Origin of the sequence: Polynucleobacter finlandensis, from assembly GCF_018881755.1 — a bacterium.
In the GTDB taxonomy this organism is placed as follows: Bacteria; Pseudomonadota; Gammaproteobacteria; order Burkholderiales; family Burkholderiaceae; genus Polynucleobacter; species Polynucleobacter finlandensis.
Genome location: NZ_JACVPS010000010.1, coordinates 57,672 through 107,580, shown reverse-complemented (window position 1 = coordinate 107,580; position 49,909 = coordinate 57,672). Strand labels below are relative to the sequence as shown.

Here is a 49,909-nt window from a genome sequence, read left to right as displayed (position 1 = left end):
TTCGTATTACTGGTGGGTCGGGCGAGATTCGAACTCGCGACCAACGGATTAAAAGTCCGCTGCTCTACCGACTGAGCTACCGACCCGGTAAGTCGTAAATTATAGCAAGAAGTTTGTATGTGCCCCTGAGGTCTGTAGAGGCTGACCTGTAAGCCCTTGTAGCTAGAAGTGCGTCAGGTGTTTGCCCGTCTGGCTACGGGCGGATTTTTGGAAAAATAATCCTTAATTCCCTTCAAAATTGCCTCTGCAATCCTGTCTTGATAGCCGTTGTCATTGAGTTTGGCTTCTTCCTGAGGATTGCTGATGAAAGCAGTCTCCACCAGAATGGATGGGATATCTGGAGCCTTGAGGACCGCAAAGCTCGCTTGCTCAACCTTTCCCTTATGAAGGGGTGCAAAGCCACTGATTTGCTTCAGAATCGAGTTGCCAACCTGTAGGGAGTCCTTAATTTGGGCTGTGGTCGACATATCGAGTAGTAAGTTGGCCACTTGCCGATCTTGGGTCTTGATATTGATGCCGCCAATCAAATCTGAAGCATTTTCTTTATTCGCCATCCATCTCGCCATAGTGCTACTGGCGCCCATTTGCGAGAGAGCAAAAACAGAAGCACCCTTGGCATGGGATTCAATAAAAGCATCTGCATGAATCGAAACAAAGAGATCGGCCTGTACGCTACGGGCTTTTTGTACACGCACATGCAAGGGCACAAAGTAATCGCCGTCTCTGGTTAAGAATGAGCGCATATAGGATTCGTCTTCAATCTTATCGCGCAGGCGCTTTGCAATCGAGAGCACCACATGCTTTTCTTTGGAGCCCATAGAGCCAATTGCTCCCGGATCTTCTCCGCCATGACCCGCATCAATCGCAATCGTAATGAGGCGTTTATATTTGGCTGGTGCAGGCGCCTCTTTAACTTCAGGAATGGCTTGTGCAACCGGGGCACTGGGCTTATCTTTTTTGGTGGCAAATTGCGCAATCAGATCCACTTCCTCATTGGATTTTACGAGCGCACTTTCTTTACGAGCGCTACTCTTAACTAATTCCATTAAGGGATCTGGTGGCGTGCTGGGATAAAGATCAAATAGCATCCGGTACTGGTATTCAGCAACGGGATCTAATGAGTAGAGCTGGGGTTTGATGGGCTCTTTCAAATCGAATACCAAGCGCACGACATCTGGCTGAAACTGCCCAACCCGAATTTGTGAAACGTAGGGGTCATTAGGCTTGACCTTTGCCACTAAATCTTTCAACGTGGGGTTGAGCTCTAAGCCCTGCACATCCACCACTAAACGGTCGGGGTTAGTGAGTATCTGCTGTGTAATCGGCAGTGGCTTATCGGATTCAAGGGTGATGCGCGTGTAATCATCCGATGGCCAAATACGCACCCCCAGAATTTTGGCTCCCCAAGCAATATCCACTTCAGTTAACAGCAGGGCGAAGCTTAAGGCTTTTGCAGAAGTCTTGAGAACTGTGCGCCTAGTGATATTTGGGATATTTTTTTTGCTGCTAGTCATGCTGCTGCTTTAAGGCGGTGGCACCTGGCTCTGAAAGTGCATTGAGTGTAATGTTGCGCTCACTCTCTTCTTTACCTGCCGTTAACTGAATCTGAATATCAAATGCTGGCAGCGTGCCTTCTGCTTTTTCTGGCCATTCGATCAAGCAAAATCCAGGAACATCAAAATACTCTGCAAACCCAGCCTCTTGCCACTCCAGTGGATCGCGCATGCGATATAGATCAAAGTGATGTGCTGTTGCTATTGTATTTTCTTCTTTACCATCAACTGCTAATGGGTAGGGCTCGCATAAGGTGTAGGTAGGGCTTTTAACTTTGCCAACATAACCCATGCTTTGGATGAGGTGACGCGCAAAAGTGGTTTTGCCAGCCCCTAGATCGCCTTCTAGCGAGATGTTGAGATGCCTCTGCGGATCTTGTTGCAGAAATTGACTCAATCCCTGCGCCAGCCATTTGGCTAGCTGGGCAGTGTCAGCTTCTTGCCTACAATGCTGATTAATAGAGTAAATGACTGTTTGAGTCATTGGGATTTGATTCATTTAGCTAGTTTATTCAATTATTGCGCTACATTCCTATTCAATATGCCTTCTGAACCTATTTCTCATTTACCTGACGGGTCCAATCTACGTGATTGGCTCGGGGATCAGGCTAGGCATTTTGGTTTTGATGACCTGCGCATCACTGATACACAGCTTGGCCCCGCTTCAGAGCGCCTCCAAGAATGGCTAGCAGCAGGGCGCCATGGGAATATGGAATACATGCTGCGTCATGCAGATTTACGTTCAGATCCTCAGTTATTAGTGCCCGGTACCGTCAGAGTGATTTGCGTGACGATGAATTACCTCCCTGAGATTGATTTTGAACGTGAGTGGCAGCGCATGGCAGATCCATCCCAAGCAGTAGTCTCGATGTATGCCAGAGGGCGCGACTATCACAAGGTCTTGCGCAACCGTCTGCAGGACTTTGCTAAAGCAATTGAAGAACGCATCGGTACGTTTGGTTATCGCGTCTTTACAGACTCTGCCCCTTTAATGGAAGTAGAGCTAGCACGCAAAGCCGGTTTAGGTTGGCGGGGTAAACATACCTTATTGCTCAATCGTGAATCTGGCTCTACTTTTTTTCTGGGCGAGATCTTGGTGGATGTGCCATTACCAATCGATCAGGAAGAAGAGTCACATTGCGGCACTTGTCAATCCTGCATTGAGGTGTGTCCGACGCAAGCCATTACTGCTCCATATCAATTAGATGCAAGGCGCTGTATTTCGTATTTGACGATTGAGAACTCTGAAGCTATTCCAGTAGAGTTTCGTCGCGCCATGGGTAATCGGGTTTATGGCTGTGACGATTGTCAATTGATCTGTCCGTGGAATAAATTTGCTAAGCGCACTGGATTACCAGACTTTGCAGAGCGTCACGGTCTGGGGCGCGCCAGTCTATTGCAGCTCTGGTCTTGGACGGAAGCAGAGTTTGAAAAGCGTCATGAAGGTAGTGCGATTCGCCGTATTGGGTATTCCAGATGGCGGCGCAACTTAGCAGTAGCCTTAGGTAATGCACTGGCATCTGAAGGTTTACCTGATGCTGAGAAGGTTTTGATACGACAGGCGCTGGAGAATGCGCTGGCCAATTCTGATGCTTTAGTTGCTGAACATATTGAGTGGGCGCTTGGCTTAACAGCTTGGTCAGCGCCATTTTGATTCAGCTTTTACAATGGCCTCATGTCTTCATCTGAAAACTTGCCTTACCTAGATCCCAGTGAGATCCCATTAGAGGGTTCGGCTGCGCAGCGTTTCAAAAGCCGTAGCGATGCCTTTTGGTCTGGTATCCGGGATGCTGCTGGAGCCCCGGCAGTAGTTCTGTTTGCTGGCATGGTCGGTTTTGGAGCGATGGGTAGGACGAATGGTATTGATGGTTGGTTTACAGCGCTCAGTAGTCTCTTAATGTTTGCTCTACCAGGGCAAGTTGTTCTGTTGGAGATGGTGATCACCGGATCTTCTGTTCTGGCGATTGCTTTAGCGGTTACCTTAACTTCCACCCGCTTTGTCACGATGACCGTGACACTCTTTCCGCAGCTTCATGAAAAAGATCGCAACCCGAGTCTCTATGCCCATGTTCACTTATTGGCGATGACGGCTTGGGCGGTTTCGATGAAAGAGTTTGCATCGATCGAATCAAAACATCGCTTAAGTTACTTTATAGGGTTAGGTTTGTTATGTTGGTTGATCTCTCTGCCTGGGACAATATTGGGTTACTTCTTGGCGGGCCTAGTGCCAGCAGCCGTCACCCTAGGCTTAGTTTTCATTAACCCACTATTTTTCTTGCTGACATTTACCGAGGTGAAGCCTTGGGTAAATCGCATTGCAATTGCCTTGGGTTGTGTCTTGGGCCCCATTTTTACTGTGCTTGATCGGGATACCAGCTTGTTAACAACAGGCTTGATAGCAGGCACCGTTGCCTATTTAGTAGATCGTAAATTGCTACGCAAGAAAGCGGGAGTCATCGGATGATGAACGCATCTTTGCAGGGTTGGGGATTGTGGGTTGCTTTGGCTGGGGCTTGTCTTGGAACCTACGTGTGCCGTGCTGTTGGTGTGCTGCTTTCTGGGCGCATCAACCAAGATAGCGAAATCTTTCGCTGGTTAGCTGCTGTGACTTATGCAATGGTGGCAACACTCACTGTACGTTTGATTTTGTTGCCCGTTGGCCTCTTGGCAACTGTGCCAATGTGGATTCGGATTCTGATTTGCGTGCTGAGTGTTGGAGTCATGATGTCGAGTCCCAAGCGCCGCTTGGTACCAGCCTTATTGACTGGCACGCTTTTGCTAGTGTCTTACGGCGCTTTAAGTTAAGTCCCTTTAGTTTTTTCTCATAGGTGCGCTGCTAAGATCTGCGCAATATGTACAGCATCTCTTTGGGTGCCATCATGGATTTGATGGCGACAACTCGTGCCATCGGCTACTACCCAGCTATCAGGTGATTTGCGTATCGTTGGCAAGAGACTCAGTTCAGCCATTTGCTTGGATACCTCAATATGTTCGGCTTCATAGCCAAAGCTGCCGGCCATTCCGCAGCAAGAGGATTCAATCAGTTTGGGTTCGGCGCCTGGAATGAGTTTGAGTAACTCCATTGCAGGTGTTACTGCCGCAAAGGATTTTTGATGGCAGTGACCATGAAACAAAACAGGGCGCGTAGCAGCTTTAAGGTTGAGATTCAGCTTACCTACTTTTGCTTCGCTAGCCAGAAACTCTTCTAAGAGCTGCGCGTGTTTGCTAACGGTGATTGCACGCTCACCAAAGCCCATCACCAGCGCTTCATCTTTAAGGGTAAATAAACAAGAAGGCTCTAAACCAATAATCGGAATGCCTTTTTCTGCATAAGATGCCAAGTGATCCACTAGCTCCCCTAGAGTTTCTTTGGCTTGATCAACCATGCCTGCTGCAAGATAGGTTCTGCCACAGCAAAACTCTTTAGAACAAGTATTGGCGGTCTTGGTTTTATTCTCAGCCTTATTTTTCTGCGGAATATGTACACGGTAGCCAGCTTCTTTAAGGATCTTAAGTGCTGCCTGGAGGTTTTCATTTTCAAAATAAGCATTAAAGGTATCAGCAAGTAATACAACGCCTTTATTGCCTTGTTGATTGGGGGTATTTAATTGATCTGGCGTGAAGTGATGTGCAGCGACCTGTTTTTTATTGCTCCAGAAAGTGCGACTTTTCCAAGTGGGCAAACTTCTTTGCGCAGAAATGCCCATCAGCCATTCTTGAAGTTTGGCAATAGGTGCAATGTGGTTGCGCAGATTCAGTAAAGCAGCTAGCCCCGGGGTATTGCTAATGATCGATGCGTACTTAGGTAGATAGGCAACCGCCAAGTCACGTAATGAATGACCAACCCGTTTCTTGTACGCCACGAGAAATTCAATTTTCATCTTTGCCATATCAACACCGGTAGGGCACTCACGTCGACAGGCTTTACAGCTCACACAAAGTTCCATCACCTCTTTAACAGCATCACTTCCTAAAGGGGAATCATCCTTAACGTCGAGCTGATTGGATAGGGCAAGGCGCAAGGTATTGGCGCGACCACGGGTGAGATGCTTCTCATCACGCGTGACGCGGTAGCTGGGGCACATGACCTCTGCATCAAATTTACGGCAGTGACCATTGTTATTGCACATCTCCACGGCTTTGGCCAGACCCATGGCTGGATCACCACCCGTTCCAGGCGCACTGGTTTCTTCGGTAACGGGGTTATTTTGAACATTCCATGCTGACCAATCCAAAGCGGGCTGTAGCGGGATGACTTTGTAGTTTGGTGGGTAGCGGAAATAGCTGGAGTCATCCATTTTGGGTGGATCAATAATCTTGCCGGGATTAAATAAACCCTTGGGATCAAAAGCATGTTTAATCTCTGTCAGGGCCTCGGTGATCTTCGGCCCAAATTGCCAAGAGATCCACTCGCCACGACACAGACCATCACCATGTTCACCGCTGTAAGCACCTTTGTATTTACGGACCAACTCTGAAGCTTCCTCAGCAACAGCGCGCATCTTTGCTGCGCCATCGCGACGCATATCCAAAATAGGGCGCACGTGCAAAGTGCCAACAGATGCATGGGCATACCAAGTGCCGCGTGAGCCATATTTAGCAAAGACATCGGTCAGTGCTTGGGTATATTCAGCAAGGCTTTCTAGGGGGACGGCACAGTCTTCAATAAAGCTGACTGGTTTGCCATCGCCTTTGAGGCTCATCATGATGTTCAGACCAGCTTTGCGTACTTCCCATAAATTCTTCTGGGAGTTTGCATCTGACATTGGGACTACGGAGCCTGGTAAACCAAGATCGCCCATCAGATCCTGTAAGGATTTGAGTTTCTCAAGCAGGGGTGCGTGTGACTCACCAGAAAACTCCACTAACAAAATCGCTTCCGGAGTTTGACTATGTGGATCGATTAAGGCGGTCTCAATCGTTTTCTTAAAGCTGGGATTACTGCGCGCTAGATCAATCATGGTGCGATCTACTAGCTCTACAGCAGTAGGCCCAAGTTTGACAATATGCTGAGCACTATCCATCGCTTTGAAGAAGCTAGCGAAGTTCACGACACCGAGTACTTTGTGCTGAGGCAGTTGCGCCAACTTGAGTTTTAAGGACTTAAAGTAGGCTAGCGTGCCTTCACTACCGACCAGGAGGTGCGATAAGTTAACACTGCCATCTTGTGTGTAAGGCAATTCACTTTGAGGATGGAATACATCCAAGTTGTAGCCAGCAACGCGTCTCAATACCTTCGGAAAATGTGTCTCGATCTCGGGATGGAGTTTGTCGGCAAGACCTTTAACAAAGTCACCTAATTGCTTTGCTGCACCTGAGCTATTGGCGTAGTTACCAAACTGAGCAATCTGGCCATTGGCAAGCCAGGCATCAATTCCCAAGACGTTGTGCACCATATTGCCGTAAGCAATGGAGCGACTGCCACAAGAGTTATTGCCGGCCATGCCGCCAATCGTTGCTTGACCTGCAGTCGATACATCTACCGGAAACCAGAGTCCATGCTGTTTGAGTGAGGCATTGAGATGATCGAGAACCATGCCAGGCTCTACGTCGACAGTGCCTTTATCTAGATTGAGATCTACAGTGCTTCTGAAATACTTACTGTTATCAATGACGAGTGCAGCGCCAGTAGTTTGGCCACACTGACTAGTGCCACCACCACGAGCCAATACGGGCACCTTCAACTCTGCGGCGATTTGGATGGCGTTTGCAATATCTTCAGCAGTTTTTGGCACAAAGACTGCAACTGGCATGGCTTGATAGATCGAAGCATCTGTTGCATAGCGTCCACGGCTAGCGATATCGGTCATGACTTCGCCCGAAGTTTCTTGGCGAAGTCGTTTTGCTAATTGCTCTTTATGACTGATGAGTTCTTTGAGCTCAAGGGGCTTGTTCATACTTAGTTTATTTCGCTTGTAGTATTTGCAGCTTCCGATTTGAGTAGCTCAATCACCACATCACGTTTATTCATGACATGTTGGATCATCACTTTACGCATACGCTCGCTGTCATGGGTCTTTAGCGCATCAATCATTTCTTGATGTTCTTCCACTGCCTTCTCCCACTTCACGCCATTCTGGTTGGAGCGAAAACGTAAAGCTTCAATGCGTGCATTGACTTGAGAAAAAAGTTGTGTGAGCACAGGGTTGTTTGCCGCTTGATTAATGAGGTGATGGATTCTCAAGTTCAACTTGTAATAGTTGGATAAATCACGACGCGCATAAGAGGCCATCATCTCGTATTGAAGGGCTTCCAGTTCGGATAGGGTGGCGGCGCTAATATTTTTTGCAGCCAACTCACCTGAATAGCCTTCTAGTTGTGCGATCACATCAAAGGTATGCACTACATCAGCATGACTCAGTTGCACGGCAATCGCCCCACGATTGGCGATTAACTCCACCAAACCATCAGCAGCGAGGCGTTTAATGGCCTCTCTAATTGGGGTACGAGAAACGTTTAGGCTTTCAGCGAGTTCGCGCTCATTGAGTTTGCTGCCGGGGGCGATCACACCCTCTACCAATAGTGACCTGAGCTTTTGGAAGGTGCCTTCATGCAAATTCTGAGAATTGGGCTGCGCAATGAGATCCATGACTTATCTGATGCCCTTCTAAATTTGTATACAAATTAACGATATCTGATGATAAAGCATAAATAATCACTAAATAAGCCTTTATTTTGATGTTTTAGAAATATATTTTGCATACAAAACTGATAATTCTTTAAAATTCCCTTACACTAGACCCACTCTTAACCATCAAAGCAAGTGAGACAAGCCATGCTAAAACTGGATAACCATCCTTCTGGACGCCATTTCTTACATATTCCTGGGCCAAGTCCAGTGCCGCCGCGTGTATTGCGCGCCATCAGCTATCAAACCATCGATCATCGTGGCCCTGAGTTTGGTCAGTTCGGCTTGAAGGTGTTAGATGGGATTAAAAAGATTTTTAAAACTGAGCAGCCGGTGATTATTTATTCTGCATCCGGGACAGGTGCTTGGGAGGGTGCTTTAGTAAATGTGCTCAATCCTGGGGACAAGGTCTTGTTTTATGAAACCGGACAGTTCGCCAATTTATGGCGTGCGCTTGCAAAGCGTCTTGGTATTGATGTTGAAGTAGTGGGTAAGGCCGGACAAGATTCTTGGCGTTGGGGTGTGGATGCATCTTTGATTGAAGAGCGTCTTCGCAAAGATACCCAACATGAAATCAAAGCTGTATGTGTCGTGCATAACGAAACGTCAACCGGTGTGACTTCAAATATTGCAGCAGTACGTAAAGCCATTGATGCTGTAAAGCATCCTGCCTTGTTATTGGTAGATAGCGTGTCTGGCTTGGGTTCTGCGGACTATGAGCACGATCAGTGGGGTGCTGATGTGACGATTTCTGGATCACAAAAAGGCCTGATGTTACCTCCTGGGATTGGTTTTAATGCGCTATCTTCTCGCGCGATTGAAGTCAGCAAAACCAATAAAATACCAAAGTCCTACTGGGCTTGGGATGAAATTTTGGAGTCCAATAAAACGGGTTTTTGGCCAACAACACCCAGCACCAATTTGATGTATGGCTTGCATGAAGCGATGGACATGATGATGGCCGAAGGTTTGGATACGATTTTTGCTCGTCACCAACGTTTGGCTGCAGCGTGTCGTGAAGCAGTTAATGCATGGGGCTTGGAGATTCAGTGTCAAGACACCGATTGCTACTCTCCTGTGCTCACTTGTATTGCAACGCCTGAAGGTATGGATGCTGATGTATTACGTAAACATGCTCTAGAGAAGTTCAATCTTTCTCTAGGTACTGGTCTTGGCAAAATTAAAGGCAAAGCCTTCCGTATTGGTCATTTGGGCGACTGTAATGAGCTGAGCTTAATGGCTGCTTTGAGCGGGGTAGAGATGAGTCTGGGCTCAATGGGCTTTAAACCCAAAGCAAGCGGGGTAGTGGCAGCCCAAGAGTTCCTGAAATAAGAGGTTCTAGGCTTGCAACCCTTATAATTCAAGTACTTATATAAAGCATTTTTATCATATAAACCCTATTCGAGATAGAGAGACGAACCATGTTGGCTACAAAACCTTACTTAACTCAAGCTGATGTTCAAAAGATTTTGGACGCTGCCGATAAACATGCTGCCGAAAATAATTGGGCTGTGACCATTGCTGTTTGCGATGATGGTGGACATGTATTGGGATTAATTCGTCGTGATGGTTGCGCTCCTGTATCTGCCTATATTGCTCAGGAAAAAGCACGCACTGCTGCGATGGGTAAACGCGAGAGCCGTGTTTATGAAGAAATTATTAATAACGGCCGTATTTCTTTCCTATCAGCTCCGCACATTTCGGGGATGTTGGAAGGTGGGGTCAATATCGAGGTAAATGGTTTTACCATCGGCGCAGTCGGCGTTTCCGGCGTTAAATCGACCGAGGATGCTGCCACTGCTAAGGCCGGCATTGCGGCCATCTTGTAAGTTACCTTGACTAATACTGTTACTGAAATAAATACCTCCACAGGGGTTGCTGAAGACAGCGCCCCTGAAGCAACAATTACTTTTGCTGACTTTGGTCTAGATCCGCTGATTCAAAAAGCGGTATCGGATCAGGGTTATATCACCCCAACACCTATTCAAGCGAAAGCTATCCCGCATGTCTTAGAGGGTAGAGATTTGATGGGCGCAGCGCAAACGGGAACCGGTAAAACGGCCGCTTTCGTATTGCCGATTATTCAAAAAATCTTGCGTCATGCGAGTAAAAGCTCATCACCTGCACGTCACCCGATTCGCGCTTTAGTCTTAACCCCAACACGTGAGTTGGCAGTGCAGGTATCAGAGAATGCTGCGAGCTATTCAAAGCATACGGATTTACGTGCTGCCGTGGTTTATGGTGGCGTGGATATGAAAGAGCAAGTTGCGATCTTGCGCAATGGTGTTGAGATTTTGATTGCTACCCCTGGACGCTTGCTCGATCATCTTGGCTCTAAAGTCGCAAACTTATCGCAAGTAGAAATTCTGGTTCTTGATGAAGCCGATCGCATGCTGGATATGGGCTTCTTGCCAGACTTGCAGCGCATCATTGATTTAATTCCGGCGCAACGCCAAACCCTCTTGTTCTCAGCCACTTTCTCGCCAGAGATTAAGAAGTTAGCGCAAAGTTATTTGCGTACCCCGGTGACGATTGAGGTGGCGCGTCAGAACGCAGCAGCCGATACCGTGAAGCAGGTGGTGCATATGGTGCCTTCTGCTGATAAGCAGCGTGCCATTGTCAGAATTTTGGAGTCACGTACTCGCCAAGGTTTATCGCGTCAATGCATCATCTTTACCAATAGCCGTTTAGGGTGCGCAAGATTGTCACGTGCTCTTGAGCGTGATGGTATTAGGGCGGGAGCTATTCATGGAGATAAGAGTCAGGGTGAGCGCACCTTAACGTTGGATGCTTTTAAGTCGGGCGCGATTGAAGCTTTAGTTGCCACTGATGTAGCTGCTCGCGGTTTAGATATTCCAGACATGCCTTGCGTGATTAATCACGAATTACCATTTAGTGCGGAAGATTTTATTCACCGCATTGGCCGTACTGGTCGCGCTGGTAGTACAGGCGATGCGATTGCGTTAGTGGACGGCAGTGAAAAGCGTTTACTCGACGATATCGAAAAGTTAATGAAGCGCAAATTGGATGTGCTGCCGCTCCCCGAAGGAAGTTCAGCGCCAAGCAGAGCTGCTTCCCCAAGTAGGGCGGTATCGCCAAGCAGAAGTTCATCGGCGCAAGCTGCACCAGCCAAAATGTCAGACCCATTTTTCTATATGCCTTATGAGTCTGCCGCGACTCCTAAAGCGACTAATCCTGATGGATCTGCAGTGCCAGAGGCAAAGAAGGTTGGGATCACTCCTGCCAAGCCGGCTGTTGGTGCTTTACTAGGCGGCTTTAAGAAAAAATAATCTGCTTAGCTTTGTAGGATTGTTTTATATTTTTTGATTACTTTGATTGCCCCATGCATGAGTGGCTGCTAAGAGCCACTCTGCAATCGAAACACTTTCCCTATTCGGTAAATTCCTCAAGCCTAAATGCGCTGCTGCTTTCTGCAACTCTTGCAGCACGCTTTTTGTATCCTGTGTATGAATTTGAGTTGCTAGCGTTTGCTTGCTGAGTTTCTCACCATGCTCATCCAGTACGAGGGGTAGATGTAGATATTGCGGCCGATCGTAAGCCAGTACAGTTTGTAAATAGATTTGTCTGGCGGTATTACTCAGCAAATCCTCGCCACGCACGATATGGGTAATACCTTGTGCCGCATCATCAACAACAACTGCTAGTTGATAGGCGAACAACCCATCACTGCGACGCAGGACAAAATCGCCCACAGCCTGGTTTAGTTGTTGTTTTTGAGTCCCAAGCCACCGATCCTCAAATTCAATGACCAGATTGCTGGGAAGGGCTAACCTCCAGGCCATCTTCCTGGTGGAAAGATTGTTTATTCCAAGCTCGATCGGGCGGCAGGTCTCTGGGTAGACCATTTCTTGGTTACGGGGATTTTCAATCCCCTGGGTAGCCAGGGCGTTAGCAATCGTTTGGCGGGAACAGGTGCAGGGATACAGGCATTTATGCTGGTTTAAGGCCTCTAGAGCGCTTTGATAGTCTTCTTGGCATTCGGATTGCCAAGTCACTTCCTCGTCCCACTGCAGGCCACAGGCCAGCAATTGGCGCATGATTTCCAGGTCAGCCCCAGGGATAGATCTTGGACCGTCTACGTCCTCAATCCTGAGTAGCCACTTACCTCCATTTTTCTTGGCATCCAGCCAGCTTCCGAGGGCGGCAACTAGCGATCCAGCATGAAGCGGACCGGTAGGCGAGGGGGCAAATCGCCCGCGATAGCCGCTGGCTGGGGATGGGGGATTTTTTGGATCGTTCACAGCTAAAATGATCTCATGGCTTCACCCCGTTTTGTTCATCTTCGCCTTCATTCCGAGTTTTCAATTACGGATGGGATTGTGCGCATTGACGATGCGGTAGCGCAGGCTGAAAAAGATGGAATGGGGGCTTTAGCCTTAACCGATCTAAGTAACTTATTTGGCTTAATACGGTTTTATAAAGCCGCGCGTGATAAAGGCATTAAACCGATTGCTGGAGCTGATGTTTGGATTAGCAACCATCAAGATCCTGATCAGCCTTATCGCTTACTACTTTTAGTTCAAAACCATTCTGGTTACCTTAATCTGTGCCAGTTACTGAGCCGCGCCTCTTTGGAAAACCAATCGCGCGGTCGTGCTGAGGTCGATCCCGCCTGGTTTACTGAGCCAGCAGCTAAAGAGGAAGATAAGAAGACTAAAAAAACCTTAGCGCACGGCTTGATCGCTTTATCCGGTGGTCGCTGGGGTGATGTTGGTGCCGCACTTCTGGCGGGGCAAGAAGACCAGGCTAAGGCTGCGGCAGGTCGCTGGGCCAAGATTTTCCCAGACGCCTTTTTTATTGAAGTGCAGCGTGGCGGACATCCACAAGATGAACAACATCTTCAACGGGCTTGTCATATGGCGAGCGAGATGGATTTGCCAGTGGTCGCTACGCATCCTGTGCAGTTTATGCAAAGAAGTGATTTCACGGCCCATGAAGCGCGTGTTTGCATTGCAGAGGGCGAGCTCTTGGGTAATCCACGCCGTCAAAAGAAATTTAATGATGAGCAATATTTCTTATCGCAAGAAGAGATGGAGAAACGTTTTGCCGATCTTCCTATTGCGATTGCGAATTCTGTAGAAATCGCTAAACGTTGCAACCTGTCATTGGTATTAGGTCAACCCCGCTTGCCAGATTTTCCGACCCCACCAGGCATCACTCTAGATGAATATCTCTTAGCGCTGTCGGAGATTGGTTTGGATCGTCATATGGAGCGTAATTTTCCGGATCCAGAGGAGCGCGCCAAAGAAAAATCTCGCTATCACGATCGCCTAGTGTTTGAGGTGAAGACGATTTCTCAAATGGGTTTCCCGGGTTACTTTTTGATCGTGGCAGATTTTATTAACTGGGCAAAAAACAATGGTGTCCCAGTAGGCCCTGGCCGTGGATCTGGTGCCGGCTCTTTAGTGGCTTACTCATTAGGTATTACCGATCTTGATCCCCTGCGTTATAACTTGCTCTTTGAGCGCTTCTTAAATCCTGAGCGGGTATCGATGCCCGACTTCGATATTGACTTTTGCCAGCATGGGCGCGATCGCGTCATTCAATACGTCAAAGATAAGTACGGCAAAGACGCTGTTAGTCAAATTGCGACATTTGGCACGATGGCGGCAAGAGCAGCGATTCGTGACGTAGGTCGTGTGCTTGAGCAAGGTTACAACTTCGTCGACGGCATTGCAAAACTCATTCCCAATAAGCCTGGTCAATACATGACCATTGATATTGCTAAGAAAGAAGAAAAGCAATTGGCTGAGCGCGAGAAGAATGAAGATGAAGTGCGCCAGCTACTATCTTTGGCTCAGCAGTTAGAGGGCATGACCCGCAACGTGGGTATGCATGCGGGTGGCGTTTTGATTGCCCCTGGCCGCTTAACGGATTTTTGCCCGCTCTATACCCAAGAAGCAAAAGATTCCAAGGATCAAGATAGCAACTCCGTTATTAGTCAGTTTGATAAAGATGATGTTGAAGCGATTGGTTTGGTGAAGTTCGACTTCTTGGGTTTAACTACGCTCACTATTTTGGCTGCAGCTGAACGTTGGATTAAAACCCTGCATGCTGATCGTCAAGATTGGAATATTGGCGAGATCCCGCTTGATGATGCGGGGGCGTTTGAGGTTCTCAAGAAGGCGAATACTGTTGCTGTTTTCCAGTTGGAAAGTCGCGGCATGCAAGGCATGCTACGTGAAGCTAAGCCTGACCGCTTCGAAGACATTATTGCTTTGGTGGCTTTGTATCGCCCAGGTCCAATGGATTTGATTCCGGACTTTATTGAACGTAAGCACGGACGTCAAAAAGTAGAGTATCCAGATCCTCGCATCGAATCCGTTCTGCGTGAAACCTACGGCATCATGGTGTATCAGGAGCAGGTAATGCAGATGGCGCAGATGATCGGGGGTTACTCACTCGGTGGTGCTGACATGTTGCGTCGCGCGATGGGTAAGAAAAAACCAGAAGAGATGGCGCAGCATCGCAAGATCTTCAGTGATGGCGCAAAGGCTGGTGGTATTACCGAGGGCAAAGCCAACGAGATTTATGACTTAATGGAGCGCTTTGCGGGCTATGGCTTTAATAAGTCCCATGCGGCTGCTTACGCACTCTTGGCCTATCAAACTGCTTGGTTGAAAGCATATTACCCCGCTGAGTTTATGGCGGCCAACTTATCACTCGCGATGGATGACACCGATAAGGTGAAGATTCTGTATGACGATTGCCTCAATAACCACATTCGTGTGTTCTCACCAGATATCAACACTGGTGTTTATGAGTTCACGCCATTACGTGCACCCGATGCAGCGCCAGATTCGCCGCTAAGTCATATTCGTTATGGTTTGGGCGCAGTAAGGGGTACCGGTCAAGCAGCGATTGAATCGATTGTGAAGGTGCGTGAGAGTGGTGGACCATTTAAAGACTTGTTTGACTTTTGCGCTCGGGTCGATCGTCGTCAAGTAAATCGTCGTGCAATTGAAGCGCTGATGCGCGCCGGAGCATTTGATAGCTTGTATCGTGATGAGCTGACTGCTGGTGGCAATCTGTACGACATTCGCTCTACGCTGTTAGCCTCGCTGGCACGTGCCATTGAAGCGGCTGAGCAGGCTGAAGCCTCTGTCCATCAGGTGAGTTTATTTGAAGCAGCCGGTGAAGAGGATCGTCATTTGCCTGAATTGGTTCGTGAGCCGGTGTGGTCTGAGAAGAAACGCCTTCAAGAAGAAAAAACATCCTTAGGACTTTGTTTAACTGGACATATGTTTGATGCCTACCGTGAGGAGGTTTCTCACTTTATTCGTCAACCGCTTGCTAAGGTTACTGAAGGCAAAGATCAGCTGATTGCCGGCATCATCACTTCAGCTCGCATGCTGACAGGTCAACGTGGTCGCATGATGATTGCGACGATTGATGATGGCTCCGCGGCAATCGAAGTCACCCTCTATAGCGAGGTGTATGAGCCGAATCGCTCTTGGCTCAAAGAGGATGAGCTGTTGGTGGCTAAAGTCAACGTGACGCCAGATAAATTCTCTGGTGGCATGCGCGTCGTATCGGAAGGTGTGATGGATATCACGGGTGCCCGGATGCGTTTTGCTCGCAATATTCATGTATTTATTGATTCGGCAACGGATTTGAAAATGTTGCGTACTCAAATTGGCCCTTATTTGATGGCTAACCGAGTGCGGGATACTAAGTTTGGCGCACCGGCGCCAGCAGCTTCTGGTGGCAATGATGCCGTTAAGGGCTTGATGTTGACTGCTGCGGTGACTACTAGTGGTGGCGCCTGCTTGATGCAGTTTCCTGAAGAGCTAAGAATTTATCCGGATGACGCTTGCTTGCATAGTCTTCATCAAATTCTGGCTTCTAAACAAACTAACCCGGTACAGGTTCAATATCTCTAATTTTTAGAGATTTCTGCAGTTTATTTCTGAGTAATTTTCTGAATGGCCTCAATCACTTGATTGGGCTCCAGTAAATCTAAGCATTCACTTCTGCTATCAGGGCGATCTTCGCAGCCTGCCTTACGGCATGGCACACACTCACCCGGGCCTTGCAAGATAGTGACATTGCCGACAGTTTGGGTACGCGCACGCAATTGGTAGGGCTGCTTCCCGATAAAGCCATTAGGCCAGGGCCCAAAGTTACTTGGGGGTGTTGGGCCAAATAGGGCGACGGTTGGGATATTGCAAGCGGCCGCCAAATGGGTAATAGAGGTATCGACACCAATGTATAAATGCGCCCCTTGGATTAAGCTGCGTGCCTGAGGGATGGATAGCTTACCGGCGGCATTCACTACATTTTGTCGCGTAGCTTCATCAAGCAAAGAAACGATATCCTGATTGAGCTGTAAGTCTTGTTTGGCTGGTGAGGCGCTCAGTACCACTTGCCAGCCTTGCTGCGTTAACCAGGTGACCAGAGTTTGCCAATAAGCCAGTGGCCAACGTTTGTATGCAGTTAGCGGGCCTGGGTGTACAACGACATAGGGTGAGCGTAGTTGACTGGCGATCACTGGAGTGAGGGCTTCGCCCGCAGGGGGTACTACAGAAATTGGTTTGCTAAATAAGTCTTGAACATTCTTGTAAAACACTTCTAGCAATCGCAGCTTTTCAGTAATGACGTGTTGCCCAAAATAATCTACATCGACTGTATGCAGGCAGATGGCCTTCTTCCAAGCATTTTGTTTATCGCTTTTACTTTTCTTGGCTTTATCTTGTTCCGTAAGGCCTTGGGGATGTCCGCCCAATACGCCAACCCTTCTGAAGGCTGCTACTAAACCATAGAAATACGCTCGGTCGCTGGGTTGTGTGACGATGGCCAAGTCATAACGCTGAAAGAGGCGATTAAAGAGCGAAAGATACTCCCCAAAACCAGGTCGGTCCGAGGTTTCAATCAGCTCAGCAATATCAGGATTACCTTTGAGCATATCGAGTTTGCCGCGATAGCCTAGAAAATGAAACTCAGCCTCAGGCCAGAGCTCTCGAGCCTGCTGGATGAGGGGTGTGGTTACTAATACATCACCAATTTGCCGAGTGGCAATAAACAATAATTTTTTTGGCTTGAGCGATGAGAAGTGAGTCATGCGTTTAGAGTGCTTTGGCTAAAATTTTCTCGCGCACACGACGAGCGTTCTCTGCTGCATTGCTTTGATCATGAATGCGATGAAAGAGATGAAAAACCTCTGTTGCCCATGCCCCCGATTTACGGATAATTTTATTGTGCTGTAAACGAAACACAAAGTCGGCGTCTTCATGACCCCAGCCAGTCATGGTTTCATCAAAACCCTGAATCGCTAGCGCATCTATTTTCCAGCAAGCCATATTACAACCCTTGATACGGCGCCAAACAAATTGATCGTAGTCTCGCCACGAGCCATTGCCCAGCTTGATTTTGAGTGGCCAGTATTTATTGATTCCACCACTCAGACGATAGCTGAATAATTTGGAGGCAAAGCGTGCAAAGCTCCAATGTGGCCACCCTAATAGCGAGGTAGTGAGTGCTTGATTGAGTAATACGCGACTCCCTGTTACTAAATGACCTGCTTGGGCTAATTCGCGATGACGAGTAATGAAATCCGGCTGGACAATACAGTCCCCATCTAAGAAAACCAAATAATCACCACGCGCTGCTGCAATAGCTTGATTGAGAATGCGGGTTTTTCGAAAGCCTTGATCTTCCTGCCAGAGATGTGTGATGGCTACTGGAAAATTTTCCTTAATGCCATCGATCACTTTCTTAGTTTCATTAGTCGACCCATCATCAGCAATAATGATTTCAAAATCAAGATCATTTTGAGTGCCAAGGGATTCTAGGCAAAGCTTTAACGCTTTTGGCCAGTTGTAAGTGGCCAACAAAATCGACATCATTTGCTGGCTTCCCGAATCAAGTGCCACAGCTTGACATAACGATAGTAGGTACCTTGGGCATTTGACATGGCTAAGGTAAAACCTTGCGGACCATCTAAAAAGCCAGCCCGCAAGAAGTAGGTACGAAAGAAAGACCAAGCACCATGGAGGACTGCTTTTAGAGGGGTGCTGGTTTTGCCTTGGGCAAAAGCTTGTTCGGCGGATGCCGTGGAGTAACGGTCAATTTTTTGGAGTACCTGAGAGTAATTCATGAAGCTGTAATGCAACATGGGGTTCTCGAGTTTTGCGACTTGTCCAGAGGGAATAAGGCGCTCATGGACTAAATCATCGGAAAACCGGGCGCTGCCGCGTTTAAAGAGGCGGTCAACATAGTCAGGATTCCACCCGGAGTGCCTAATAAAACGCCCGCAATACCAAGATAGGCGCGGAATGGCAAAACAGTCCACATGGGCCGAATGATGAATCGCTGTGACAATTTCGGATTTGAGGGCTGGGGTGAGTCTTTCATCGGCATCTAGGGATAAAACCCATTCACCGGTAGCAAGATCCAGGGCCCGGTTCTTTTGGGGACCAAATCCAGGCCAATCTGGCGGCTGAGCAATCGCCGCCCCATAGGATTTAGCGATGTCCAGGGTCCGGTCTGAGCTATTGGTATCGACCACCACAATTTGCTGAGCAATCCCCTCCAGGGAGGCTAAACAGTCGGCCAAATTGGCCTCTTCATTGCGGGTGATGAGTATGACTGATAAGGTGGGCATAATTCATTATATGAATGCTCAAGACCGTACCGCCCTAAACCGCTTAATTCAGTACCTCAAGCCCCATATTCGCTTGATTATTGGCTCTTTATTGGCGATGGCCTTGGTGGCAGGCGCCGAGACCTCTATTCCAGCCTTAATGAAGCCTTTGCTGGATCGTGGCTTTACGGGGCAGCTCGATAACAAGCTTTGGCAGGTGCCGCTTTTCCTAGTGGGTTTAGCGATGGTTCGCAGCCTGGCCCAATTTTTATCCAATTATTTACTGACTCGTGTCATTAACGCAGTGCTCTTAAAGCTGCGTGAGCAGATGTTTCAAACCCTCTTGCATGCCCGCACAGTCTTTTTTCAAAAAAACTCCGCTTCTAATTTAATCAATGCCGTTGTATTCGAAGTGAATAATGTTCTCTCAATCATGGGTGGCATGTTGATTAGCCTGGTACGCGATTCATTGACTGTTGTTGGTTTGATGGGTTATCTCATTTACCTCAATTGGCGTCTCACCTTGGTCGTATTAATTATTTTCCCAGTGATTGCTCTCATCATGAGCAAGATCAATAAGCGTTTGAGAGCATTAAATCGAGAGCAACAGGGTTTGACGAGTGAGTTGGCGTATATCGTTGAAGAGGCGGCAGCAGGCTACAAGATTGTTAAGGTGCATGGAGCTGAGCAGTACGAGATGCGCCGCTTTATGGAAAAGGCGGAGCGCTTACGTCAATTTGCCTTGAAGTCTGCCGTAGCGGGTGGCTTAAACCAACCGATTACTCAGTTAATTGCCTCTATGGCACTATCAGTCGTATTGGTGATTGCCTTGATGCAGTCCGCTACTGAGGGAACTACCGTCGGTGGCTTTGCCTCTTTCGTTACAGCCATGATGTTGGTGATTTCCCCTCTGAAGCACTTGGCGGATATTAATCAACCTTTGCAGCGTGGTTTGACGGCGGCAGAAATGATCTTCGCATTAATGGACGAGCCTTTTGAAGAGGAAGAGTCTCGCACACCAAATATGAAGCCCCTGACTAAGGCTAAGGGCGGTATTCGCTTTGAAAATGTTGGTTTCTCTTATCAGCAAGAGGTCGGCCGTAAAGACGCGCTTACTGCCGTTAATTTATCCATTAGGCCAGGTGAGATTGTTGCGTTTGTGGGGCCATCCGGTGGCGGTAAGTCCACCTTAGTAAACCTTTTGCCGCGTTTCTTTAAGCCGACTTCTGGACATATTTTCTTAGACGATACGCCACTTGAAGAAATTGTCTTATCTGATGTCAGAAAGCAAATTGCCTTTGTAAGCCAAGATGTCATTTTGTTCAATGACACGATTGCTGCTAACGTCGCCTATGGTGCAGTTGCTGAAGAAGGCATTGATCGCGGTCGTGTAATTGAAGCTTTGGAGGCTGCCAATTTAAGCGCCATGATTAAAGAATTGCCTGATGGCATTGATAGCATGGTGGGGGATAACGGCAATCGCTTATCTGGCGGTCAGCGTCAGCGTTTGGCGATCGCGCGCGCTATTTATAAGAATGCGCCTATCTTGATTTTGGATGAAGCCACTTCCGCTCTCGACTCAGAGTCAGAGCGCCAAGTTCAGGATGCTTTGGAGAGGTTGATGGCTGGTAGGACAACCTTGGTCATTGCCCATCGCCTTTCAACTATTGAGCACGCCGATCGCATTGTTGTTCTGGAGCACGGTAAGGTCATTGAAAATGGTTCGCATGAAGACTTAATAAAGCAAGATGGTTTGTATGCAAACCTGCATCGCATACAGTTTTCGAACGCTTAAAACTTGGCTGAATTAACTCAGAACAATATCGTATTGTTCTTGACGAAAACTACCTTCCGCCTGGAGTTTGATTGGCTTGTTGATAAAATCTCCCAGCTGCGCCAAGAATTGATTTTCTTCTTCAAGAAATAAATCAATCACATCAGGTGCAGCCACAATGCGGAATTCTTTTGGATTAAATTGGCGGTGTTCACGCACGATTTCTCTTAAGATCTCATAGCAAATCGTTTGGGCTGTTTTGATTTCCCCTTTACCTTGGCATACGGAGCAGGGCTCGCAGGTAATATGGGCAAGTGACTCTCTAGTGCGCTTACGCGTCATCTCCACTAGGCCTAGCGCTGAAAATTCACTGACAGAGGTGCGCGCATGATCGCGCTCTAAGTTGCGCTTGAGCTCATGCAAGACGGATTCTTGATGATCCTTGCTAACCATATCAATGAAGTCAATGATGATGATGCCACCCAAATTTCGTAAGCGTAATTGACGTGCGATTGATTGAGCAGCCTCTAAATTGGTTTTAAAAACAGTGTCATCTAAATTTCGTGCCCCAACATAACTACCAGTATTTACATCGATTGTTGTCATGGATTCAGTTTGATCGATCATCAGGTATCCACCCGACTTCAGATCAACGCGGCGTCCTAAGGCTTTGTTAATTTCAGCATCGACATCAAATAAGTCAAAGAGGGCGCGTTCACCACGATGCAAGGTCAACTTACCCAATAGATTGGGCATGTACTGAGCTGCAAACGCATTGAGCTTGTCGAAATTTTCAGAGGAGTCCACCCGTATTTGGCTGGTTTCTTCTCCAGCAACGTCTCGTAGTACACGCTCTGCAAGACTGAGATCTTGGTAGAGTAGTGATGGCGCCGCTTTATGGTTAACCGCTTCGCGGATTTTTTCCCAAGTGGTGCGCAAGTAGCGCATATCGTGCTGCAACTCAGTATCGGTGGCATCTTGTGCGCTAGTACGCACAATGATTCCCCCTTTTTCATCTTCGGGCATTAACCCTGCAAGTCGCGCTTTGATGGCCTCACGCTCTTCAGGTTGATCAATGCGTTGAGAGACGCCGATATATTTCTCGTTAGTGATATCACTACTTACCGGCGGCAAATACACCAGATTTCGTCCGGCAATACTGAGTTGAGTTGTGAGGCGCGCACCTTTGGTCCCAAGGGGATCTTTGAGTACTTGTACTAATACGGTCTGACCCTCAAACAGCAGTTTTTCAATTTGCGCTTGTGGATTATTTTGGGTGATATCGGCTACGTGCATAAAGGCAGTACGCTCAAGACCAATTTCAATAAAGGCGGATTGCATGCCAGGTAGAACTCGCACGACTTTTGCTAAATAGATATTGCCCACAATTCCACGTTGGCGCGTACGCTCGATCTGCAGCTCTTGCACTGCACCTTGTTGAATTAATGCCACCCTGGTTTCTTGGGGGGTAATATTGATGAGTATCTCTTCGTTCATAGGTGGCTTATTTGGGCGCGAGCGAGTAGTTGCGTGGTTTCAAAAATCGGAAGACCCATGATACCGCTATAACTTCCCTTGATCGAGGGAATGAGTGCGCCACCAAGCCCCTGAATACCATAGGCTCCGGCCTTGCCAAAGGGCTCTCCACTGGCGATATAGTCTTCAATTTGTTCTGTGGAGAGAAGGGAAAACTCCACTTCGGAAACTTGAACTAGACATGCTGGCTTGCTGTCTAGCGAGAGTGTGATGGCTACCGCTGTCAGGACTTCATGCGTTTTGCCGCTGAGCAAACTCAGAACTCTTCGCGCATCTTCTGCATCGCTAGGCTTGCCTAAAATTTCCCCAGTAGGGTGATTGGGAAGACTTACGGTTGTATCGGCACAGAGAATAGGCGCCCAAGGAAGATTGCTTTTCTGCCAGCGCGCTAGGGCAGCTGCACTTTTTGCCAAAGTAACCCGCTCAACATAAGCTCGCGCTTTTTCATTGGGAAGTGGTATTTCAATCGCTTCAGTGTCTTCCCCAAGCGCTGGAAGTAGCATCTCAAATTGCACGCCCATTTGCTTTAAGAGTTCTTGGCGACGTGGGCTTTGCGAAGCGAGGTATATGTAAGGGATCATAGCTAATACTTACTCGCGATGATAGGGGTGACCCTGCAGAATCGTCCAAGCCCGATAGAGTTGCTCGACTAGTAATACTCTAGCCATAGCATGGGGCAAGGTAAGACTCGAAAGACGCCACATTGCTTGAGCGCTATCTTTGAGGCTAGCATCCAAGCCATCAGCACCGCCAATCAAAAAGACAACATCGCAACCGTCTTGTCGCCAGTTGGCTAATTGCGTTGCTAGGTTCTGAGTGGTTTGATCTTTCCCGCGCTCATCTAATGCAATGATGCGAGACCCTTTAGGAATGGCCGCCGCTATTTTGATGGCTTCTTTAGCGGGAGTGAGATCGGGTTTGATCTCTTTAATCTCAATGCTGCAATCGGCCGGCATGCGCTTGATGTAGTCATGCGTTACCGTTGCCACCCAGTCTGGCATCTTATGACCAACAGAAACGATCGTTAAACGCATTCAGAAGAAAGGCTGGATGAAAGAATCAAATACTTAGTCTTCGTCTTCGTCAGGCTCGCTAGCTTTGACAAGACCTTTTTCACCAGCCAGCTTGACGCGTACTGGTTTGGCACCCCACATGCCTTCAAGTTGGTAGTAAGAGCGCAGCATGGGTTGCAAGATGTGCACGACAATATCGCCGCAATCCACTAAGACCCATTCACCCGTTTCTAGACCTTCAACCGAGATCACTTCGCCACCTTTGGCGTTGACCTCTTCTTTAACCGACATGGCTAATGAACGTGTCTGACGATTACTTGAGCCAGTGGCAATAATGACGCGGTCAAATAATTCACTTAATTTAGTGGTGTCATAGACGCGAATATCTTGAGCTTTGACATCTTCTAAGGCATCAATCACGACGCGCTGTAATTTACGTAATTCCATAGTTTTTGCTGTATTTCTGTAATAGGTCTAATGAGTATGGGGTGATCTTAGCTTGATTACTTGTACAAGCCCAGATTTGTGATGATTTCTAAAGCGTGTGAAGGGATTTGCTCTGGCCCAAGGGAGTTCCCGGAGGGGGTTCTGAGACGATTTCGTAGTTCCGTAGAGGATAAGTCAACTGCTAAGCTCTTATCTAGGTATATGTGGCCGGATGGGCTAATTTCAATAGCATCAGTCTCTAGAGTTTGGTGTTTAGCGAGTAAAGCATCTATTTCTGGACGCATTTCGGTTTCAAGTGCACATTTTGGTCTGCTGGCAACCGCAAAATGAACATGATTGAGTAAATCTCTCCACGAGTTCCAGCTTGGTACCGACATAAAGGAGTCGGCTCCCATGAGCCAAATGAGGCTCGCTGTGGGACCATAACGATCCCTTAAGGCTTTGATGGTGTCAATGGCATAACTGGGGCCAGCACGATCTACTTCCAAACGATCCACCCCAATCTGGGTTGAAATCTTTAGGTATAAAAATGCCCTAGCCAAATCGATTGCAGCTGCTTCGGTTAACTGGAGGCGGGTTTCTGCTCGAGTGATGTGGGTGGCTTTTTGCCAAGGCTCGCCACTTGGAATGAGTAGCAATTCATCCAAGTTAAATAGCTTTGCAAAGTGCGTAGCAAGTTTGAGGTGCCCAAGATGTGGCGGATCAAAAGTGCCGCCTAGGATGCCGATTTTTTTTGGAGCATTCAAGTTAAGCCAACCAGTCGCGAGGCTTAAGGTAGTAATCGTAAAGCTTTGCCTCTGGGGTATTGGGCTCTGGATGCCAGTTATAACGCCATTGCACAACGGGCGGCATCGACATCAAGATTGATTCAGTACGTCCGCCAGAGTGCAGGCCGAAGATGGTGCCGCGATCGAAGATGAGGTTGTATTCAACATAACGTCCACGGCGATATTCTTGGAAAGACTTTTCTTCTGCGGTGAAGGGATCGTTTTGACGACGCTGGGCAATCGGCAGGTAAGCGTTAATGAAAGCGTCACCAATTGCGCGCGTCATTGCAAAGCTTTTTTCAAAACCCAGTTCATTGAAGTCATCAAAGAATACGCCACCAATACCACGGGGCTCTTCACGATGCTTTAAGTAGAAGTATTCATCGCACCATTTTTTAAAGCGGGGATAGAGATCGTCACCGAAAGGATCTAACGCATCCTTGGCAGTCTGATGAAAGTGTTTACAGTCCTCATCAACCCCGTAGTAAGGGGTTAAGTCAAAACCACCTCCAAACCACCACACCGGCTCTTTACCAGGCGCTTGTGCAATAAAGCAGCGCACATTCATATGCGTAGTTGGGATCTTGGGATTATTGGGATGAAAGACCAGCGAGACGCCTATGGCCTCAAAACTACGTCCAGCCAGTTCTGGGCGATGATGGGACGCTGATGGAGGCATTTGATCGCCACGAACATGCGAGAAACCAACCCCACCTTTTTCAAGAATATTGCCGCCATCCAAAATACAGGTGCGACCATAACCCTTGAGTTTGCTATCTTCTGGCTTTTGCCATTCATCGGCGATGAAGGCTTTGCCATCGAGCGCACTCATCGCTGCAGTGATGCGATCTTGCAAACCCCAAAAGTAATCTTTTAAGGTTTGGATATTTATCTGAGTTTGTGCGCTATCGGACAATTGTGTTCTATCAATCTTTATTTAATTGCGCGGTAACCAATATCTTTGCGATATTGCATGCCATCAAATTGAATTTGAGAAATAGCGTCATACGCCTTTTGCTGGGCGCCACGAACTGTGTCAGCCAAGCCAACCACGCACATCACGCGACCACCTGAAGTCAGTAGTTTGCCCTCTTGCAGTTTGGTCCCCGCATGAAAGCTCAGTTGATCTTCGGTATCAGCTGGAATGCCAGTAATTACATCACCGTTACGCGGGGTCTCTGGGTAGTTATATGCTGCGAGCACTACCCCTAAGGCGGTGCGGCGATCCCACTCAAGCTCGACTTCATTGAGTTTGCCGTCCACTGCCATATCCAATGCATGAACTAAGTCACTGCGTAAACGCGCCATGATCGGCTGTGTTTCTGGATCACCCATGCGGCAATTAAATTCTAAAGTTTTGATTTTTCCATCAGGGGAAATCATCAAGCCTGCGTAGAGGAAGCCGGTATACGGTAGGCCATCAGCCTCCATGCCTTTTACTGTCGGCATGATCACTTCACGTAAAGCGCGTGCATGAATTTCAGGGGTGACTACGGGGGCGGGGGAGTACGCACCCATACCGCCGGTGTTAGGGCCTTGATCGGCATCGAGTAAACGCTTATGGTCTTGGCTGGTTGCTAAGGCAAGAACATTTTTACCATCTACTAAAACAATAAAGCTAGCCTCTTCTCCGGTCAGGAATTCTTCAATGACGACACGAGCACCGGCATTACCCAGTTTATTGTCCGCCAGCATCATATCGACTGCTGCGTGAGCTTCTTCAAGACTCATGGCAACTACAACGCCTTTGCCAGCAGCCAAGCCATCAGCCTTGATCACAATAGGAGCACCTTTAGCATCAATGTAGGCGTGCGCCTCTAATGCATTTGAAAAGGTTTGGTAATCCGCAGTTGGAATGCCATGTCGTTTCATAAAGGCTTTAGAGAAATCTTTTGAAGACTCTAATTGAGCCGCAAGTTGGGTCGGCCCAAAAATTCGCAAACCATTTGCGCGGAACACATCGACGATGCCAGCTGCCAGCGGAGCTTCGGGGCCAACCACTGTTAAGTGAATCTTTTCACGTTTTGCAAACTCTGCAAGATCTTGCAGGTCTGAGATGGGAAGATTTTGAATGCCTGCTGTAGTCTGCTTAGCCGTGGCAGTACCGCCATTGCCTGGCGCAACAAAGACTGTTTGCACTTGAGGCGATTGCGCCAATTTCCAGGCCAGCGCATGTTCGCGACCACCGGATCCAATTAAGAGAATTTTCATAGCAAGCTAATAGTTATGTTGATGAATGGGTTTCAAATCAGAATGCCGCTGAATTAGAAAGCTGCATTCGTGAAAACTTCTTGTACGTCATCTAGATTCTCAAGAGCGTCCAATAATTTCTGCATGCTTTCAGCTTGATCGCCCTCAAGTGAAATTTCTGTTTCGGGGCGCATGGCTACGGTAGCTAACTCGGCTTTGAGGCCAGCTTTGGAAAGCGCATCTTGTACTTTTGAAAAATCAGGTACAGGCGATAGCACTTCAAGTGAGCCATCATCATGGGTGATGACGTCTTCTGCACCAGCATCTAAGGCAACCTCCATTAATTGATCTTCACTAGTACCAGGGGCAAATAGCATTTGGCCGCAGTGCTTGAATAAGAAGGCAACAGAACCTTCGGTACCCATATTGCCACCATTTTTAGTAAATGCGTGGCGCACTTCAGCAACTGTTCTAGTGCGGTTATCTGTGAGGCAGTCAACAATCACAGCAGCCCCATTAAAGCCATAACCTTCATAACGAATCTCTTCGTAGTTCACACCCTCAAGTGAACCAGTGCCGCGCTGAATCGCCCTTTGCACATTGTCATTGGGCATATTGGAGTCTTTAGCCTTATCAATCGCTAAACGTAAGCGGGGGTTCGTCGCAATGTCGCCGCCACCTAATTTGGCTGCGACAGTAATTTCTTTAATGAGTTTGGTCCAAATCTTGCCGCGCTTTTCGTCTTGACGACCTTTGCGGTGCTGAATATTGGCCCATTTTGAGTGGCCGGCCATACGGGTAAGTCCTTTTGCAGAATTTGGCTAGAGACGCCTATTTTAAGGGGTACTGAGCTAAAGGATGGCAGTCCATACTCTTTTTTTGTTACACTCTCACCTCTTAGCTGTACGTAATGCAGTTTTTCCACTGCAAACACCTGCCTCGGTGATGGAATTGGTAGACGTGCCGGACTCAAAATCCGGTGCCGCAAGGCGTGGCGGTTCGAGTCCGCCCCGAGGCACCACTCAATTTGGCTTTCTGCCCTTGAGTTTTCTGAAATGAATTCCTAGATTTCGTAAGTATCCGATTCGCTGGACATTGCCTGCTCGACAATTTTACGTGTGAGTGTCGGTGAGAACAGTTCTATAAAGGTGTAAACAAAAGACCGGAGATAGGCACCTTGTTTCACGCCAAGATGGGTCACGTTATTACCAAACAAATGGCCAACAGGAATCACCTTGAGATTGCGATCGCGATCAGGGTCGTATGCTAGTCCTGCAACAATCCCAACTCCCATACCAGTTTCAACATAGGTTTTAATCACATCAGCATCGATGGCTTCCAAAATAATGTCTGGAGTTAAATTGCGCTGCGCAAAGGCGGCATCAATTTTGCTGCGTCCTGCAAATGCTTTGTCATAAGTGATAAGGGGGTACTTTGCTAGCTCTTCTAAGCTGATGGCTGCTTGGTTAAGTAATGGATGACTGAGGGGCACCATGACAACGTGTTGCCATTGGTATCCGGGTAGTGCGAGCACACCTGCTGTATTGGCAATACCTTCAGTTGCAATGGCAATGTCCGCACGATCATGGGTGAGTAGCTCAGCAATTTGACCTGGACTACCCTGTTGTATGCTGACGCGCACCTTAGGAAAGCGCTTGGTAAATTCCGTAAGTACTTTAGGTAAGGCATAGCGAGCCTGCGTATGGGTTGTTGCAATGACAAAGTTTCCTTGATCTTGACTAGCAAAATCTTTACCAACGCGTCTGAGTGTTTCCACTTCATCCAAAATGCGCTCAATCGAAATGAGGATGCGCTTGCCAGGCTCGGTTAAGGAGCGAATACGCTTACCGTGCCGACGAAAAATCTCAACACCCAACTCATCCTCTAATTCGATGATGGCCTTAGAAACGCCTGGCTGGGAGGTGAATAGAGCCTTGGCGGCGCTGGTGAGGTTGAAGTTCTGTCTCACTGCTTCACGTACAAAGCGAAATTGGTGCAGGTTCATATTGGATTCCGTCCTTATATATCTTCCAAGATATAGGAATCAAATTCTAAATGAATTTTAGGTATTAGGCCTTAGAAACCCAGCGAAGGCCTGCAATAGCCAGCAGGAAGTAAAGCAGAGGGGGAGTTAGTGCGGTGAGCAGGGTGGGCCATGAGCCCAGTAGACCCACATTCGAGAATAGGGAGTTAAAGAGTTGGAAGGTCATGCCAAGCATGATTCCACCAAATACTTTGATGCCGACACTACCTGCGCGTACTTTGAGATATGCAAAAGGGAGGGCTAAGGTGAGCATCACAAAAATAGTGAATGGATAAATGACCTTCTTCCAGAAGGCGATTGAGTGTCTCTGCGTGTCTTGTTTATTGTCTTGAAGGTGGTTAATGAATTGTCCCAAACTAAAGATAGACATCTTTTCAGGACTCACCAGTAAGACGCTCAAAATTTGGGGTGTGACTTCAGACTCCAAGCTAAGAACTGGGTGGGTGAAAGTTTGTGCTGAATATACGGGATTGAGGGGGTCAGTTTGTTTAGTTTCTTTGAAGCGTGTTTCAGTGACATCATCCAAAACCCACACGCCCGTATGATCAAAACGACCGGATGCCGCACTACGAATCGATAGCAACCGGTACGCATCATCAAATTCGTACATGCGAATATTTTTAATTTCATTGTCTTTTTCAATCTTGCCGACGTTGACATAGCGAACACCTGGTCTGATTGGTCCGCTACCATCTTGATCGCGCAGGCGGTCTTTAACCCAAATCCCGGTTCTAAATTGCGATTCGTAAGCTGATCCCAAGGCTTTCATCCTGACTTGATCTGAGACTGATTCAGCATAAGGACCAAGCCATTCACTCATGATGAGTGTCAGAATAATTAAGGGCAGAGAGATTTTGGCAAGTGTGGTGAGTCCGCGTTTTACATCTAAGCCAGCGATACGCAAAATCGTAAATTCAGATTGACTAGCGAGCATGGCAAATACATAGATACTGCCAATTAACCCAGCAATGGGAATAATTTCTGAGATGCGGCTTGGTGCTTTCAGTAGGACATGTAATAAGGCAAGCGGCAGGGTGTATTGCCCATTGACCGAGCCTAACTCGCTCAGAATATCGAAGAATAAAAATAGGGCTACAAGCGCAAATAAGATAAAGCCAAAGGCAGCATAAATTTGCTTGGCTAAATAACGCTCATAGATGTAAGGAAAGAAAATCTTCATTTGCTAGAGAACGACGCGGGTAATTGGCGTCGCCACCACTTTAGGGAGGGGTTAATACGATTACGAATCAATGCGACTGCAATCAGAATCGCAAGGAGATGAATGGGCCAGGCGGCAATGAAGACATTCATCTTTCCCTGTGAGACAAAATTTTGAGCCAGGTTGATTAGGTTGCTGTAGATCAAATAAATGAGCACCGCATAGAACATGGCCGTGTAATTTCCCAGTCTTGGGTTGACATAAGCCAATGGGATGGCGATCAGCACTAGACCAAGGGCCATCAATGGGAGGCCGATACGCCAGAGAAGCTCTGCTTGACTAGGGTTGACAAAGGCGGGGTTAGGCTCATTTATCAACTCACGAATTGTTTTCTCGCGATCTCGCGGAGGAGGCGCCAATGCTTCTTTACTGTGAATTTTGGTTGCGTATTCATCAAATTCCAAAATCCGAAAATCTGGTTGGGTAGGCTGCCCTTCATAGCGTCGACCATGATTGAGCACAATCGATTTTTCTCCTCCCTCAGAATTTTGAATAAAACCTGTAGAGGCCACGGCGATATTGAGATGCCCATTTTTGGAGTCGGCGACAAAGATATTTTTTATCTCACTTTTATCAACGTCCAACTCTTCAATAAAAAAGACCCGCTCTGCTTTTGCTGATTCTTTAAATTGACCAGCCGTCACCATTGAGACATCATCGCGCTGCTGAAAGCGTTGGCTAATGAGTGTGGATTCACGATTGGCCCAAGGCCAGACAAAGAGCGCTAGCAGCGTAATGATGATGATGAGGGGTGTTGCAAAGCGAAGAATAGGGTTGATGAGGTTGGTAATGCTCAGGCCGCTAGCAAACCAGACAATCATTTCTGAATCTTTGTACCAGCGTACCAGCACAATTAGAACAGCTACGAATAGAGACACCGTTAACAGTACTGCCATATAACCAAGGGTTGCTAGCGTGATTAGCACTAAGGCGTCTTTAGGGTTGACACTGCCATTGGCTGCAAACCCCAGAATGCGAATCACTAAAGTGGTGATCATGATCGTTACCAAGACCAAGAAGACGCCACCAGTCGTAAAACTGAGTTCGCGGCGAAGGGCTTGTTTAAAGATCATGGGTGCTTAGGCTGGTTTTGCTGATTTTGGCTATGTTGTGGGTATTGGGTATGTTGCTTGGGGAGCTTATCCTTATGTCGGAGGATAATGGATAAACATCAATTAACCCCCTTGAATCGATTTAAAAATACCGCAATTAATTATGACCATTCAATTTAGCACCAAGATTTTCTCGCAGGCAGACCTCCGTAGCTCAAAACTGCTTAAATCTAGCCTGAGCACTCTGCTCAGTCAAAACACTGATTGCCTAGTTTTGGCTTATGCCAAGACGGATTTAGATGATTTTTCAGGCGGCAAGGCAGCGAAGGTAAAGTCAGGTCTATTGTCTGAGTTAGATCGCTTGCTTGGTGGGTCTATAACGCATGCCAATGTAGTCGGTGATTTAGATCATCAGCAGGCATCCACCTGCATCTTGAGGGCCGAGAAATCCTGGGCTGCCAGCGGCGTTAAGGCCAAGCGCGTCTTATTGGTCGGCTTGGGCGACCTTAGTTTGGCCAACGCCTGTAACTTACATGCTTACTCAAAAATTGCTAAAGCCGCATTAAAAAACCTCAGCGGTGGATCGATTCAGAATGCCATTTGGTTTACTCCCAGTTTTTCTTTGGGGCATCAGGCGGATTTTCTTGCAGAAGAAGTGCGCCTCACCATTCAATATGCTGGCGATCAGGCTTACCGTTTTGGCATTCGCCAACCTGCTATGAAATTTAAAGCGAAAGATAAGGCTGATCCATTTACGCAGCTCACTTTTGCAGGCAATGAAGCTTGCGCCAAGGATTTGAAGGCGGCCGTAGCTGAGGGTATGGCGATTGTTGAAGGCATGAATCTTGCAAAAGATCTCGGTAATTTGCCGCCGAATATTTGCACGCCAACTTACCTTGGTAAAGCCGCGCAGGGCTTGACCAAAAAAGCCGGCCTCAAGGTTGAGGTATTAGGTCTCAAGCAAATTCAAGCTTTGGGCATGGGTTCTTTCTTGTCGGTTGCCAAGGGCTCTGACACCCCGCCACAATTTATCGTGATGCGCCATCAAGGCGGCAAAGCTGGTGAAGCCCCAATTGTTCTAGTGGGCAAAGGCATTACTTTTGATACTGGCGGAATCTCTTTAAAGCCAGGCGAAGCGATGGACGAGATGAAGTACGACATGTGTGGCGCTGCCTCTGTCATTGGCACCATGTATGCAACAGCGTTAATGAAGTTAAAAAAGAATGTGATCGGCATTGTTCCTACATGTGAAAACATGCCGTCTGGCGCAGCAACTCGTCCTGGCGATATTGTGAAGAGTATGTCTGGTCAAACTATTGAGATTCTGAATACCGATGCTGAAGGGCGTTTAATTTTGTGTGACGCTTTAACGTATGTTGAGCGTTTTAAACCTCAGGCAGTCATTGATGTGGCGACCTTGACGGGTGCATGTGTCATCGCTTTAGGGCATGTGCATAGCGGCCTATTCTCAGAAGATGAGGGCTTGGTTAATGCCTTGACTAAAGCCGGTAAAGCCTCGCTGGATACGGTTTGGCGCTTACCTTTGGATGCCGCCTATCACGAGCAATTGAAATCGAACTTTGCCGATGTGGCCAATATTGGTGGACGTCCAGCTGGCAGCGTTACTGCGGCCTGCTTCTTGTCACGCTTTACCGAAAAATATAAATGGGCCCACTTAGATATCGCAGGTACCGCATGGAAAAGTGGCGCCGCTAAAGGATCTACCGGTCGTCCAGTTCCGCTGCTTGTGAATTACTTGCTAGAGCAGAAATAAGTAAGGCGATAGGGAATGGCACGAATTGATTTTCATAGCAATGTAGCTGACAAGCTCGAATATGCTTGTCGCTTAACTCGCAAGATCTGGAGTGCAACACCGGCCGGGCAGCCTGTCAGAAATATTGTGATGGTAGGCGAGTCTGCTGATCTGAAAAAACTCGATGAGTTGCTTTGGACATTCAGTGCAAGTGATTTTTTACCACATTGCTTTATTGATGATGAAGCTGCAGTAGAAACTCCCATAGTGTTGGCCGATGACTTTGCTTCTCCGGCGTTAGCTAGCATTCCTCATGCAGATGTGATGATCCATTTAGGAATGCATATGCCTAAAGATGTATCAGCCTTGACTGCTCGTTTTCCGCGTATTGTCGAAGTGGTAACAGTCAATGATGCAGAGCGTTTAGCTGGGCGCGAGCGTTTTAAGGCCTATCGGGATTTGGGGCACGAACTACACAACTTTGATCAATCCAAGTCTTAAAGATCTATGTTGATACACCCTCAGTTTGATCCTGCCGCCATTCGTATTGGATCCTTTGTGATTCATTGGTATGGCTTGATGTATCTCATGGCCTTCGCACAATTTCTGTTGCTTGGGCGTATGCGGATTCGGACGCCCCAATATCAAACCCTGGGCTGGACTTATAAAGATCTTGAAGATTTGTTGTTTGCGGGTGTACTAGGTGTAGTGCTCGGTGGGCGTATCGGCTACACCTTGTTTTATATGCCTGGCTACTACCTTTTCCACCCTTTGGATATTCTGAAGATCTGGGAAGGTGGCATGTCCTTTCATGGTGGGTTGTTAGGCGTGTTACTTGCATTGCTATGGTTCGCCCACAAACATAAGACGCACTTTTTTGTCGTGAGCGACTTGGTTGCGCCACTCGTGCCGTTTGGTTTGGCATTCGGCCGCTTAGGTAATTTTATTAATGGTGAGTTGTGGGGTCGCCCGACAGATTTACCTTGGGCAATGGTGTTCCCACTGGTAGACGCTTTGCCACGCCATCCTTCCCAGATTTACCAACTCCTAGGTGAGGGCATCCTACTGGGCATCGTGCTCTGGATATATGCCAGCAAGCCACGTCAAGTTGGTCAAGTCTCGGGACTCTTTTTGCTGGGTTATGGTGTTTGTCGTTTTCTGGCTGAATTTGCTAGGGAGCCAGATGCCTTCTTGGGTCTGGTAGGCCTAGGCTTATCCATGGGGCAGTGGCTCTCACTACCAATGATTGTCTTTGGTTTGTATTTATTGCTTCCAATTAAAAGATCAACGAAGTAATGTATCTCGTATTGATCAAACTTAGACCGCCTTTTTAGTCCAAACACTATCCTCTAATGCCTAATGAAGAAGTCACTCTTCGTAAATTAGAAATTCTTTGCTCGTTTATACGCACGGGAAATCTTGCTAAAACTGCCGAGGAGTTGGGCCTCAGTTCTGTGAGTGTTCATAAAGCATTACATTCTTTGGAAGTTGGTATTGGTTGCCTCTTATTTGTTAGAGATGGGCGCGCTTTAAAACCCCTACCTGCGGCCACCTATTTAGCGGAGACTTCGTTTGACATCTTGAATGAAGTTGGTCGGATGATCAAAAAGACTAGATCAAAAGCAGGTATTGAAGTGGGGCAAATTCGCTTGGGTGCCATGTACTCTTTGACATCAAACATTATTCCTAAGCTGATCATGAGAACCAAAATTCGCAGATCTGATTTAGACATCGATTTATTTTTGGGCTCAAATGAAGATCTCATGAGTAAGTTATTGTCAGGAAATATTGATGCTACGGTGATTGCCATACCAAGCGCCAATCTTCCCGAGGGGATTCAGGTAGTCCCTTTGTTTGAGGATCGCTTGTACCTAGCCTCATCTAAAAAAAATAAGCCCAAGCAGTCATCAATAGATCTTGCGGACTATCGAAATGAAGAATTTTTAACCTTGCAAGATGGTTTTGCAACCACATCTGGTTTTTATGATGTATTTAAATTGGCTGGTTTTGAGCCAAAAGTTGTCATGAAGGTTGGCGATATTTTTTCCCTCATGAATATGGTGGCTGGGGATATGGGAAGAACTCTTTTGCCGGGCAGGGTGAGGGATTTAATGGGGGATGCGATTGAATTTACACCCCTGAATGCCAAATATGAGGTGATTCAGCGCATTGCCTTAATGTATCTTCAGGCTAACGAATCAAATCCTAATATCCTCGCTCTTGCTGCTGAGGCCCGCATGTTGCATCGCAATAATAAATAATACTTCTTTTTATTGGTATAAATTAATTAGCTTAAAGTTAATGAATATTCATTTTTATGAATTGATTGAACTACGCGTACCCGATACATTTTAATTACCGTATTTAAATTGTCGTCGTACTCTTATTGAGAAATGAACATGCTGGAAAAGCTAGCAAAAGCCCGTAACTTGTCTAAAGCAAATAATGCTGTCAAGCGCTTGATTTCTGAGCGAGGCGAGTCCAATGCAGTGAGTATGGCTGACGATGTAGTGAATAACTATCGCAAGTTGGGCAAAGATCAGCATGTCCAATTTTTTACTTTTCTATTTGAGAAATTCAATCCTGACGCTGATGCAGTCATGAAGGCTGCGCAAAATTATGCTGCCGAAGCAAATGCCCGCAATTACGTTCGCCTGCAGCGTATTGTTGAAGCCCCAAGACAAGAATTATTTCGTCGTCTTAATCGCGCGAGTGAAGGTACTGCTGCGGTAGTACAGATGCGTCGTGATCTTCTCCAGGTTTTAGATAAGAAACCTGAACTTACCGCAGTAGATTTTGATATGCGTCATCTTCTGTCGTCTTGGTTTAACCCGGGCTTCTTGAAAATGCATCGCGTTGATTGGAAGTCGCCCGCCGAAGTGCTTGAAAAACTGATCAAGCACGAGGCGGTCCACGCTATTGATGGCTGGGATGATTTGCGTCGCCGCTTACAGCCAGACCGCCGTTGCTTTGCATTCTTTCACCCGCAATTACCGAATGAGCCCCTGATTTTCGTTGAGGTGGCCTTGTTGCCTGAGATTCCTTCTGTAATTACCCCTTTGGTTGATAAGAAGGCTGACACAGTTGATCAGGTAAATCAATTCAAGGTAGCCGCTTTCTATTCCATTAGTAACTGCGAGCCAGGTTTGCGTGGTGTTTCGATGGGTAACTTTTTAATTAAGCGCGTTGCCGAGCAACTGAAGGCAGAGTTCCCAGGTTTAAAAACATTTGTGACGCTCTCACCTATTCCAGGATTTATAGATTGGGTTTCAGCTGGTGCTGGTTTTAGTGATGCCGTCTCGGCAGAGCGCTTCAAGCCAGCCTTGAGGGCTGCGCGTGATCAAGCCTTGACCCAATTGAATTTAGACGCTAAGTCTTGGAGTGAGCGCTTGAGCGCTGGTTGGCATCCTGATGAGGCATCCCAAAAAGAAAAAGATGCTTTGCTTTGTTTGGTCAGCATGTATTTAGGTTTGGGCTCAGCGGCACGCGAAGGAAACCCAGTGGCAAAGTTTCATTTGGGCAATGGTGCAAAGCTGCATCAGATCAATTGGGCGGGAGATCTTTCTCGCAAAGGATTGCGTCAATCTGCCGGCTTAATGGTGAATTATCTTTACGATTTGGGTAATGTTGAAGAGAACCATGAACGCTTTGCCAACGGAGAAATTGTGTATTCCAAGGCGGTAGGGCGCCTAATGCAGCCTTAAAAACGAAATTTAAGCGGGGAGACGCTCCTAAGGGATGGTTTAGTGGCAATCCCTTAGAATATGACATAAATAAGTCGGGTAATTTAAAACTGACAATGTCTAAGTAGTTGAGTTTATAAAAACAAATATTTAATCAGGAGATTAAAAATGACCGATTCAAAAGATATCAGCCAATTGCGCCGTCAAATCCTATTGGGCGCTGCTGGAGCATCTCTTGCTGGCTACAACTTACCTACTTGGGCTCAAGACAGCAGTAAAAGCCTAAAAATATCCCATCAATTTCCGAGTGGCACAGACTTTCGTGATCGTTTATGTAAGAAGTTCGCAGATGAAGTTACAAAAAGAACTAAAGGTGCATTGAAGTTTGATGTGTACCCCCAGTCTTCCCTCATGAAGACCAATGCGCAATTTAGTGCTTTACGTAAAGGCGCACTTGATTTGAGTTTCTATCCAATGCCCTACGCTGGCGGTGAAGTTGTAGAAGCCAATATTGGCTTGATGCCAGCGTTGGTAACAAGTTATGAGCAGGGCGCCCGCTGGAAGAACGCTGAAGTGGGTAAAATTTTGAATAAGGTCATGGAGTCCAAAGGCATCGTGATCGTCAGTTGGGTATGGCAAGCAGGTGGCGTAGCTACACGCTCAGGTCCGATTGTTGTTCCGGATGACATTAAGGGCGTTAAGGTGCGTGGTGGTAGTCGTGAGTTTGATGCCATGCTCAAAGCTGCTGGCGGATCAGTGATGACATCCATTCCTTCGAATGAAATCTATCAAGCAGTTCAGACAGGTTCATTAGAGGCAGCCTATACCTCCTCTGCTAGCTTGATGTCATTCAAGTTGGCTGAGTTAACGAAGAACTTCACCTCCGCTAAAAATAAATCTTACTGGTATATGTTGGAGCCCCTCATGATGTCAAAAATGGTGTTTGATGCTTTGCCAGCAAATCAGCGTGACATCATTATGGCGGTGGGTACTGATATGGAAAAATTTGGCACAGAGCAAGCTAAGTTAGATGATATTGATGCAGCGATTGCCTTTGCTAAGGCTGGCAACAAAGTATTTGAAATGGACATGTCTGTAGTGGATAAGTGGAAAGCGGTTGCTAAGCCTTCAGCTTGGAAAGAGTTTTCAGAGCGTAATGAAACTTGTGCTGCCATGATGCACTCGGCAGAGAAGATTTCATAAAATGATGGCCCTTCTAAACGCTGCCGATAAATTGATGTCGGCGCTCAATAAATGCCTGGTTCTTCTTGGGTCTATCGCGCTGATGGCAGCAGCGTTAATTCTGAGTTACAGCGTGATGTCACGAGGTTTATTTCATGCGGCTAATGACTGGCAAGATGAGGCCGCCTTGTTTTGCTTAGTGGGCGTTACTTTCATGTGCAGTTCTTATGTGCAAGAAAAACGCGGCCATATTGGCATTTCGGCAATCGAAGGTTTGCTTCCTCATCCTGTGAATCGTGTGAGGGTAGTTGCGATTGATATCATCTCTTGCCTCTTTTTCGCTTTCTTTGCGACAAAGACATGGGATTTACTCGTGGAAGCATGGGTGGATGGGCAGGTAACTAATTCCACTTGGGCCCCTTCATTATGGGTTCCATATTCCATGATGTTTATTGGAATGGTCTTGTTGACCATTCAATTATTTCTGCAGATTTTTATCAGAAAGCAAGTAGCCTCTGATGTAGTTAGAGGAGGTCATTAAGCATGTCTATATTAACTATCGGTCTTTTGTTTGCGGCAGTGACTTTGCTGATTATGTTCTCGGGCATTTCCATTGCTTTTGCTTTGGGAATCGTTGCAATCATTTTTATGTACTTCTTTATGCCAGCATCTTCACTAGATACTGTGGCGCAGAACGTATATGAAGAGATGTCCAGCATTACCTTAATGTCTATTCCATTATTTATTCTGAAGGGTGCGGCGATTGGTCGTTCGCGTGCTGGTAAAGATTTATACGATGCTTTGCATGTATGGATGGGTAAGGTTCCTGGCGGTTTGGGCGTTGCCAACGTTTTTGCCTGTGCCTTATTTGCGGCAATGGCCGGTTCTAGCCCGGCAACATGTTCAGCAATTGGTAGTGCTGGTATTCCAGAAATGCGTAAGCGTGGTTATTCACCTGGGTTTGCAGCGGGGATTATTGCTGCCGGTGGAACGCTGGGTATTTTGTTGCCACCGTCTATTACGATGATTTTGTACTCAGTTGCCGCAGAACAATCATTGGGTAGATTGTTTCTAGCTGCGATTGGCCCTGGAATCATGCTGGTCGTTTTCTTCTCGGCTTACACCATTTATCGCTTCCGTAAAGAGTATGCAAGTGCCTATGAAGCTTATAGCGTGAATGCAGTTCCAAATCCTATTTTGGATCGCCAGAACTACACTATGCAGCAAAAGATGAGCTCCTTACCAAGGGTGTTGCCATTCTTAGTGCTGTTGATTGGTGTGATGGTTGCGCTCTACGGCGGATATGCAACTCCCGCCGAAACAGCTGGCTTAGGCGCTGTATTTGCCTTCCTATTGATTGCAGTGATTTACAAGATGTGGCGCTTTAAGGATTTGTATCCGCTTTTAGACGTCACCATTCGTGAATCGGCGATGTTGATGTTCATTATTGGCATGTCACTGCTCTTTGCGAATGTGATGAGTTACCTGCACTTGAGTCAAACAGCCGCCCAAGCGATCGTTGATTTAGGCACTTCGCGTTGGGTCTTGTTAGCCGCTATCTTGCTGATGGTGATTGTGTTGGGCTTCTTCCTGCCACCTGTGTCCATTATTTTGATGACATCCCCTATCTTCTTGCCGCCTTTGCGTGCTGCAGGATTTGACCTGATTTGGTTTGGCGTAGTAATGACCATTGTGATGGAGACTGGTTTGATTCATCCGCCTGTCGGCCTTAATATTTTTGTGATTAAAAATATTGCTCCCGATATCACTTTGCGTGAAATCATTTGGGGTGTTATGCCTTTTGTTGTCATCATGCTTCTATCGGTGGTTTTGCTGTGCGTGTTCCCTGATATTGCTACTGGCTTACCAAATTGGGTGATGGGTACACCTCTAGTTTAAGAAAATCCCAAGAACACAAGGAAAGTTGTCATGAATTTGTATTCACTATTGGAAAAAGGTTTTCCAAAAGATAAAAAAGCCTGCGCAATTGAAACGCAGGATGGTTTGCTCTACTCCTGGAGTGATGTAGAGCGGGCTACGGCCATGATGGCCAATCTGTTGAAGAATTTAAAGCTTCCAAAAGGTTCGCGCATTGCAGTTCAGGTGGAGAAATCCCCTGAGGCCTTGTTTTTATATCTCGCCACCATTCGTGCTGGCTATGTATACCTTCCTCTGAATACTGCTTATCAAGCCGCAGAGATGCAGTATTTCATTGAGAATGCTGAGCCTGCTTTGGTGGTTTGTAGCAGCAAGAATTTCGCCTGGGTATCGAAGGTGGCATTCAAAGCTGGCACAAAACATGTACTTACCTTAGATGAAAACCGTACCGGCAGCTTGTTGGAGCGCTCTTCAGTGCAGAGCGATAAGTTCAAAACTGTCGCTACAAAAGATGGTGATCTTGCTGCGATTCTGTACACCTCTGGCACCACTGGTCGTAGTAAGGGTGCGATGTTGACCCATAAGAACTTGGGTAGCAATGCGCAAGTCTTGCAAAAATTCTGGGGTTGGAAAAAAGGCGATGTCTTACTGCATGCTTTGCCTATCTTCCACGTTCATGGCTTATTTGTGGCAGCACATGGCGCCTTAATCAATGGCAGCAAAATGATTTGGTTGCCACGTTTAGATACAGCGCAACTTATTCACCGCATGCCGAACTCGACTGTGATGATGGGTGTGCCTACTTTCTATGTCCGCCTGCTGGCTGATAAAGGCTTCACGAAAACAGTGGCGCGCAATATGCGTTTGTTTGTCTCAGGCTCAGCACCATTGCTTACTGAAACATTTAATACCTTCAAGGAGGTGATTGGCCAGCCAATTCTGGAGCGCTATGGCATGAGCGAGACGGTCATGTTGGTTTCTAATCCATACAAAGGTAGCCGCGTCGGCGGCTCAGTTGGCCTGCCATTACCCGGCGTGAAAGTACGCGTCATAGGTGATGACAACAAGCTTTGTGGTGTTAATGAGATTGGCAACATTCAAGTCAAGGGCCCTAATGTATTTCCGGGCTACTGGCGTATGCCGGAGAAGACCGCTGAAGAATTTACTAAAGACGGTTGGTTCAAAACGGGCGACGTCGGTCGTTGGGGTGGTGAGGCTAACGGTGGCAAAGCGCCCAAAGAATATCTCTGTATCGTAGGTCGCAGCAAGGATCTCATTATTTCTGGTGGCTATAACGTTTATCCAAAAGAAATCGAGAGCTTTATCGATGATATGGATGGCGTAGAGGAGAGCGCAGTGATCGGTATTCCACATCCTGATTTTGGCGAGGCAGTCATGGCGGTAGTAGTGCCTAAAGCTGGCGCTAAATTAGATTCTCAAGCGATGATTGCTACTTTGAAAACGCAAATTGCGAATTTCAAAATACCAAAACGCTTAGAAATTGTTGCTGACTTACCGCGTAATGCGATGGGCAAAGTGCAAAAAAATATTTTGCGTCAGCAATATACCGTTTAAAAACCGAATGCCTTGCGGCTTTCATTAAACATGAAGGCTGCAAGGAAAAACAACATGATGCCGAAGACGCGTTTGAGTTGGGCGACATCCAGTTTTCTGGCTAATCTAGCACCAAAGGGTGCGGTAAAAATACTCACCACCACAATACAAGCCACGGCCGGTAGATAAACAAAGCCCATAGAGCCTGCAGGTAAGTTTGGGTTTCCCCAGCTGCCATACATATAGCCAAGTGTTGCTGCTGCTGCGATTGGGAACCCCAAGCCAGAGGAGCTTGCCATAGCAACGTGAGGCTTTACATTGCACCAAAGCATAAAAGGCACGGTGATGAAGGCGCCGCCGGCGCCAACAAGGCTGGCTAGGACTCCCGCAAATGCACCAAATGAAAAGAGACCGGCCGGACCAGGCAAATCTCTACCCGGGGCAGGTTTCTTATTGATCAGCATCTGAATCGAGGTGTACACAATAAAGACTGCAAAGCAAAGTGAGAGCCAGGAAGTCTTGAGAGCCTCAAAGAGTTCGCTACCACCTATCAGTCCGCCGACCACCATGCCTGGACTTAAAGCGGCCACTAATTTCCAGTCGATGGAGCTATGTTTGTGATGAGCCCAGATGGCGGATGATGTTGTAAACAGAATGGTTGCCATGCCTGTGGCAATAGCCATGTGAACGATGACATCTTGACTAAATCCTAGATGATTAAAAACCAAAATCATGAAGGGCACCAAGATCATGCCGCCGCCAATACCAAGGAGTCCCGCTAGAAAGCCAGAGATGCTCCCACACAACATCAATAGTGCGATATCGCTTAGTGACATGAATTCCCCGCCTTAGCCGCTAGGCCGTCATCCTGAACCCTAAGGTTCAAGGTGGAACGGCTACTTTGCTTCGGGTGCATTAAGAAGTTCAGGGAGTAAACAGCTCGAAGCTGCCACTGTGAAGTTTCGAAACGCTCACGCCCACAATGTAAAGATCGTTCCGGATGCTTGCGCATCGGTTCAAGGAACTATTGGCCTTGGCGTACCAGGCAGGGAAAGGGTTTGCATCAAAGTATCTACTTGGTCTTCTAAAGATTTAATTTCCGCTTGAAGGCGAATCATATCTTCGGAGTTTGTTCCGGAAGTAGTGCCTTGCGCATTGGTTTCTGGAACAGCATTTTTTAAAGTAATGAGATCACCAGCAATTTTGAGGGCCGCCATCATGCTGGCACGTTCAATGCTACGGTTACCGCCATTAATTGCCAACTGAATTTGTTCATCCACTAATGTGCAAGCAGCACGAAGTAAGGGCTCGTGTTCAGCGCTGGTTGCGAGCGCTATTTTTTGACCGGCAAGAGTTACCTCAATGCGTAGTTGGCTCATTGTCGTCCTCTGAGTTTGTTGGGGGAGTTGCCTCACCAAGTAAATTCAATTGGCGTCCATCACTCTGCTCTGGCAGCCTACTCAAAATATGTTGAATCCGTTTTTGGGCATCTTCGATCTTGCCCTCAAGTTGAGTGCGATTCTGGTTGAGGTTTTTTACTGCCTCAGCAATCAGTTGCAACTTATCAGCCACGCGCTGAACTATCGCCGACAGATCGTCAACCGATATATCGCTGGGGGAAGAGGGGGTTTGCTCGCTCATACTGGCATTGTAGCCTTAGGAAAACCAAGAGGTAGTCCCAATTATTGAGATGCTGATTTTTGAGGGAAAACCAGCATCATTCGCCCTGTTTTTTGGAACTCAAGCTGGGGTAATCAGGGGTCATTAGTTGAAGTTGTATTTAGCGCTAATGTAAATGGATCGAGGGTCATTGGGGTAGTAATAGTAATTGTTTGCGTTATTGCCATTGGGCCCCGTTACATAACCATACCCCCCATACGTTGAATATTGAGAATTTCCAACGTTTTTAACGGTCACGCGAGTCTCCCAATTGCCCAATTTGTAATTGGCATAAATATCTGCAACGGTGTAAGAGGACATGACCGCCAAGGAGCTGTAATAAGTTGGGGTGGCATCATAATGCTGGCTTCCCACATAATTGATTACCCCGCCGAATGACAAATTACTTGTAAGCGTATAGGTTGCCCTGGCATTGAGCAATAGGTTTGGTACTTGAGCTATTGATTGGTTTTGGTATGGTCCACTAGCGTAAGTCGCATGCTGCACAGTCCCACCAACGCCAGCTGACAATTGCGAAGTGAGCGCTGAAAGCACATTAAAAATTGCTCCATTTCTATTAATGTCATATGGAGAATTAGAGTTAATAAAAGTTGCAGGGTTATACAAAATCTCATTTTGGGAAACCGAAGTAAAAATAGATGCCGTTAAGTTACTTTTAAGAACTTGCCAATTTCCACCAATCTCATAGGTTTGTGCAGTTTGAGGTTTAAGAATTCCACCAAAGGCTTGACCACCGTTTGTTGACCACCCCCAAAACTCATCAACATTGGGAAAGCGATAGGACTGATTCCATTTGACGTAAACACGTTGCCCCTCAAGGTATTTAAAATTGATCGCCACATCCCCGGCATTTGCAGAGTAGGTTTTACTATCGCTACTTGCGCCGCTCCAAATACTAATACCATTGGTAGTGGCGCTTTGTGTTTGATACCGATAACCTCCATTCAGTTCAATACCTTTTGTAACTGGAACCCTTTCGATGAAATAAATGGATTGGTTATAGAGGCTGGCATATGCTTCACTCTGAAGCGGATTAACTGCCGCATATTGCGCTTGCCCCGCTTGATTCATTACAGAGCTAAAGGTGCCATTCGACGACTGACTGGCCTTATTAAATTCGTAGCCCAATATGCTGGTGCCGAATGAGTCAAAATCACCTTTAATGCGCGGGCTAAAGTTGGCCTGCCATCCTTGGTACTTTGTGAATGATGGGCTAATCGCTGGGTCTGAGCCCACTCCCGATGCATCAGTGGAGTAATAAGGCTGAGTAAAGAAGGTATTTTTATTGCTATAAAAACCGTCTATCTCTAAATTAAATATGCTGCTTAATTCTTTGGCGACTCCCGCACGAACGCCTGTGTTGTAGACGCCTGTACCAGATCCAATATTGTTGAATTTTGCAGACTGAGGATTTCCTTGTCCAACCTGACCTACTACCCCACCTGGGTTTTGTTGGTTTGAATAGCTATAAAACGCATCAGCATAAACATTATCCCTTCCGCCTAAAGCTTGAGTCACTTTTGCATCAAATGCATAGGCATTGGCGGCAGAGTTTTGCCTCCAACCATTCGTATTGGAAGTGTTAGCGCTAAGTTGAACCGTGGTTTGGTCAATGGTATTTCTAAAAATTGCATTGTTGACTAGGGTATTAAAACTGCCGTAGCTTGTAGACACTTGATTGAGATTTTTTTTACCACCATTGGTGATGATGTTAATCACGCCACCTATGGCGCCGTTACCGTATTGAACGCTGGCACCGCCATGAAGGATTTCAATGCGATTAATTGAGTCTAGCGGAATGGATTCCCATGACACTGAAGATGAATCAATGGGATTGATTCTTTGCCCATCCACCAGAATCAGCGTTGTGTTATTAGCTGTTGGACCGTAGCCACCCATATCAATGGTGGCCCCAAGATTGAGTTGGCCGCCGGTGGTATTTCTGACATTCAAGCCGCCTATTTGGGACAAAATATCAGGAATATTTGTAGAGCTTGACTCGGCGATTTCATCGCGGGTGATAACTTGCACGTTTGCAGGAACCTCGTTGAGGTTCTCTTCAAAACGTGAGCCCGAAACAATGACTGTTGATTGTGAACTTTGGGCTAATGCATTTGAAATGGATCCAAAAATGACTGCGCCACAAAGAAGGGCGCTTAATGCTTTGTTGCTGAACTGCTGTTTCATGATGCACTTTCTGCCTTCGAAACACCTAGCTAACTTCCCCGTAAGCTGGGTCGAACAGAATTCACCTTTTGAGAGATCGAGCGTCAATTGGACATCCTGGCCTGCTGGCTTGGGATGCTTCATCGGCGCGCGAAGATCCCCGTCCGCAAAATTCCACCTGTCTTGGCCGGTATCCGGGCTAGTAAATCTCAGAATCTGGCCTTCCCATGCAATTGACATGCACAGTGGCTTTTTCAGACTCCTGACACCCCTCATTTTTCAATTGAGGATGTATTTACCTACCGTTGCGGGGGCAGCACACGTTTAGTGTTTCCCGTTTAACTTTATTGCACTGCAATAAAGCACCACGACCCAGCAATTCTAGCCTAAGCACGTAGCTGAAAACCTGATTTAGATCATAAAAAGCCTACAATATAGGGTCTAGGATTAAGGATTCATGACAGCATTAGACAAGCACCTCGAAAAAAACCTGATTCGCTTACAGCTGAGCCAAAACTCAGTGCTAAAAAGCCTGGATCAGGAAAGCATGGCCGAATTAGAGCGTCATTTAGAGATCTCCGACCTCAGAAAAGGCGACATTTTGCTTCATCAAGGTGATCACCAAATGGAGCAGTACTTCGTACTGGACGGCATCCTAAAGCGGATCGTTTCGAGTGCGGATGCCAAAGAGATGATTTTGCGATTTGCTATCGAAAAAGATATTGAAACAAGCTATGCCGCGTGGCGCCTAAAGACGGCCGCCCCATACAGCATTGCCTCGGTTACCAAGGCGCGCGTGGCGCGTATGCCCATGAAGAAGTGGGCCGAGTTTCTTGACCAGCATCAGCCACTGAAAGAGAGCTTTGAATTTGAGGTGATGCGTCTGATGAGCGAAATCATGGCTCACACCATTACCTTGCATATGCTCGATGCCCCAGGCCGAGTGGAGCGTTTTCTGCGCAAATATGAGGACTTATTTGAGCTCCTCCCCAAAAAAGAGTTGGCAGCCTATTTAAATCTCTCCCCGGAGACTTTAAGTCGCTTAAAAACCAAGCATAAAGAGCTCTTTATCTAAGCGCTAACCCTTGAATTTACTGGATTTCAAGGGAAATTGACCGAAGTCAATGATGAACCACACCCCCGAGCCTAAGATTCACCTCTGCCCAAGTGAGGCGCATGTAGCCTTGTGATGCAATCGATAACTTAAAACAACTACTTATATGACAACAGACAACCAAAACACACAATTAACTGACGGTTTCCATCTCGTCATTGACGCCCTTAAGGCGAATGATCTCAATACGATTTTCGGACTCGTTGGTATTCCAATTACTGACTTGTGCCGTTTAGCTCAAGCTGAAGGCATGCGCTTTATCGGTTTCCGTCACGAACAGCATGCTGGTAACGCTGCTGCGATTGCTGGTTATATGACACAGAAGCCTGGTATTTGTATGACGGTTTCTGCACCTGGTTTCTTGAACGGTTTGACAGCACTTGCTAATGCTACTGTGAACTGCTTCCCAATGATTTTGATTAGCGGCTCAAGCGAGCGTGAAATCGTTGACTTGCAACAGGGTGACTACGAAGAGATGGATCAGCTCAATGCGGCAAAGCCATATTGCAAAGCGGCGTACCGCATCAATCACGTTGAAGATATCGGCATCGGTTTTGCTCGTGCGATTCGTGCAGCAGTTTCTGGTCGTCCAGGCGGTGTGTATTTAGACTTGCCAGCGCAGCTGCTCAGCCAAACCATGCCCGTTGAAGAAGCTAAGAAATCCATCTTCAAAGTCATTGATCCAGTGCCACGTCAAATTCCAGCGGCCGATGCTGTTGAGCGTGCTTTGAATGTGTTGAAGGGCGCTAAGCGTCCATTGATTCTCTTAGGTAAAGGCGCTGCTTATGCACAAGCTGATAAAGAGATTCGTGATTTAGTTGAAAAATCCGGCATTCCTTACTTACCAATGTCGATGGCTAAAGGCTTGTTGCCTGATAACCATCCACAATCTGCTTCTGCAGCGCGTTCATTTGTATTGGCTGAGGCTGATGCAGTGATGTTGGTTGGTGCGCGTCTGAACTGGTTGTTGGCGCACGGTAAAGGCAAGACCTGGGGTAAAGATCCTAAGAAATTTATCCAAATTGATATTCAGGCAAACGAAATTGATAGCAACGTGCAAATCGATGCACCATTGATTGGTGATATTGGTTCATGCGTTGGTGAACTCCTGAAGGGTATTGCTGCCGTTCCTAAGCCAAGCGCTGAATGGATCGCCGCGATTACCGAGAAGAAAGATAAGAACACCGCGAAGATGGCAGAAACACTTGCTAAAGAAGTGACACCAATGAACTTTCATGGTGCTTTGCGTGTGATTCGTGATGTGATTAAGAAGAACCCAGATGTGAACTTGGTAAACGAAGGCGCTAATACGCTCGACTATTGCCGTGCAATCGTTGATATGTACAAGCCACGTAAGCGTTTTGACTCAGGTACATGGGGCATTATGGGTATTGGTATGGGTTACGCCATCGGTGCTGCAGTCACTAGTGGTTTGCCAACGATCGCAGTAGAAGGCGATAGCGCATTTGGCTTTAGTGGCATGGAATTGGAAACTGTTTGCCGTTACAAACTCCCAATCACAACAGTGGTCTTTAACAACAATGGCGTATATCGCGGTACTGACGTCAACCCAACGGGTGGTGCAGATGTTGCGCCAACCGTATTTGTTAAAGATGCCCGTTACGACAAGATGATTGAAGCGTTTGGTGGCGTTGGTTACTACGTGACTACCCCAGCAGAATTAGAAGCAGCATTAACAGAGGCAATTGCAGCTGGCAAACCAGCTCTAATTAACGCTGTGATTGATGAAACGGCGGGTACAGAGAGTGGGCGTTTGACGAATTTGAACCCATCTGCTGGCGCTACTAAAAAAGCATAGTTTCAGGAATTTATTAAGTAACAGATACGTAATATTGAAGAGCTACATTAAGAAATAATTTAAGGAGAAACAAACATGACTAAACCATTAGACGGTATCCGCATCATCGATTTCACACACGTGCAAGCTGGTCCTGCATGTACCCAGTTGTTAGCTTGGTACGGCGCTGACGTTATTAAAGTAGAGCGTCCAGGCTCTGGCGACGTAACCCGTAGCCAATTGCGCGACATTCCAGGTGCCGATGCTTTGTACTTTACGATGTTGAACGGTAATAAGCGTTCTTTGACGCTCGACACTAAAACTCAAGAAGGTAAAGAAGTTTTAGAGAAGATGATCAAGGCTTCTGATGTAATGGTTGAGAACTTTGGTCCAGGTGCTTTAGATCGTATGGGCTTTAGCTGGGCGCGTATTCAAGAACTGAACCCAAAAATGATCATGGCTTCTGTAAAAGGTTTTAGCGATGGTCACTCATACGAAGACTTGAAAGTGTATGAAAACGTTGCACAGTGTGCCGGCGGCGCTGCTTCAACAACAGGTTTCTGGGATGGTCCTCCTACAGTTTCTGCTGCCGCTCTGGGCGATAGCAACACTGGTATGCATTTGGCAATCGGTATTTTGACTGCATTGATGCAGCGTCAAAAAACTGGCAAGGGTCAAAAAGTATCTTGCTCAATGCAAGATGCCGTATTGAACCTGTGCCGTGTGAAATTGCGCGATCAACAACGTTTGGACAAAATTGGTTACTTGGAAGAGTACCCACAGTACCCACACGGTTCATTCACTGACGTAGTTCCACGTGGCGGTAACGCTGGTGGCGGTGGTCAGCCAGGCTGGGTGTTGAAGTGTAAAGGCTGGGAAACAGATCCAAACGCATACATCTACTTCACCATTCAAGGTCACGCTTGGGAGCCAATTACCAAAGCAATTGGCAAGCCAGAGTGGGCAACTGATCCAGCTTATATGACTGCAGAAGCGCGTCAAGACAAGATTTTTGACATCTTCGCAACGATTGAAGAGTGGCTCAAAGACAAGACTAAATATGAAGCTGTGGACATCCTCCGCAAGTTTGATATTCCTTGCGCGCCTGTATTGTCAATGAAAGAATTGGCAAACTCACCAGACTTGCGTAAGAGCGGTTCTATTGTTGAAGTTGACCACAAAGTACGTGGTAAATATTTGACAATCGGCAGCCCAATCAAGTTCTCTGATTTGGAAATTGAAGTTGGTCCATCACCAGTTTTGGGTGAGCACACTGATGAAGTGTTGGCAGACCTCGGCTATAGCGCTGATGACATCGCTAAGCTGCACACAGCTAAGGCAGTTTAATAACTACAAAGCATTAATTTGTACAAGCTTTAAGGCGCTCCTAGTGAGCGCCTTTTTTATGGCATCACTTTTAATTTCCTATGGATCCGCAAAAGTCTTTAGACTGAGAATATGAAAACATCCATCGATCTCCATCAACTGCTAGATTGCATTGGCGATGCAGTGATTGTGTCTGATGCCAATGAAAAGATTGTGCTTTGGAATGCCGCTGCTACGCGCATTTTTGGTTATACCGAAGCAGAGGCTCTAGGAAATACGCTTGATCTGATCGTACCCGAGCGTCAGCGTCAGAGGCATAACGAGGGCTACAGCAAATCAATGGCAACCGGCACCACTCGTTATGGCACCTCTTTATTGAAAGTGCCCGCAAAGCACAAGGATGGACGTGCTTTATCGATTGCGTTTACCGTAGGCATGCTTTTTGATGAAAATCACAAGGCGACTGGGGTGGCTGCCGTGATTCGTGATGAAACCGAGCGATTTGCCGAAGAGCGAGCCCTCAAGAAGCGGCTATCTGATCTTGAACATCCTCCGTCTTAGCCCAATATAGTCAACGCAAGGCAGAAAATATAGGGTCTTAGCAGCATTCATGCCCAAAACCTGGGCATCCTTCATTTGCCCCAATTTCCGACTGGTAAAATTGGCTTAATTCAAAATTTCAATCTTATTAGGACTTAAACCATGGCAAAAGCACTAGAGGGGGTGAAAATCCTCGACTTCACGCATGTTCAATCAGGGCCGACTTGTACTCAGTTATTGGCTTGGTTTGGCGCTGACGTGATTAAAGTAGAAAAATCAGGTGAGGGCGATGCTACTCGCGGTCAATTACGCGACATTCCTGATGTGGATAGTTTGTATTTCACGATGTTGAACCATAACAAGCGTTCTATTACTGTGAATACCAAAACCCAAAAAGGTAAAGAAATTC

At 46.9% G+C, this 49,909-nt stretch carries 43 protein-coding genes, 2 tRNA genes, 1 other RNA gene, 2 pseudogenes and 1 riboswitch (1 of these 49 running past the window's edge); of the genes and pseudogenes, 23 read left to right on the top strand and 25 right to left on the bottom strand.

The window, feature by feature from the left end:
* Positions 1-10: 10 nt before the first annotated feature.
* The 3 genes from ICN49_RS08180 to tsaE all read right to left on the bottom strand — a co-directional run bounded on the left by ICN49_RS08180 (position 11) and on the right by tsaE (position 2,052).
* Positions 11-86: transfer RNA gene (locus tag ICN49_RS08180), tRNA-Lys, on the bottom strand.
* A gap of 87 nt (positions 87-173) precedes the next feature.
* Positions 174-1,514, bottom strand: coding sequence for an N-acetylmuramoyl-L-alanine amidase (locus tag ICN49_RS08175; RefSeq protein WP_216167379.1), 1,341 nt, complete (start codon positions 1,512-1,514; stop codon positions 174-176).
* Complete coding sequence (gene tsaE / locus ICN49_RS08170) at positions 1,507-2,052, bottom strand: tRNA (adenosine(37)-N6)-threonylcarbamoyltransferase complex ATPase subunit type 1 TsaE (RefSeq protein ID WP_255535468.1); 546 nt, start codon at positions 2,050-2,052, stop codon at positions 1,507-1,509. The genes ICN49_RS08175 and tsaE overlap by 8 nt, the downstream gene beginning before the upstream one ends.
* 42 nt (positions 2,053-2,094) lie before the next feature.
* On the opposite strand from tsaE, the gene queG reads away from it, so the two are divergent.
* The 3 genes from queG to ICN49_RS08155 are packed head-to-tail and all read left to right on the top strand — an operon-like array spanning position 2,095 to position 4,358.
* Positions 2,095-3,207 (top strand): tRNA epoxyqueuosine(34) reductase QueG, encoded by a 1,113-nt coding sequence (gene queG / locus ICN49_RS08165; protein ID WP_216167378.1) that lies wholly within the window; start codon positions 2,095-2,097, stop codon positions 3,205-3,207.
* A 21-nt stretch (positions 3,208-3,228) separates the two neighbouring features.
* Positions 3,229-4,017 carry an AzlC family ABC transporter permease gene (locus ICN49_RS08160; RefSeq protein ID WP_216167376.1) on the top strand — a complete coding sequence of 263 codons (789 nt, stop codon included), beginning with the start codon at positions 3,229-3,231 and terminating at the stop codon, positions 4,015-4,017.
* Positions 4,014-4,358: an AzlD domain-containing protein gene (locus tag ICN49_RS08155; RefSeq protein ID WP_255535467.1), complete on the top strand. Its 345-nt coding sequence runs from the start codon at positions 4,014-4,016 to the stop codon at positions 4,356-4,358. The genes ICN49_RS08160 and ICN49_RS08155 overlap by 4 nt, the downstream gene beginning before the upstream one ends.
* 17 nt (positions 4,359-4,375) lie before the next feature.
* Here ICN49_RS08155 and ICN49_RS08150 read toward each other — a convergent pair whose 3' ends face one another.
* Together ICN49_RS08150 and ICN49_RS08145 are read right to left on the bottom strand one after the other, a co-directional pair.
* A complete protein-coding gene (locus ICN49_RS08150; RefSeq protein WP_216167374.1) occupies positions 4,376-7,450 on the bottom strand; it encodes an FAD-binding and (Fe-S)-binding domain-containing protein in 3,075 nt (1,024 codons plus the stop codon).
* Between the two features lie 2 nt (positions 7,451-7,452).
* Positions 7,453-8,142, bottom strand: coding sequence for a GntR family transcriptional regulator (locus ICN49_RS08145; protein WP_216167372.1), 690 nt, complete (start codon positions 8,140-8,142; stop codon positions 7,453-7,455).
* Positions 8,143-8,328: 186 nt separating this feature from the next.
* On the opposite strand from ICN49_RS08145, the gene ICN49_RS08140 reads away from it, so the two are divergent.
* The 3 genes from ICN49_RS08140 to ICN49_RS08130 all read left to right on the top strand — a co-directional run bounded on the left by ICN49_RS08140 (position 8,329) and on the right by ICN49_RS08130 (position 11,471).
* On the top strand, positions 8,329-9,513 hold the full coding sequence (locus ICN49_RS08140) for a pyridoxal-phosphate-dependent aminotransferase family protein (RefSeq protein ID WP_216167370.1): 1,185 nt from the start codon (positions 8,329-8,331) through the stop codon (positions 9,511-9,513).
* 92 nt (positions 9,514-9,605) lie between these two features.
* Positions 9,606-10,010, top strand: coding sequence for a GlcG/HbpS family heme-binding protein (locus ICN49_RS08135; protein ID WP_216167396.1), 405 nt, complete (start codon positions 9,606-9,608; stop codon positions 10,008-10,010).
* 6 nt (positions 10,011-10,016) lie between these two features.
* Entirely contained in the window at positions 10,017-11,471 is a 1,455-nt protein-coding gene (locus tag ICN49_RS08130) for a DEAD/DEAH box helicase (RefSeq protein WP_216167368.1), read from the top strand.
* 24 nt (positions 11,472-11,495) lie between these two features.
* Here the strand turns inward: ICN49_RS08130 and gluQRS are convergent, their stop codons facing one another.
* Positions 11,496-12,443, bottom strand: coding sequence for a tRNA glutamyl-Q(34) synthetase GluQRS (gene gluQRS / locus ICN49_RS08125; protein WP_369411520.1), 948 nt, complete (start codon positions 12,441-12,443; stop codon positions 11,496-11,498).
* 15 nt (positions 12,444-12,458) lie between these two features.
* Here gluQRS and dnaE point away from each other — a divergent pair, with 15 nt between their 5' ends.
* On the top strand, positions 12,459-16,085 hold the full coding sequence (dnaE, locus tag ICN49_RS08120) for a DNA polymerase III subunit alpha (protein ID WP_216167366.1): 3,627 nt from the start codon (positions 12,459-12,461) through the stop codon (positions 16,083-16,085).
* Between the two features lie 20 nt (positions 16,086-16,105).
* Here the strand turns inward: dnaE and ICN49_RS08115 are convergent, their stop codons facing one another.
* The 3 genes from ICN49_RS08115 to ICN49_RS08105 are packed head-to-tail and all read right to left on the bottom strand — an operon-like array spanning position 16,106 to position 18,805.
* On the bottom strand, positions 16,106-17,263 hold the full coding sequence (locus tag ICN49_RS08115) for a glycosyltransferase family 9 protein (RefSeq protein WP_216167364.1): 1,158 nt from the start codon (positions 17,261-17,263) through the stop codon (positions 16,106-16,108).
* 4 nt (positions 17,264-17,267) lie between these two features.
* Positions 17,268-18,044: a glycosyltransferase family 2 protein gene (locus ICN49_RS08110; RefSeq protein WP_255535466.1), complete on the bottom strand. Its 777-nt coding sequence runs from the start codon at positions 18,042-18,044 to the stop codon at positions 17,268-17,270.
* Entirely contained in the window at positions 18,044-18,805 is a 762-nt protein-coding gene (locus tag ICN49_RS08105) for a glycosyltransferase family 2 protein (protein ID WP_216167361.1), read from the bottom strand. Before ICN49_RS08105 ends, ICN49_RS08110 begins: the two co-directional genes overlap by 1 nt.
* A gap of 10 nt (positions 18,806-18,815) precedes the next feature.
* On the opposite strand from ICN49_RS08105, the gene msbA reads away from it, so the two are divergent.
* Positions 18,816-20,579 (top strand): lipid A export permease/ATP-binding protein MsbA, encoded by a 1,764-nt coding sequence (msbA, locus tag ICN49_RS08100; protein WP_216167359.1) that lies wholly within the window; start codon positions 18,816-18,818, stop codon positions 20,577-20,579.
* A gap of 12 nt (positions 20,580-20,591) precedes the next feature.
* Here the strand turns inward: msbA and rng are convergent, their stop codons facing one another.
* The 8 genes and pseudogenes from rng to ICN49_RS08060 form a co-directional block, all read right to left on the bottom strand.
* Entirely contained in the window at positions 20,592-22,055 is a 1,464-nt protein-coding gene (gene rng / locus ICN49_RS08095; protein WP_216167358.1) for a ribonuclease G, read from the bottom strand.
* Entirely contained in the window at positions 22,052-22,675 is a 624-nt protein-coding gene (locus ICN49_RS08090) for a Maf family protein (RefSeq protein ID WP_216861178.1), read from the bottom strand. Before ICN49_RS08090 ends, rng begins: the two co-directional genes overlap by 4 nt.
* A 9-nt stretch (positions 22,676-22,684) precedes the next feature.
* Positions 22,685-23,128 carry a 23S rRNA (pseudouridine(1915)-N(3))-methyltransferase RlmH gene (gene rlmH, locus ICN49_RS08085; RefSeq protein WP_216167356.1) on the bottom strand — a complete coding sequence of 148 codons (444 nt, stop codon included), beginning with the start codon at positions 23,126-23,128 and terminating at the stop codon, positions 22,685-22,687.
* A gap of 36 nt (positions 23,129-23,164) precedes the next feature.
* Positions 23,165-23,554, bottom strand: a pseudogene (gene rsfS, locus ICN49_RS08080) (ribosome silencing factor); the annotation flags it as partial.
* A 56-nt stretch (positions 23,555-23,610) separates the two neighbouring features.
* Positions 23,611-24,300, bottom strand: a complete 690-nt coding sequence (locus ICN49_RS08075; RefSeq protein WP_216167352.1) for a nicotinate-nucleotide adenylyltransferase — start codon at positions 24,298-24,300, stop codon at positions 23,611-23,613.
* A gap of 1 nt (position 24,301) precedes the next feature.
* Positions 24,302-25,213: an oxygen-dependent coproporphyrinogen oxidase gene (gene hemF, locus ICN49_RS08070; RefSeq protein ID WP_216167390.1), complete on the bottom strand. Its 912-nt coding sequence runs from the start codon at positions 25,211-25,213 to the stop codon at positions 24,302-24,304.
* 41 nt (positions 25,214-25,254) lie between these two features.
* Complete coding sequence (gene purD, locus ICN49_RS08065) at positions 25,255-26,532, bottom strand: phosphoribosylamine--glycine ligase (protein WP_216167350.1); 1,278 nt, start codon at positions 26,530-26,532, stop codon at positions 25,255-25,257.
* Positions 26,533-26,585: 53 nt separating this feature from the next.
* The gene (locus ICN49_RS08060) at positions 26,586-27,305 is read right to left on the bottom strand and encodes a YebC/PmpR family DNA-binding transcriptional regulator (RefSeq protein WP_216167348.1); all 720 of its coding nucleotides are present in this window, start codon (positions 27,303-27,305) and stop codon (positions 26,586-26,588) included.
* 142 nt (positions 27,306-27,447) lie between these two features.
* On the opposite strand from ICN49_RS08060, the gene ICN49_RS08055 reads away from it, so the two are divergent.
* Positions 27,448-27,532 (top strand) — tRNA-Leu (locus ICN49_RS08055).
* A 42-nt stretch (positions 27,533-27,574) separates the two neighbouring features.
* On the opposite strand, the gene ICN49_RS08050 is transcribed toward ICN49_RS08055, so the two are convergent.
* From ICN49_RS08050 to lptF, 3 genes are all read right to left on the bottom strand, one after another.
* Complete coding sequence (locus ICN49_RS08050; protein ID WP_216167347.1) at positions 27,575-28,516, bottom strand: CysB family HTH-type transcriptional regulator; 942 nt, start codon at positions 28,514-28,516, stop codon at positions 27,575-27,577.
* Positions 28,517-28,580: 64 nt separating this feature from the next.
* Positions 28,581-29,735 carry an LPS export ABC transporter permease LptG gene (gene lptG / locus ICN49_RS08045; protein ID WP_216167345.1) on the bottom strand — a complete coding sequence of 385 codons (1,155 nt, stop codon included), beginning with the start codon at positions 29,733-29,735 and terminating at the stop codon, positions 28,581-28,583.
* Positions 29,732-30,847, bottom strand: a complete 1,116-nt coding sequence (gene lptF, locus ICN49_RS08040; RefSeq protein ID WP_216167343.1) for an LPS export ABC transporter permease LptF — start codon at positions 30,845-30,847, stop codon at positions 29,732-29,734. Before lptF ends, lptG begins: the two co-directional genes overlap by 4 nt.
* Before the next feature lie 148 nt (positions 30,848-30,995).
* Here lptF and ICN49_RS08035 point away from each other — a divergent pair, with 148 nt between their 5' ends.
* The 9 genes from ICN49_RS08035 (at position 30,996) to ICN49_RS07995 (ending at position 40,897) form a co-directional block, all read left to right on the top strand.
* The gene (locus tag ICN49_RS08035) at positions 30,996-32,600 is read left to right on the top strand and encodes a leucyl aminopeptidase (RefSeq protein WP_439650860.1); all 1,605 of its coding nucleotides are present in this window, start codon (positions 30,996-30,998) and stop codon (positions 32,598-32,600) included.
* A 15-nt stretch (positions 32,601-32,615) separates the two neighbouring features.
* Positions 32,616-33,080 carry a DNA polymerase III subunit chi gene (locus ICN49_RS08030; protein ID WP_216167340.1) on the top strand — a complete coding sequence of 155 codons (465 nt, stop codon included), beginning with the start codon at positions 32,616-32,618 and terminating at the stop codon, positions 33,078-33,080.
* A 6-nt stretch (positions 33,081-33,086) separates the two neighbouring features.
* The gene (gene lgt, locus ICN49_RS08025; RefSeq protein WP_216167338.1) at positions 33,087-33,875 is read left to right on the top strand and encodes a prolipoprotein diacylglyceryl transferase; all 789 of its coding nucleotides are present in this window, start codon (positions 33,087-33,089) and stop codon (positions 33,873-33,875) included.
* A 56-nt stretch (positions 33,876-33,931) separates the two neighbouring features.
* A complete protein-coding gene (locus ICN49_RS08020; RefSeq protein WP_216167336.1) occupies positions 33,932-34,840 on the top strand; it encodes a LysR family transcriptional regulator in 909 nt (302 codons plus the stop codon).
* A 132-nt stretch (positions 34,841-34,972) separates the two neighbouring features.
* Entirely contained in the window at positions 34,973-36,283 is a 1,311-nt protein-coding gene (locus ICN49_RS08015; protein WP_255535465.1) for a malonyl-CoA decarboxylase, read from the top strand.
* A 147-nt stretch (positions 36,284-36,430) separates the two neighbouring features.
* Entirely contained in the window at positions 36,431-37,465 is a 1,035-nt protein-coding gene (gene dctP / locus ICN49_RS08010; RefSeq protein ID WP_216167335.1) for a TRAP transporter substrate-binding protein DctP, read from the top strand.
* Between the two features lies 1 nt (position 37,466).
* Complete coding sequence (locus ICN49_RS08005) at positions 37,467-37,985, top strand: TRAP transporter small permease (RefSeq protein ID WP_255535464.1); 519 nt, start codon at positions 37,467-37,469, stop codon at positions 37,983-37,985.
* 2 nt (positions 37,986-37,987) lie between these two features.
* On the top strand, positions 37,988-39,343 hold the full coding sequence (locus tag ICN49_RS08000) for a TRAP transporter large permease (RefSeq protein WP_216167332.1): 1,356 nt from the start codon (positions 37,988-37,990) through the stop codon (positions 39,341-39,343).
* 30 nt (positions 39,344-39,373) lie between these two features.
* Positions 39,374-40,897: a malonate--CoA ligase gene (locus ICN49_RS07995; RefSeq protein ID WP_216167330.1), complete on the top strand. Its 1,524-nt coding sequence runs from the start codon at positions 39,374-39,376 to the stop codon at positions 40,895-40,897.
* On the opposite strand, the gene ICN49_RS07990 is transcribed toward ICN49_RS07995, so the two are convergent.
* The 5 genes and pseudogenes from ICN49_RS07990 to ICN49_RS07970 all read right to left on the bottom strand — a co-directional run bounded on the left by ICN49_RS07990 (position 40,894) and on the right by ICN49_RS07970 (position 44,743).
* Positions 40,894-41,712: a sulfite exporter TauE/SafE family protein gene (locus ICN49_RS07990; RefSeq protein ID WP_216167328.1), complete on the bottom strand. Its 819-nt coding sequence runs from the start codon at positions 41,710-41,712 to the stop codon at positions 40,894-40,896. The genes ICN49_RS07995 and ICN49_RS07990 overlap by 4 nt on opposite strands.
* Positions 41,713-41,931, bottom strand: a non-coding RNA gene (gene ssrS / locus ICN49_RS07985) — 6S RNA.
* An 84-nt stretch (positions 41,932-42,015) separates the two neighbouring features.
* Positions 42,016-42,255, bottom strand: a pseudogene (locus tag ICN49_RS11730) (cell division protein ZapA); the annotation flags it as partial.
* Positions 42,236-42,517, bottom strand: a complete 282-nt coding sequence (locus ICN49_RS07975; protein ID WP_216167326.1) for a hypothetical protein — start codon at positions 42,515-42,517, stop codon at positions 42,236-42,238. The pseudogene ICN49_RS11730 and the gene ICN49_RS07975, both read right to left, overlap by 20 nt.
* Positions 42,518-42,640: 123 nt before the next feature.
* The gene (locus ICN49_RS07970; protein ID WP_216167325.1) at positions 42,641-44,743 is read right to left on the bottom strand and encodes a TonB-dependent receptor; all 2,103 of its coding nucleotides are present in this window, start codon (positions 44,741-44,743) and stop codon (positions 42,641-42,643) included.
* Positions 44,744-44,890: 147 nt separating this feature from the next.
* Positions 44,891-45,107, bottom strand: a riboswitch (cobalamin riboswitch).
* A 72-nt stretch (positions 45,108-45,179) separates the two neighbouring features.
* On the opposite strand from ICN49_RS07970, the gene ICN49_RS07965 reads away from it, so the two are divergent.
* The 5 genes from ICN49_RS07965 to frc (ICN49_RS07945) form a co-directional block, all read left to right on the top strand.
* Positions 45,180-45,797: a Crp/Fnr family transcriptional regulator gene (locus ICN49_RS07965; protein WP_216167323.1), complete on the top strand. Its 618-nt coding sequence runs from the start codon at positions 45,180-45,182 to the stop codon at positions 45,795-45,797.
* 145 nt (positions 45,798-45,942) lie between these two features.
* The gene (gene oxc, locus ICN49_RS07960) at positions 45,943-47,655 is read left to right on the top strand and encodes an oxalyl-CoA decarboxylase (protein ID WP_216167321.1); all 1,713 of its coding nucleotides are present in this window, start codon (positions 45,943-45,945) and stop codon (positions 47,653-47,655) included.
* A gap of 75 nt (positions 47,656-47,730) precedes the next feature.
* Complete coding sequence (gene frc / locus ICN49_RS07955; protein ID WP_216167313.1) at positions 47,731-48,981, top strand: formyl-CoA transferase; 1,251 nt, start codon at positions 47,731-47,733, stop codon at positions 48,979-48,981.
* 111 nt (positions 48,982-49,092) lie between these two features.
* Positions 49,093-49,521, top strand: coding sequence for a PAS domain-containing protein (locus ICN49_RS07950; RefSeq protein WP_216167312.1), 429 nt, complete (start codon positions 49,093-49,095; stop codon positions 49,519-49,521).
* Positions 49,522-49,662: 141 nt separating this feature from the next.
* On the top strand, positions 49,663-49,909 hold the start of the coding sequence (gene frc / locus ICN49_RS07945; RefSeq protein ID WP_216167310.1) for a formyl-CoA transferase. Its footprint extends 1,001 nt past the window's final position; 247 of the gene's 1,248 nt are visible here — the first part of the coding sequence; it begins with the start codon at positions 49,663-49,665; its stop codon lies off the right edge, out of view.

Bases quoted from the DNA above. Each gene is read 5' to 3' on its own strand.
- ICN49_RS08145 (WP_216167372.1), bottom strand. From the start codon at position 8,142: ATGGATCTCATTGCGCAGCCCAATTCTCAGAATTTGCATGAAGGCACC.
- ICN49_RS08020 (WP_216167336.1), top strand. From the start codon at position 33,932: ATGCCTAATGAAGAAGTCACTCTTCGTAAATTAGAAATTCTTTGCTCG.
- ICN49_RS07995 (WP_216167330.1), top strand. From the start codon at position 39,374: ATGAATTTGTATTCACTATTGGAAAAAGGTTTTCCAAAAGATAAAAAA.
- frc (WP_216167313.1), top strand. From the start codon at position 47,731: ATGACTAAACCATTAGACGGTATCCGCATCATCGATTTCACACACGTG.
- ICN49_RS08115 (WP_216167364.1), bottom strand. From the start codon at position 17,263: ATGACTCACTTCTCATCGCTCAAGCCAAAAAAATTATTGTTTATTGCC.
- rng (WP_216167358.1), bottom strand. From the start codon at position 22,055: ATGAACGAAGAGATACTCATCAATATTACCCCCCAAGAAACCAGGGTG.
- ICN49_RS08050 (WP_216167347.1), bottom strand. From the start codon at position 28,516: ATGAACCTGCACCAATTTCGCTTTGTACGTGAAGCAGTGAGACAGAAC.
- lptG (WP_216167345.1), bottom strand. From the start codon at position 29,735: ATGAAGATTTTCTTTCCTTACATCTATGAGCGTTATTTAGCCAAGCAA.
- ICN49_RS08150 (WP_216167374.1), bottom strand. From the start codon at position 7,450: ATGAACAAGCCCCTTGAGCTCAAAGAACTCATCAGTCATAAAGAGCAA.
- ICN49_RS07965 (WP_216167323.1), top strand. From the start codon at position 45,180: ATGACAGCATTAGACAAGCACCTCGAAAAAAACCTGATTCGCTTACAG.
- ICN49_RS07970 (WP_216167325.1), bottom strand. From the start codon at position 44,743: ATGAAACAGCAGTTCAGCAACAAAGCATTAAGCGCCCTTCTTTGTGGC.
- ICN49_RS08140 (WP_216167370.1), top strand. From the start codon at position 8,329: ATGCTAAAACTGGATAACCATCCTTCTGGACGCCATTTCTTACATATT.
- ICN49_RS08175 (WP_216167379.1), bottom strand. From the start codon at position 1,514: ATGACTAGCAGCAAAAAAAATATCCCAAATATCACTAGGCGCACAGTT.
- ICN49_RS08030 (WP_216167340.1), top strand. From the start codon at position 32,616: ATGGCACGAATTGATTTTCATAGCAATGTAGCTGACAAGCTCGAATAT.
- oxc (WP_216167321.1), top strand. From the start codon at position 45,943: ATGACAACAGACAACCAAAACACACAATTAACTGACGGTTTCCATCTC.
- ICN49_RS08160 (WP_216167376.1), top strand. From the start codon at position 3,229: ATGTCTTCATCTGAAAACTTGCCTTACCTAGATCCCAGTGAGATCCCA.
- ICN49_RS07975 (WP_216167326.1), bottom strand. From the start codon at position 42,517: ATGAGCGAGCAAACCCCCTCTTCCCCCAGCGATATATCGGTTGACGAT.
- ICN49_RS08110 (WP_255535466.1), bottom strand. From the start codon at position 18,044: ATGTCGATTTTGTTGGCCACTTACAACTGGCCAAAAGCGTTAAAGCTT.
- ICN49_RS08155 (WP_255535467.1), top strand. From the start codon at position 4,014: ATGATGAACGCATCTTTGCAGGGTTGGGGATTGTGGGTTGCTTTGGCT.
- ICN49_RS08105 (WP_216167361.1), bottom strand. From the start codon at position 18,805: ATGCCCACCTTATCAGTCATACTCATCACCCGCAATGAAGAGGCCAAT.
- ICN49_RS08060 (WP_216167348.1), bottom strand. From the start codon at position 27,305: ATGGCCGGCCACTCAAAATGGGCCAATATTCAGCACCGCAAAGGTCGT.
- msbA (WP_216167359.1), top strand. From the start codon at position 18,816: ATGAATGCTCAAGACCGTACCGCCCTAAACCGCTTAATTCAGTACCTC.
- dnaE (WP_216167366.1), top strand. From the start codon at position 12,459: ATGGCTTCACCCCGTTTTGTTCATCTTCGCCTTCATTCCGAGTTTTCA.
- dctP (WP_216167335.1), top strand. From the start codon at position 36,431: ATGACCGATTCAAAAGATATCAGCCAATTGCGCCGTCAAATCCTATTG.
- ICN49_RS07950 (WP_216167312.1), top strand. From the start codon at position 49,093: ATGAAAACATCCATCGATCTCCATCAACTGCTAGATTGCATTGGCGAT.
- tsaE (WP_255535468.1), bottom strand. From the start codon at position 2,052: ATGAATCAAATCCCAATGACTCAAACAGTCATTTACTCTATTAATCAG.
- rlmH (WP_216167356.1), bottom strand. From the start codon at position 23,128: ATGCGTTTAACGATCGTTTCTGTTGGTCATAAGATGCCAGACTGGGTG.
- queG (WP_216167378.1), top strand. From the start codon at position 2,095: ATGCCTTCTGAACCTATTTCTCATTTACCTGACGGGTCCAATCTACGT.
- lptF (WP_216167343.1), bottom strand. From the start codon at position 30,847: ATGATCTTTAAACAAGCCCTTCGCCGCGAACTCAGTTTTACGACTGGT.
- ICN49_RS08090 (WP_216861178.1), bottom strand. From the start codon at position 22,675: ATGATCCCTTACATATACCTCGCTTCGCAAAGCCCACGTCGCCAAGAA.
- ICN49_RS07990 (WP_216167328.1), bottom strand. From the start codon at position 41,712: ATGTCACTAAGCGATATCGCACTATTGATGTTGTGTGGGAGCATCTCT.
- lgt (WP_216167338.1), top strand. From the start codon at position 33,087: ATGTTGATACACCCTCAGTTTGATCCTGCCGCCATTCGTATTGGATCC.
- purD (WP_216167350.1), bottom strand. From the start codon at position 26,532: ATGAAAATTCTCTTAATTGGATCCGGTGGTCGCGAACATGCGCTGGCC.
- ICN49_RS08015 (WP_255535465.1), top strand. From the start codon at position 34,973: ATGAACATGCTGGAAAAGCTAGCAAAAGCCCGTAACTTGTCTAAAGCA.
- ICN49_RS08005 (WP_255535464.1), top strand. From the start codon at position 37,467: ATGATGGCCCTTCTAAACGCTGCCGATAAATTGATGTCGGCGCTCAAT.
- ICN49_RS08000 (WP_216167332.1), top strand. From the start codon at position 37,988: ATGTCTATATTAACTATCGGTCTTTTGTTTGCGGCAGTGACTTTGCTG.